This is a genomic window from Campylobacter concisus (assembly GCF_003049085.1).
Classification (GTDB): Bacteria; Campylobacterota; Campylobacteria; order Campylobacterales; family Campylobacteraceae; genus Campylobacter_A; species Campylobacter_A concisus_H.
Genome location: NZ_PIQX01000010.1, coordinates 1 through 47967 on the forward strand (window position 1 = coordinate 1; position 47967 = coordinate 47967).

Here is a 47967-nt window from a genome sequence, read left to right on the forward strand (position 1 = left end):
ATTGGCAATTATTGGGAGAGCTTAAATACTCTTAATCGTTGGGGCGGTAATTTCAAAAGCTTTATTGATGTTCCCCATTTTGAAAGAAATTGTTAAATTCTCTTGACTTCTATCTTAAAATCTAAGCTATAAATTTGATTGCTGGATCTGATTTATAGCTTAAATTTTTATATTTGTTAGCTAAATTTCAAGGCTTTTTATGGACTTCTTGCTCTTTTTCGCCACGCTTGCTCCTATCTCGCTAATGCCAGGCATCAACATGACCTATGCGATGAGTATCGGTATGAGCTTTGGTTATAAGCACTCGCTTATTATGATGACCGGACAGCTTCTTTCGCTTGCTTTCGTGGCATTTTGCTGTATGCTTGGCGCGGGCGCGGTACTTCATCATTTTGAGTACGCATTTAAGGCGCTAAACATCATTGCAGGGCTTTATATGCTCTATCTTGGCGCGATGCTTCTTTTTGGCAAGGGCGAGCTTAGCGTAACAAACGTCTCAAATTTACCAAGCAAAAAGCAGATGTTTATAAACGGCCTCATCGTTTGCGTCACAAATCCAAAGGCATGGATATTTTTCTCGGCTTTACTGCCTACATTTTTGGATAAAGACGATCCCTTTAGTCTAACTCGTATGTGCGCGATCGCGGCAACGCTCGTTTTCATCGAGTTTTGCTCGCTAAATATCTACGCACTCGGCGGAGCTATGCTAAAGAAATTTTTACAAACGCACCTAAGGCTACTTGAAATTTGCACCGCCATTATCGTCTGCACGATCGGAGTACTTTTACTTTTTAGATAAATTTAGCCTCTTTTTATATAGCTTGGCTAAAATTTGCCCGGTTTGCACTACATTTTTGGCAAAAGGAGAAAAAGATGAAAAAATTTCTATTTATACTTACAAATCAACCATACAACGGTACCGACAACGCTTACAACGCATTAAGGCTAGCTAAAACGCTAAAAGAAAAAGGCGAAGAGGTCAGAATTTTTCTAATGAACGACGCGGTCGATCTTGCGCGAAATAGCACCAAAAAGCCGGAAAACTACGACGTAGATCTAGTAGCGATGTTAAAAGAGCTTTACGCTAGCGGCGCTATGCTAAAGGTTTGCGGTAGCTGCCAAACGAGGTGCGGTTTGCATGCGGGAGAGCCTTATTTCGAGGCTGAGGTGAAAGGTAGCATGGATATCTTATCCGAGTGGGTTAGGCAGTGCGATCAAGCGATGACGTTTTAGAGTAGGCAAAAGAGAATTTATGAGCGTAACATTTAAGGTAAAAAATAAAAAGAAGCTTTTGGGCGGATATGAAAAGGCGCTAAGCGAGCGTGAAATTTCAGAGTTTATAGAGGGATTTTGCTTTTTTAATAGCCAAAACGACGAGCCGAGCGAGCTTTCGCTAAACGAAAACGTGATGATTGCTGGCGTATGGCAAAAGAGCGCTCGCGGCTTTGAACTAAGCTACGAAAACGGCAAATATATCGTTCGAGTCTGCACTCCAAGCGGCGTTGGCGACTGGCAGACGGCGATTTTGTTTCTTTCTAAAATTTCAGCCAAAACCGGCTCGAAAATAGAGTGCGACAACGAGGAAATTTACGATAGCGAGCAAATTTTAAAATTTGATTATGAAGCCGACATAATGTGGGGACTTGAAGCGTTAAAAGACGCAAAAGAGAAAAATCAAATGCTTTATATCTCTGGCCTGGAGCGCGACGTGGCGTTTGACGCGGTTATGATAGATGAAATTTTTGTAAGCGCTAGCCCTGAGGCTAAATTTGATGAGATGATGAGGCGGGTGCAGTATCTTGACGCTTATAGCGCAAGAGAGAATTTATACGAAGATAAAGACGGCAACGAAATTTTTGGCGCATATACGCTTAGCGAAAATTTACCGACTATCTTGCCTTACGCTCCCTCTCCGTCGTGGCAGGCGCAAGAAGTTCTAGGAGAGTGCAAGGTCTCTCGCTGGATACTTACGCTAGTAGTCGGCGTAGACGATAAGGACGCGCACGTGCTCGGCGAATGCGAATATGGCGCTTTTATGGTAAATCTGCCAAAAGAAAAATATCGCTTCATAGACGCTGCAAATATACTGGTTGAGCCGCTTAGCGAAGAAGAGATGAGAGAAATTTTTAAAAAGGCAAATGAAGCTTAAGTTAATAAACTGCCGAAATGAAAATTCGCCTCAGGCTTGCTTAAAAATTTAAGTCGGTTTCAAGCGCGGGTTTAAACTCGTAAAAGCTAGGATTTTACCGGTATTGTCGCTTTTGGGGCTAAATTATGCGAAATTTTAACCTAAACTAATCTAGGCTTTGCGTGATTTAAAAAAGGATAAAAATGAAAATTTTAAAAACTATTTTAGCGGCGGCATCGGCGGTTTGCTATCTAAACTCGGCCGTTTTACCGCAAAGCGACTGGAGCAAAAGAGAGCTAAAAGGCGAGGTCAAAAGTATGACGGCTACGGAGTATGAATACTCTATGGACGGCTTGGGCGCGCTAGAAAATACGCGCGTAAAGCGGACGGAGTTTAACGAAAACGGCTATATAGTGCAAGAAACCGAGCATATAAACGGCGCGCCAAACAGCTCGGTTTTGTTTGAGTACGGCAAAGACGGGCTAGTGCGCAAAAAATATCAAGATAGCGCCGTTTATCTCTACGAATACGAATTTGACGGCGAAAATTTAGTCGCGACGGCCAAAGAGCAGCATGTGGAGGATAAATTTTACCCACGCACGGAGAAAACCACTTACGGCAAGGACGGCAAAATGATCGCCCGGGCGGCGTATTCGGGCGGGACGCTAGTGACGGACGATAGCTACGTCTACGACGAAAAGGGCGTTTTAACGCGGATAGAAAATAATATGGAGCTGCGCCACGGCATAGAGATAAGCTTCGAACGCAAGCCAAACGGCGAATACGAAAAAATCACGCAAGCCCCAAACTCAAAATGGGTCTATTACTACGCCGCAAACGGCGACGAGATGGAGTATACGTCGGTAAATTACTTCGGCTCCGAGGCAAAAATCTGGCAAATATTGCAGTTTAAAGATATAACGAGGGACGAGCGAGGAAATTTGACGCGTAAAACCTCGGTCAAATTTAAGCCCGCGGACAAATACTACGAAAACGGCGACATAACGGAAATCGGCCTATATAAAAAGCTAGAAATTAGCTACGAATACTACTAAAGTGAATTTTTGAGCTAAGGCTATTTTTCCGAAAAAATTTCGCCGTTTATTATAGATTTAACCGTTAAAAACCCGACTATCAAAATCGAAGCGACTAGAGCCGTAAAAGCGCCGACGCCTAAAACTAAATAAAAATCGCTTTGCGTAATTTCGTAAGCTTTTAAAAACGCTATAGAGCTAGCGGCCGTCGGGAAGGTAAAAGCCCACCACGATAGGGCAAATTTGAGTTTAATAAATCTTTTATACGAAAAAAGTATAAGCGCCGCGAAAAATACGTTTATATTAAGTAGTATCGCCGCAAAAGCGTCGAATCGCTCGGTTAATTTTACGTATCCCAAAAACGCCATAGCCGGCGGCGCTAGCGTAATGACTAGCGTCGGGACGAATTTGTCGGCTAACTTATCGCAAAAAACTAACCTATAAAATATAACGGCGAATAAAATAATCCAGAAAAATAACCCCAAACTAAAATAATACCAGATCGCTTGAGATTTTTCGGCTATGATCGGGATTAGCAAGTTGCCCACTACGGGGATAAACCATGCCGGATTTAGCGTCGCGATATCGAATTTTTCGTCGATCCAAAAAGAAATTACGTAAAGCGTAAAAATCGTTTGCAAGCCTAAAGCCGCGTAAAAAAGCGAGTAGTATAGTCGCGGCGCGTCTTTGTAGGCTAGAGCTAAAAGAAAAAGCGAGATGATAAATCCGCCGAAAAAATTTATCCTTATAGGGTGCGAAAATTCGGCCTTTACTTCTTCTTTAAATTTTAAAAGCTTAAAGAGGTAAAACGCCGAAAGTAGGCAAAATACCGTGCAGTCTAGCGTTCTAAGCGCCGAGAATATCTCGCTCGGTAAATCAAATATTTCGCTTAGTTTCTTATAAGCCGCGCAAAGCCCTCCAAGCCCCATAGTACCGGCGAAAAGCATAATCGGCAGCGATTTTATTTTGCTTTGCGAGTCGTTTTTCTTAACATCGTGCATTGTTTTTCTTTTCGTATTAAATTTTTATGCAATATTACCTATAATAAGGTTAAATTTTTGTAACGAAGTCACGAAAGGGCAAAATGCTAAGCGAAGAGTTAAAAGAAATTTTGCGCGAGAGGTTTACGAATAATTTCGATCTAGCAAGCGAGGATCTAAATGCGATCTTTGCTAACGCGTATCTAAAAACCGTAAAAAAGGGCGATATATTTTACTCCGGAAACGATTGCTTCGGATTTATCCTTATACTAAAAGGCGTTTTAAGGGCGTTCGTATCGTCTAACGCAAAGGAAATAACGATATTTAGGCTAACTAAAGACGAGAGTTGCGTGCTGTGCGATACGTGTTCTATAAATTCGCTAGAAAATAAAGTAAGCGTCGAAATCGAGCAAGATAGCGAGATTATCGTTATTCCGGCGCGAATTTACAAACCTCTTAAAGAAAAATATCCGAGCGTTTTAAATTTTACTCTAAAAATCGTAGCCGATCGGTTTGCCAGAACGATAAACGTTATGGAACAGGCTTTGTTTTCGCCGCTTTCGGCGCGGATTATGAATTTTTTATCCCAAAGCATCGAAAATCTAAACGAAAATTTTATAAAAATAACGCACGAAGAGCTGGCGAATCATCTAGGAAGCGCTAGAGAAGCGGTATCTAGGGTACTTAAAGAGCTTGAGAGAAGCGGGCAAATAACGCAAAGCCGCGGCGAAATAAGGCTAGTTTCTTAAAATTCTCGTTTTAAGGTAACTTTGTTACGGAGAGAGCGGCCTTTTTTAGGTAGCATTTCATAAACTCGTTTAAAAGGAGAATTTATGAAAGGACTGCAAAGAAGAGACGCTTTAAAGCTAATGGGGGCCGCGGGACTAGCCGCGAGTATGAGCGGTTGCTCGGCAACGGGCGGCGAAAACGACGATATAAATTCTAAAATCGTCATAATGGGCGCGGGACTTAGCGGTATCGCGTTGGCGGCTAAACTTAGAAGAGATATGCCTAACGCCAAGGTAATTCTCGTGGATAAAGACGAGAAATTTTACTATCAGCCGGGCTTTACGCTAATCGCCGTCGGAATTTACGAAGCTAGCGACGTCGTTTACGAAAAAGCGGATTATATCCCGCAAGGAACCGAGTGGATACGCAAAAACGTATCGGAGATAAAGCCCGAAGCCAATCTACTCGTCTTAGACGACGGGAGCGAGCTGGGGTATGATTATCTAATCGTAGCAAGCGGCGTGGAATACGACTTTGAAGCCGTTAAGGGGCTGAGCTTAGAGGATATTAACGATACGAGCGGCAACATATCCTCCGTCTACACTCTACAAGGCGCCGTAAAGAGCAACGAGCTGATGAAAAAATTCTCTCAAAACGGCGGCGCGGCTGTATTTTGCGATCAAAAAACCCCGATGAAATGCAGCGGCGCTAATAAAAAAGTAACATGCATGAGCGAAGATAGGCTGAGGTTGGCCGGCAACCGCGATAAAGGCAGCGTTAATCTTTACGTCGGCGGCGGCAAGCTTTTCGGCGATCCGACTTATGCCGCGGCGATGACTCAAATAATGATAAAAAGAAAGATAAAATTTAATCTTCGCCACCAAATCGTAGCCGTCGATAAAAGCTCAAATACCGCTACTTTCGAGTTTTGGACGGCGTATAGACAAAACGGCGAAGATAAAATCGCGTCCGAGCTAATCGACGTAAAATACGACTGGCTTCACCTGCCGCCTAAGCAAAAAGGAAGCGAAATTTTAGCTCGCGCCGGCCTAACTAAAGAGGGCGACAAGCTAAATTTCCTAGCCGTCGATAAATACAGCCTGCAAAGTACAAAATTTAAAAATATATTCGGTATCGGCGATATTTGCGGATTTGCGTCCGGCAAAACGGGGGCTAGCGTTAGGAAAATGTATCCGATCTTAGCTAAAAATTTAGCCGATACGATAAAAGGACGAGAACCTAGCGAGAAATTTACCGGATATACGGCTTGCCCTTTTATCACCAAATACGGCAAGGCCATAATGGTAGAGTTCGACTGGGAGGGAACGGCTCCGACGTTAGAGTGCTTCGGCGCTACCAGAGAGAGCTACATGAGTTGGCTGGTTAAAATTTACGGATTTAAACCTATGGTTATGAACGGAATGCTAAAAGCTTTGGCTTAAAGGAGATAAAATGAGCGTTTTAGATAAAACTATACGTTTGATTATAGCGGCGATTTGGTTTTTTATTTTCGGATTTATTTGCGACTGCTGGTTGTGGACGGTCGGGCTAATTCCGCTTTTAACGGGATATTACGGCTACTGCCCGCTTTATAAAATTTTTAAGAAAAGGTAAAAATATGGTAAGCACCAAAAGTAGAATCATTAGAGTGGCATTAGGGCTAGTTTTTATGGCGGCAGTTTGGTATTTTTACGAGAGCTACTGGGCGTTAATCGGGTTAATCCCGATTATCGTCGGCGTTACGGGTTTTTGTCCTGCGTGTAAATTCTTAGGCAGGTGTTCTTTAAATTTAAAAAAATAAAAAAAAAAGGGGGGGGGGCGTTAAACGCCCTTTGCCTTGCCCTTTAGCCGTTTGGGCCGCAAATTTTATTCGCCGTTTGATGAATTATTTAGCTACTTTTGGCTAAAATCTCGAAAATTTAAAAAAGGCGAAACGATGAATAAAGTTTGGAAATTCGGCGACAATATCGATACCGATATAATTATCGCCGCCAGATACTTAAATACTTCCGACGAAAATATCTTAGCAAAACATATAATGGAGGACGCCGATCCTAATTTTAGCTCCAAGATAGATAAGGGCGATATTATCGTAGCGGGCGAAAATTTCGGCTGCGGTAGCTCTCGCGAGCACGCTCCTATCGCGCTTAAAGCTGCCGGTATAGGCGCGGTGATAGCTAAAAGCTATGCTAGAATTTTTTATAGAAATAGCTTTAATACGGGGCTTTTGATACTGGAAATCAAAGAAACGGACGAGATAAACGAGGGCAACGAACTAAAAATAGACGTAGATAACGGCGCGATCGTAAATTTAACCAGCGGCAAAGAGTATAAATTTAGCCCCATACCGCCGTTTATGCAAGAGCTTTTAAACGCCGGCGGACTTATAGAATACGCAAAAGTAAAGTTGGATTAAATAATGAGAGAATATAAAATTTGTGTTATAAAAGGCGATGGTATCGGTCCTGAGATCATAGATGAGGCGATAAAAATTTTAGATGTCGTTAGCGCTGAGTTTGGGATAAAATTTGAATACGACTACAAGCTTATGGGCGGTGCAGCTTATGATGTATTTGGCGTGCCTTTGCCAGATGAGACGCTTAACTCTGCTCTAAACTCTGATGCTGTGCTTTTTGGGGCGATCGGTGGCGAGAAGTGGGATAGTTTGCCAAGACATCTAAGGCCAGAGAGCGGGCTTTTAAAGATTAGAAAAGAGCTTGAAGCTTATGCAAATTTACGCCCAGCCATCGTTTTTGATGAGCTAGTGGATGCTAGCACACTAAAGCCAGAGGTTTTAAGAGGCGTTGATTTTGTCGTGGTTCGTGAGCTAACAGGCGGACTTTATTTTGGACAGCCTAGAGAAAAAGGTGAAGATAGAGCGTTTAACACGATGGTTTATTCTAAAATGGAGATTGAGCGCATCGCAAAGATCGCCTTTGAAACAGCAATGCTTCGCAAGAAAAAGATCTGTATGGTCGATAAGGCAAATGTGCTTGAGACAAGTCAGCTTTGGCGCGAGGTGACTAACGAGGTAGCAAAGGCCTATCCTGAAGTAGAGCTTAGCTTTATGTATGTGGATAACGCGGCAATGCAGCTAGTAAGAGCCCCAGCAAATTTTGACGTCATCCTTACTGAAAATTTATTTGGCGACATTTTAAGTGATGAGGCGAGTATGATTTGTGGCTCGATAGGACTTTTGCCAAGCGCTAGCATGGGTGGCAAAGTGGGAATTTATGAACCAATACACGGCTCAGCTCCAGATATCGCAGGGCAGGGCATAGCAAATCCAATCGCAACAATTTTAAGTGCAGCGATGATGCTAAGATACGCATTTAGTGAAAATGAAGCCGCAGATGCGATAGAAAATGCAGTGAAAGAGGCACTTGCAAAAGGCTATAGAACAAAAGATATCGCTGCTTTTAACGCAGTTGAAATTTGCTCAACTAGCGAGATAGGCGATGTTATCACAGGATTTATCAAAAAATGAAAAACACAATCACTGAAGCACTGATCTACGAAGCTCAGGGGCTAAAAGATGATGCACTTGAAATTTATAAAAATATCTTAAAGCAAGATCCGTCAAACAAAGATGCACTTAGCGCGATAAACCGCCTGAGCGGACTTCGCAAAGAGCGAGCGATAAAAAACGAGCAGATGAAAGAGTTTTTTATAGCGATGAAAAGTGATGAAGAGATAAATGAATTTAAAAGGTGGTTGATAAGATTATGAAGCTTGATGATATCGCTAGAATGGCAATCAGTGAGGTTAGCGCTGAGCTTGAAAAAATAGAAGCACTGCAAAATAAAAAGCAAGAAGAGCTTGAGAGAGAAAATTTAAAAAAAGAGCTTTTGGCCATAGAGAATAATGAAAATGCGCTAAATAATGAGCTAAAAGTTGAGACAAATTTACAAAATGAGCAAGCATTTGAGGTAAAAGAGGAGCCAGTAAGTCCAATAAAAAATAGAGAGGTGAGTGAAGAGAAAATTTTCTTAGCAAACCTTGCTGAACGCATAGAAGTGCTTTTTGAAGGGCTTAAACAAACTGGTGAGCAAGATCTCGCTTCAAGGCTTGAGCTAACGACAAAATTTTTAGAATTTACCCTTGCAAATATCGAAAATAGACTCCAAAATCTCTCAAAATAAGCCATTAGACGGCTCAAAAAATGAGATAAAAATCAAAAATGAAATTTATAAAAATAGCGAGCTAGACTTTTTTAGATCGCTATTTGCCCCATTTACTTCACGTGTTTATCTTGTGGGTGGCTGCGTGAGAGATGCGTTCTTGGGACGAGAAATTTACGATTATGACATAGAGGTTTATGATATCGAGCCTACTAAATTTAATGAGCTAATGGCTAGCATAGGCGCTAGCGGAGTTGGCAAAAGCTACTTTATCTACAAATACAAAAACTACGATATTGGGCTTCCAAGAAGCGAGAGCAAAACTGGAAATTCACACAAAGACTTTTCAGTAAGCTATATTAATGATCCCAAAATAGCGAGCCTTAGGCGAGATTTCACGATAAATGCCATGATGATGAATATCTTTAATGGAGAAATTTTAGACTTTTACGGCGGGAGGCAAGATTTAGCAAAAAAGACATTAAGGCACATTGATAGTGAAAAATTTAAAGAGGATCCACTAAGGGTGCTTAGAGGAGTGCAGTTTAGCGCGAGGCTTGATTTTATCATAGCTGATGAGACGCTAGCTCTTATGAAAAGCCTTAGTTTAGAGCATCTAAGTAGAGATAGGATAAATACTGAGCTTATTAAATTTTTTCGTGCAAAGTATCTAGAAAAGGGAGCTTACTATCTCTTTGAGCTTGGACTTTTTAAAGAAATTTTTGGTATGCAAATTTATAAAGATGATGGGTTTTTAAGCGATCTTAAGAGTGCTAGAGAATTTGTGGATGATGAGAGGCTATTTTTGTATCTACTTTTTGGAAAATTTGAGTCTAATGCAAAAGAAATTTTAGAGAAAATGCGTCTGCCAAAGAGCTACTTTTCTATCTTAAAGCAGCCTTATTTTAAGGACATGCCAAGCGATAAAGAGCTAATGCAAATAGCTTTAAATATGCCCATAAAATCATGGCTTGGAGCTTATAATAAAGAGCGGATAGAGCGTGCCAAGAAGCTTGGAATTTATGAGGCAAAATTTGACGCGAAAGTCGATGTGGCAGAAATTTTATCAGCTGGTTTTAAAAACGAAGAAATTGCAAAAGAGATAAAACGTAGGCAAGAGCTTGAAATTTCAAAATATCTAAGCGAGCGTAAGCCTAGAAAAGATTAGTCTTTAAAACTCTTAAAAGCCCATTTTGGCTAAAATAGGCTAGTTTATAACACTTTTAAGGCAAAGAAAGCTTATGTTTAACATAGTCTTAGTTCATCCTCAGATACCGCAAAATACTGGAGCTATCGGTAGAATGTGCGTTAATGCAAATTTAAAGCTGCATATCGTTAAGCCCACTGTGTTTGATCTGAGTGAAAAGGCTGTTAGACGAGCAGGGCTTGACTACTGGAAAATTTTAAATCCAAAAATTTGGGATAGTTTGGAAGAATTTTTAGAAGCAAACTTAAGCCACAAGGATAGATTTTTCTTCGCTACCACAAAGACAAATAGGCTTTACTACGAGGCTAGGTTTAAGCCAGGAGATTTTATATTTTTTGGTGGCGAGAGTACTGGGCTGCCAAGAGAATTTATGGATATAAATTTTAAAAACGCCATAACCATACCAATGGGAAAAGAGGGCAGGAGCTTAAATTTAGCTATGAGTGCTGGCATTATCGCTTATGAGGCGATCAGGCAAAATATCGCTGAATTTGACTTTAGGAGTGAGATTTGAGAGTAGTTTTTGCTTTGTTTTTTACCATTTTAGTGGCATTTGCGAGTGAAATTAGCATTGCAACTTATAATGTGCAAAATTTATTTGATTGCAAAGATGATGGTAGCGAGTATCTTGATTTTAAAGTAGGCGTATCAAAGTGGGACTGCGAGGCGGCTGATTCGAAACTACAAAGGACAAGACAAGTCATAAATGCACTAAATGCAGACATTATCGCACTTCAAGAGATCGAAAATGAACAAGTTTTAAAAGCTCTGGTAAGTGATAGCGAGTATAAATTTATAAGCTTTACAAAGGAGAAAAATTCGCCTGTTGGGCTCGGGCTTATTTCAAAGTTGCAGCCAAGTGGCAGTGAAATTTTTAAAGTTCCAAACGTAAAGACGAGAAATATTTTAAAGGTTGTTTTTGAGACGGAAGGTAAGAAATTTAGCATATTTGTAAATCACTTTCCAACTTATAGAAATGGTATAAATATGCAAAAAAAGGCTGAAAAAACGTTAAGAACAGCTCTAGGTAAAGAGAAAAATGCAATTATTTTGGGTGATTTTAACTCGCCCTTTGGACAAAAATCCATCCTAAATGACATCATTGTAACGAGAAATTTTTATGATCTTTATAAAGAGCTTGAGCCAAAAGATAGATATTCTCACGCAGTACATGGCAAAAAAAGAGCGATCGATCATGTTTTGCTTTCACCTAGCTTTATGGAAAATGGCGATCTAAGCTATGTTAGTGGCAGTTTTGAAGTCTTTAAACCAAGCTTTGCAGTCGATGAAAAAGGCTTTGCAAAGAGCGACTTTTACTCAGATCACTTTGCATTAAAGTTTAAAATTTCAACTGATCCAAGCCCAGTAAAAAAAGGCTTTGTGAGTAAAATTTTTAAAAAAGATGAGAATAAAGCCAATAAAAAAATAAGCGAACAAAGCTATAAGACGGCTGATGTGGATACGCTTTTTGATCATCCAGAAGCTGTGCCAGTCGTGATTGAAAAAGCGGTTGTTATCTTAAAAGATAAGCATGGCTTTATTATCTCGAAAAATCACCGCGGAATTTATGTCTATGATCCTAAAAATAGCGTTACTGTAGGCGAAGAGCTAGATGTTTTAGTAAGTCGAATGAAAATTTATAAAGATGCGCTTGAAGTTAGCTCTTATGAGATCATAAATGAGCATGGCATAAAAGATATTAGCGAAAATTTACTAGATGCATCGCAATTAAGCGAAGCTAGAAGTGGCGATGTCTTTGCTAAAATTTCGGGCAGGCTTGAGAGAGGTTACCTGCATACACCATATGGTAAGATCAGGGTTTATAGCAAGAAAAAGCTAAAAGATGGCGAGTATAGTTTTGAAAACGCGAGAGTTAAAATTTACAAGAGAGAAAACCAAATCGTTGTGGAGTAGAGAGTGCAAATTTTAGATATTTTTATGATTACGGCGTTTGTTTTATTTCTTATTTTTATGATAAGAGGCGTCATTTTGCAGTCGCAAGAGAAGGAGAGAGTAAGAAAGATGGTAAGAGAAAAAAGAGAAAATTTTAATAAAAAGAGTGAAATATGAAAGAGTTATTATTAGAAATTGGAGTTGAGGAGCTTCCAGCGATACCGTTTTTAAGGGAGCTGCCAAATATCAATGCTAAATGGCAGGCTGTACTTGAAAAATATAATCTTGTAAGTCCTTTTAAATTTTATTATACGCCGCGTCGTTTGGTCTTTTTCCATGAGAGATTTCCACAATCTCAGCCTGATAGCATAGCTAGCTTTATTGGTGCGCCAAAGCAAGTTGCGCTAAAAGACGGAGCTTTTACAAAGGCAGCACTTAGCTTTGCAAATAAATGCGGCATAGACGAGAGTGAGCTTAAATTTAAAGAGATAGACGGCAAAGAGGTGCTCTACTACGAAAAAGAGGTAAAAGGCGAGCCGGTTGCTAGGATAATGGGTGAGATGGTTGAAGAGTTTTTAAAGAGTCTTAACTTTGGCAAGTCTATGCGCTGGGGCAACGGCGAGTTTGAGTTTATTCGCCCGATAAGATCGTTTTTGTGTTTACTTGGCGATGAAGTCATAAAATTTAATAAATTTGGAGTAGAGAGCGGTGATTCAACCTATCCACATAGAAGCATTAGCTATGACAAGATAAAAATTTCAAACATAAAAGAGTATTTTGAAGATTCAAAGAAGCGTGGTATCGTGCTTGAGGCGGATGAGAGAGAAAAAATAATCCTTGATGAATTTGAAAAGATCAGCCAAAAAAGCGGACTAAAGATCGAGATCGATAAAGACTTGTTAGCTGAAGTTGTGGCGATCACCGAGTATCCAACAGCACTTCTTGGCTCGTTTGAAGAGGAATTTTTGGAGGTGCCAAGTGAGGTCATCATCACTTCAATGAAGGAAAATCAGCGCTACTTCCCAGTCTTTAAAGGTGGCAAACTGGCAAATGGCTTTGTGGTTGTTAGTAACGCCATCACCCAGGACTACTCACTCATCATCAAAGGCAACGAAAAGGTGCTAAGAGCAAGGCTAAGTGATGCGATGTTCTTTTGGCAAAGCGACCTAGCGCACGAATTTGGCCCAGAAAAACTAAAAAATATAACTTACCTAAAAGAGCTTGGAAGTATCTACGAAAAAGAGCTTAGAGAGCTACAAGTGGCTAAAAAACTAGCCAGCAACTACGATGGACTACTCAAAAAAGAAGCTGGCGAGTATTGGGCTAAGCTTGAGCGAGCTGTGATGTTAAGTAAGGCCGACCTTACAACACAGATGGTTTATGAGTTTACCGAGCTTCAAGGCATCATGGGCGCTTACTACGCAAAGGCTAAAAAAGAAGATGAAAACGTCGTTCTAGCCATAAAAGAGCAGTATTTGCCAGATGGCGAGGAGGCTGAGTGCCCAAGCAAGGTCTTTAGCTCGGTTGTGGCGCTTTCAAATAAGCTTGATACTTTAATGGGGCTCTTTAGCATCGGTAAAATTCCAAGTGGCACCAAAGACCCATACGCTCTAAGGCGTGCGGCAAATGGCGTGATAAAGATCGTTTTGGCGCATAATTTGAAATTTAACGTAAAAGAAATTTTAGAAGATATCGCAAAAGACTACAAGAAATTTGACGTTGAAGTGCTTATAAATTTCATCCTTGATAGGCTCTACACCTTCTTTGACGTAAACGCTTCTATCGTAAAAGCGTGCATAAAAAGTGGTGAAAAGGATATATTGGAGCTTACAAAGATGATCACTGCACTTGCTAAAATTTCAAGTGAGCCAAGTTTTAGGGAGAATTTCTCGACATTTAAGCGCCTTGCAAACATCATAAAAGATGATAAATTTAGCAAGGTCGATGAGAGCCTCTTTGAGATAGACGCTGAAAAAGCCCTAAATGACGCATTTAAAGCGGTTGATAAGAGCTTGGCATACGAGCCAAGGCTAAAAGCACTATTTGCTCTAAAACCACAGATCGATGAGTTCTTTGATAAAGTTATGATAAATGTTGAAGATGACAAGATAAGAAATAACCGCATTGCGATCATCGGTCAAATTTATAGCGAGATACTAAAAGTAGCTGATATAAAAGAGATCAGCTTTTAAATTTACGCCAGCTTCAGGCTTTTGCCTTGGCTGGCTTTAAATTTACTTCCTAAAGATATCAAATTCTGGTTCATAAACCTTAGTTTTTACCACAAAATATCCAAGAACTGAGCTAAATATAAAATCATGCGAAAGACTTTCATCTCTCCTAGTTTTTAGCCTTTTCAAAAGTTCGCTATCGCTTGAAAAGACTATGGCTGGGATGTGTTTTTGCTCATCTGGAGCGATGGAATAAGGCAGACCATGTAAATATATGCCATTTTCGCCTAGGCTCTCTCCGTGATCTGAGAAAAAGAACATGGTGACTTCAAATTTATCTTTTCTTGCTTCAAGGGCGTTTATCAGCTCACTTTGTAGATAGTCCTCATATAAAATGGTGTTGTCGTAGGTGTTTGCTATCTCTTCTGGCGTGCATTTATTTAGCTCCGCAGTATCGCACGTTGGGGTAAATTCTTTAAATTTGCTTGGGTAGCCTTTGTAGTAGATAGGGCCATGCGAGCCTTGCAGGTGTAGCACGATAAGGGTAGTGGAATTTGCATCTTCGATGACCTTTTTGGCCTCATCAAATATCACTTCGTCAAAGCCTTCTGCTCGATGATCTGAAGTATGGTTTTGATCGAGATTGTCGCAAACGCCCTTGCAACCGCCGCTATTGTTGCCAAAAAAGTATGTTTTTATGCCAAGTTTATTGATGATATCAACTAAATTTTCACGAGCTTTTGCTTCGCGGTTGCTAAAATTTTCTCGCTTTAAGTCTGAAAATAGGCAAGGCACACTAGTTTCTGTTGCGGTTCCACATGAGTAGAAATTCGTAAAACTTACCACATCTTTTTGTTTAGTAAATTTATTTGTATCGTTTTTAGCGTAGCCATTTAGTGAGTAGTTTCTGCTTCTTTGCGTCTCGCCAACTATCAAAACTAAAATTTTATTTTTATTATCAGCTAGTACCGCATCATCTGCTACATAGGTAAAAGGTAGTGGTTTTTGTGTGATCGATTTTACTAATTTTACAGCTGAATAGATGGGATAGTATGGGAGCAATGCGGTTCTTAAATTCGAGTGTTCTCTAAAAAATGGTATAAAAATTTTAGACGTTAATGAAAATATGATAGCTATCGCAACTATAGAAAATGAGATAATTTTTGCTCTTGATTTAAGCTCATTTTTGAAACTACCATAGTTAATCTTTACAAATGCTACATATACGCAAGGTAAGATGGTTGTAATAATTATCCAAAAAACTAAACCTGTGCTAAAGTAACTAAAGGCTTCTTTGGTATCGGTGTGTAGGACGTTTAATAACATATCTTTATCTATAATAACACCATATGCTTGCATAAAGTAAGCAGATATGCCACTTGCTAAAATCAAAATAATTGTAATTGGCTTTAGTAAAAAAGGTACAAATAAGATGCAAAAAATACTAGCGAAAACTAAGATAAAGACAATTGCAAATATAAGAAAAAAGAATATAGAAAAAGAAAGTTGATTATTTTGTAGAAAGCCTGAAAGAACGCCTTTGTATAAAAATATATAATTTATAAAAAATATGTAAGCAGTAAATAAAGTCAGAAACTTTAAAAAACTGATACTTTTAAATTTATTAATATTTAGCATCTTTTCAGCCTTTGTAAAAAGCCATAATAATAGGACTCAAATGTAAATGGCTAGAAATTTAAAATAAAAATAAGATTATTTTTTCTTGCCTTTGGAGTTTTTTGCTTCAGTTTTTTTGACTTTCGCATTCTCTTTTATGCTAAGTTTTTCTTTAACTTTTTGCATATCGTTAAAACCAATACCTTGGACTTTTTCAAGCTCATCGATGCTTTTAAATTTGTGGGCTTTTCTGTATTTTATGATGTTTAATGCTTGGCCTTTACTTAGCCCAAGCCCCATTAACTCATTTTTGCTGGCTGTATTTAGATTAGCGCCATATGCAATACTTGCAACTACCAAACAAAGTAAAATTTTAATCCACATCTTATCTTCCTAAAATAATAATCCATCGTTTTCTTGATCTTGAATGATGTCATTTGTTGGTGTATTTTGCGGCAACGGCGAGTCGTTTGTGTAGTACTCATCAGCGCCGTTATAGTATCCTTTATAGACGCCATCAGGCTGCTCAAATGCACGTCTTAGGGTAGGGTAGAGCTTAATGTAGCCCTCCATAAATTTCTTAAAGACAGGTGCAGCTGTCCTGCTACCACCCTCGACCTTTTTCATAGGGCTGTTATCGTCGTTTCCGTACCAGATGATGGCCTCGATATCAGGCGAATAGCCGCAAAACCAAGCATCGATGCTGTTGTTCGACGTGCCAGTTTTGCCAGCGATCTGGATGCCATTTACCTTTGCGTTGCGTCCGGTGCCGTTGTTTACGACGTTTTGAAGCAAGGTAGTCATCAAAAATGCCTGCTCAGGTTTTAGTACCTGCTTCTTTTGAGGCTCATAGTCCATCGACGCGCCAAAGCTATTTTCTATATGCTTAATGAGCGTAGGCTCAACCACTTCGCCATCGTTTGGAAACATCGAGTAAAATTTTGCAAAGTCAAGTGGCGAAATTCCAAAGCTACCAAGTGCGATTGATAAATTTTCAGGGATGTCGTTAAAGCCCATATCTGTAAGCTGTTTGCGAACCGAGCTAAGACCAAGATCGTTTAGTAAATTTATGGTTGCGAGGTTGCGAGACTGGGTTAAGGCTGATTTTATCGTGATGTAGCCTTGAAAGCCGCCGCTATAGTTCTTTGGCGTCCATTCTTTGCCATTGCCCATGTCAAACGTCCTAGCGATATCAGCTACTTGAGAGACGACAGAGTAACCGCTATCAAGGGCTATTTGATAGATAAATGGCTTAATGCTTGATCCTGGCTGGCGCTTGCTTTGAGTGGCACGGTTATAACTGCTTTTTGCGTAGTCAATACCGCCAATTAGTGCCAAAATTTGTCCGCTTTGTGGATGAGTGACGACGATAGCGCCATTTAGCATCTCTGGATTTGCCTTTTTATCTCTTTTTAAAATTTCATTGTAGCCATAGACAAGAGCGTCCTGAGCGATCTTTTGCACATTTAGATCGACTGTGCTTTGTATCTTGTAGCCGCCAGTTTTTATATCGTCAAATTTCTTTGAAGCCTCTTTTATGATCTCATCGACCACGTAAGGAGCTTTATTTCTTGTGAGTGTATCGTCAAAGACTGCTGGCTCTTCAAGCACGCCCTTTCGGTACTCGTCCTCGTTTATCCAGCCGATACTATACATCCTCTCAAGAACCCTGTTTGCGCGGCTAAGCGAGAGGTCTAGGTGCTTTGTAGGATCATAGGTGCTTGGCGCTTTTGGCATGCCAACTAGCATCGCTATCTCTTTTATGCTTAGCTCATTTAGCTCTTTTCTAAAGTAGCCCTCCGCAGCTGTTTTGATGCCGTAGTAGCCATGCCCAAAATATACGTGATTTAGGTATCTTTCGATGATATCTTCTTTGCTAAGCTCGCTTTCAAGCTTCATGGCAAGCACGATCTCTTTTATCTTTCTTGTAAATTTCTTCTCACGGCTTAGAGCCAAATTTTTAATAAGCTGTTGTGTTAGTGTTGAAGCTCCCTCGACCAGCTTTCTAGCTTTAATATCTTTTATGGCAGCTCTTGCCATAGCTTCTACGTTTATACCACCATGCTCAAAGTAGCTCGTATCCTCGATAGCTACGAGCGCTTCGATGACACGCGGCGGGATGTCGTTATATTTTACGTAAATTCTATTTTCTTCAAAGATATTTGCGATGAGTTCGTTGTTTCTATCAAAAATTTGCGTTGTAAGCTTTGGTTTGTAGTCGATGATAGCGTAAGCATCAAATCTAACTTGTGAATAAAAATATAAAAATGCTCCGCCAAGCGAAATGGCAACTATAAAGATAAATGCCAAGATATATTTCATAAAAATGCCTTTAATATTTTTAAATTTAGCCCCATGGCCGTGCTGGTTTCACCGTGTTGGGAGATGATATATTTTTTATTAAAATTTTCTATCGTCATGGCTCCAGCCTTGCCTTGCCACTCATTATTTTTTATGTATTCATTAAGGTCATGCTCGTCAAATTTTTTAAATTTATACGTAGTCCTACTTATGTTTATAAGCTCAAATTCGCCTAAAAATATCATCGCCGTATAGACGCTGCATTCGTTGCCGCTTTGCAAATTTAGCATAGCAATCGCTTCTTTTTCATCCTTTGCTTTACCTAAAATTTTATCTCCACACGCCACGCAGCTATCTACAAAGAGTAAATTTTTAAGACCCATGTTTTCTTTTAAAAATTGCTCTTTTTTGGCTTTTACGACACTTTGGACATAAATTTCAGGTTTTACGTTTTTTTCTACCTTGCTCTCGTCAAACTGGAAAGAAATTTGAGTGAAATTTATACCAGCATCTTTTAATAAATTTGCCCTTGTTGGCGAGCTTGAAGCGAGCGTTATCATAAAAATACCTTATAGCTTATACCAAGATAAATAGCTGCTAGCGAAGCTAATAAATTTAATGGTGTGAAGTAATAAATTATAACGATCAAACTCTCGTTTAGCTCGATCATTTCATGCGATCTTAGTGCTTTTAAGGCCTTTTTGTATCTATAAAATATATAGCTTAAATTTAATAACAAAAATAGTTCTATTGCACATTTTGTTGCTACCATCGCACTTGCCATAGGATTTGTCAAATTTGCATCATAAAATCCAAAAATTATAACCACACTTGTCGCTATCACGCAAAGGATTAGTATGAAAATCACAATGCCAAAGCGTCTTATAATGTGAAGTAAGATGTGATAGCGTTCCTTGTCTTCAAATTTATTTTTTATAAAGTAACTTCCAACAAGCACAAGACCGGCTTGTAGCCCCACAAAAAGAGCTACAAAGCATACATGCAAAAATAGTACTACTTGGTCAAATTTTATAAAAGCTATATCGTAATGACTCATTTTTCTAAGGCTTGCCTTGCGTACTCAAGTGAATCTTTTATCGCATCTTCTATCATTGATGCATCTTTGCCACCGGCTGTTGCAAAGTCATCTTTACCACCTCCATTGCCGCCTAGAATTTGTGCTGCAAATTTTACCCAAGCACCAGCTTTTAAAGGAGCATTTTTAACGCCAGCTGCAAGAGAAATTTTGCCACTCTCATCGGCTTGGATTAGCAAAATAGCAGCACTTTCATACTCATTTTTAAACTCATCTATCAAGGTTTTTATATCTCCACCATCTACGCTTGTAACGCAAAGTTTGGTTTTATTTATATCTAAATAGACTAGCTCATGAGAATTTTTAGCATTTTTTAGTTTGTCTTTTAAAACTCTTAATTCATTTTTTAGCTTTTTGACCGCATTTAGTGGCTCGGTACTTTTTAGCTCATCTTTTAGCTCGTCAAGCTCGGCTCTAAATGACTTTACTAAATTTAGCGCAGCTCTTGAGCAAACGGCCTCTACACGCCTAACGCCAGCACTTACGCCACTCTCTTTTGTGATGAAAAATGATCCTATCTCATCTATATTTTTTACGTGTGTGCCACCGCAAAGCTCTTTGCTGACATTACCAAAGCTAACGACTCTTACATTATTAGCGTATTTTTCATTAAATAGTGCGATAGCTCCACTATTTTTAGCATCTTCAAGTTTCATAAGTTCTGTTTTTGAGTTAGCACCATTTAGTATCCACTCATTTACTAAATTTTCAATCTTTGAAAGTTCTTCGCTACTTAGTGCTTTTGGATGAGAGAAGTCAAACCTTAACTTATCCGCTTCCACACTTGAGCCAGCTTGAGCGATATGCGTGCCAAGCACGTTTCTAAGGGCTGCATGAAGTAAGTGTGTGGCGCTGTGGTGACGTGCGATCTGGGCTCTATCACTGCCAACTTCAAGCTCTACTTCATCGCCAACTTTTAGCGCTGCATTAGTTTTTACTAAAGATAAATTTAGTCCATGAAATTTTTGCGTATCAAGCACATTTGCTTTGCCTACTATCTTACCGCTATCACCGCACTGGCCGCCACTTTGAGCGTAAAATGGAGTGACATCAAACATCACCCAGCCCTCTTTGCCAGCATCTAAGCTATCTACATTTTTAAATTCTTCATCAAGTAGGGCTAAAATTTTGCTTTTGCTCTTAAGCTCTTCATAGCCTATAAATTTATTCTCGCCAAATTTCTCAAGTAGCTCTTTAAAATCGCCCTTTGCACTCTTATCGCCACTGCCTTTCCAAGCAGCTTTTGCACGTGCCTTTTGCTCGCTCATAAGCTCATCAAACCTTGCCTCATCGACCTTTAAGCCTTTTTCTCTAAGCATATCAGCTGTTAGGTCAAGTGGGAAGCCAAATGTGTCATAAAGCTTAAACGCAGCCTCTCCGCTAAAAATTTCTTTTGTATTTTTAAGCTCGCTCTCAAATAGCTCCAAACCGCTAGCAATAGTCGCCAAAAATCTCTCTTCTTCAAGCTTTATCTGCTCTTTTACAGCCGCTTTTTTATCGTTTAGATAGGTGTAGTGTCCGCCCATAAGCTCGCAAACTTTATCAACAAGCTTATACATAAATGGCTCTTTTATGCCTAGCAAGTATCCATGACGGATCGCACGGCGTAAGATACGGCGAAGCACGTAGCCACGGCCTTCTTTGTCAAATGTAGTGCCCTGAGCTAGCAAAAATGTGACTGAACGGATGTGATCGCTTATGACGCGGTAGCTAGCGCCACTTTCATAGATGTATGGTTTGCCACAAAGCTTTGCTACTTCGCTAATTAGTGGCATAAAAAGTGTGCTGTCGTAGTTGCTAAATTTACCTTGCAAGATAGCAGTAACGCGCTCAAGTCCCATGCCAGTATCAATGCTTGGCTTTGGTAATGGGCTTAGTTTGCCATCGGCGCTTCTTTCATACTGCATGAAAACAAGATTCCAGATCTCCAAAAATCTATCGCCGTCGCCGCCCATGTAGTCCTCAGGCGTGTTAAAGTGCTCAGCACCTTGATCGTAAAAAATTTCACTGCAAGGGCCGCATGGTCCAGTATCGCCCATTTGCCAGAAGTTATCATGATCGCCAAAGCGGTAAATTCTCTCTTTTGCGATGTGAGTGCTCCAAATTTCAAACGCCTCATCGTCGCTTTCATGAACGGTTACATAAAGTTTGTCTTTTGGTAGTTTTAGTACTTCTGTTACAAATTCCCAAGCATAAGCGATCGCTTCTTTTTTGAAGTATTCGCCAAAACTAAAATTTCCTAGCATCTCAAAAAATGTGTGGTGGCGCGCTGTGTAGCCGACATTATCAAGGTCGTTATGCTTACCACCAGCTCTTATGCAGGTCTGACAGCTAGTGCGGATAGGTGGTGTTGGGCGTGGCACTTCGCCTGTGAAAATGCTCTTAAATGGCACCATGCCAGCGTTTGTGAAAAGTAGTGTTGCATCGTTTGGCACGAGTGGCGCTGAAGCTACGACTTCATGACCTTTTGATTTAAAAAAATCAAGATATGCCTTTCTTATATCTAAATTTTGCATTTTTATCCTCGTTAGTTTTAAATTTTGCTCGATTTTAGCTAAAAATCGTTTGTAAATTTATAAAAAAATACAAAATTAATTTTTGCTTAATATATTTTATAAATTTATTTGTTTAAAAGCGATTTGCAATTAAAATAGCCTAAAAATTTATAACTAAAAGGTCTTTAGTGAAACTCAAAATTGGCATTGTTGGATACAATCTGGTTGGCAAGCGGCACTATATGGAGCTGAGGCGTTCTGACAAATTTGAAGTTTGTGGAGTTTTTGATAAAGAAAATAGAGATGATGCTTGCAGAGCTCCGTTTTTTGATGAGTTTAAGAAATTTATAGAAGTAGCCCAGCCACAAGCTGTTGTACTTTGTTTGCCTCAACATGAGATCGTAGAGGCCTTTTGTCAGTGTGCAAAATATTGCCAAAATATCTTGATTTCAAGGCCAATATTTAAAAGTGTAAGCGAGCTAAAAGAGATAAAATATGCCTCAGTTGTAAATAAAGTAAGAGTTTGTACTGGTGTTGATGAACGTTTTAATCCAACTATTGTTTCGCTAAAAAAGGCGCTTTTAAAAGAAGAAGAAATTTATAGCATTTCAATTGCGCATTTTAAACCACTTTGTGAAGGAAATATTATAAACGAACTTTCGCTTTGCGATATAGACCTTGCGAAAAATTTAGTGGATAGTGAAATTTGCAGCTTTTTTTATACTCAGGCAAATAAAACCAATACTAAAATATGCGATAATGTTGGAATTAACATTAAAATGAAAAATCAAATTTTAGTAAATATTACCGATTCGTTTTGTGGTTCATTAGAACGTTTCAAAATAGAAGTAAATGCCAAAGAAGGTGTTTATTTTGGCGATCTTATCGATTACAAACTTCACAGGGTAAATGAAAATGGTCAGATGAATTTAAAAACCGATCCTTTAAACAATGAAATAAAAGCCCAATATGATGCCTTTTATGACCTTTGTCAAAGCGGCGAAAACATCGAACTTTCAAACATTGATGATGCGATAAAAATTAAGGAGTTGTTTTGATGAAAAAGGCACTTTTGCTTTTAAATATGGGTGGGGCAAATAGCCTTGCTGATGTAGAAATTTTTCTAAAAAATATGTTTAATGACCCTTATATTTTGGGTATAAAGAATAAATTTTTAAGAAAATTTGTAGCTTTTATGATCACAAAAGGTAGGCTAAAAACGGCTAAGCATAACTACGAACAAATAGGTGGCAAATCGCCTATTTGCGAGCTTACAGCTAAGCTTTGCGATAAAATTTCAAGCTTACAAAATGAGTTTGATGCAGTTGATTTTGCGATGAACTATACTTCACCATTTGTAAAAGATGTGCTTAAAAAATACGAAAATTTTGATGAGATAGTGCTTTTGCCACTTTATCCTCATCATTCACAAACTACGATAACTTCAAGTTTAGATGATTTTAAAAAAGCAAAAGATGAGCTAGAGATAAAGGCTAAAATTTTGCTTTGCGGGCCATTTTATGATGATGAAATTTATAATAAAATCATAATCTCGCACATAAATGAAGCCATAAATAATATAGATGTAAGCGATGTGGAGCTTATCTTTTCAGCTCATTCGTTGCCTCAAAAAATTATTGATAAAGGCGATGTCTACGAAAAACATATAAATGAGCATGTGCAAATTCTAAGCAAAATGATAAAAGATAGCGGATTAAACTTCAAAGAGATAAATTTAGCCTACCAATCGCGTCTTGGGCCTGTAAAATGGCTAGAGCCCTCACTAAATGAAATTTTGGCAAAGTGTAAGAGTAAAAAGGCTCTTATCTATCCACTCTCTTTTTGTATTGATAACTCTGAGACTATTTTTGAGCTAGTTATTGAGTATGCAAAGATCGCAAAAGAGCTAAATTTTAGCTTCTACAAGGTTGTTTGGTGCCCAAATTTTAGTGATGAGTTTGCTAGTTTTATCTTACAAAAAGCAAAAACAGCCAAAGAGATTAACTTTTAGGAATAAATCTTGCTTATGAAATATATCTCAATACAGTAAAAGGAGATATATGAAGGTACAAAATAACGACATAATCGATTATTTATTGCAATCAGGCTCAAGCAAAACTAAAGATAAAAAAAATAGTTTTGATGAAATTTTAAACCTTGCTATGGATAAAATCGCAAGCGATGCAAAAATTTCAGATAAGATTGAACAGTTTAAAAAAAGGCTTACTGAAATCGGTGCAGTTGGTTTTATAAGTGAGCTAAATTCTAACAAGATAGAAGAGAAAATAGCCCAAAAGAAAAAGGAGCTAACAGAACTTCTAGGCATAGATGATCCCGCAAAAACACAGGATCAAAAAAATGAGTTGCTTAAAATAATGGATAAAATTTTAAGTGATTATCGCAAAGAGCTAAATGTAGCACTTGCTAATCAAGCTCTGCTAGAGAAGCAAAAAAATCTTAATAGTAAGAATAGCAACTCGGTTAATCTAAGTTCTGTTTTAAATGAGCTAGGACTTGCTTAAAATTTATATAAAAGATATTTAAGCCTATATAACTTTGCCAAAAATCTATATTTTTACGGCAAAGTTATGCCAAATTTTATAGCAGCCCCGTATATTATTGCGCTAATTATTCCGGCAAAAAAGCCAGCTACCATATCATCGCCCATTACGCCAAGGCCACCTTTTACATTGCGATCGATCCTGCCTATTATAGAAGGCTTTTTGATATCAAGCACTCTAAAAATCACGAGTGAGAGAACTAGCTGTGAGATCGTCGCTCCGCTAATGGCGATAGCAAGCCAAACGCCAGCAACTTCGTCTATAACGATAAAACTTTCATCGTGAGAATTTACCTTTTTTTCAAAATCATCAATAACGCTAATGCTCACCAAAAATAACAAAATGCTAGCTAGTAAAAGTGTGGTAGATGAGAAAAAATATAATACAAAATAAGCTGCCACAGCTCCAGCTACCGAGCCCCAAGTGCCAGGTGCCTTTGGTAAAAGTCCAAATCCAAAAAATGTCAAAAATAGCTTTTGCATAAATTTCCTTAAGTGAGTGATGATGTCTGGTAGAGCTTCATGAGCTCCTCGTAAAAGTCGCGGTCAGTTTTGTTTTCAAGCAGTCCTGAATTTACAAAAAGGTCATCGCAAAGCTTTTGCACGTCTTTGAAGCGATTTGTAAAGAGTTTGCTTAAAACCAGTGCAGAAATTTCTGGCCTCACAAGAATAGCTGGAGGCATAATGCCGTTAAATAGCAGCTCTTTGATAACATCTGGGTGATATTTGATTTGATGGTGTTGTCCGTGTGGGCAACTTTTGGTACTAACTAGCGTCTTACATTTGTTGCAATAAACTAGCTCTGGCAGCACGATTACCTCTAAATTTAGGTCGTTTTTATAAATATCAAGAATCGTATGAGCTTCATTGTGATCAAAAAACATTCCAATTCCTGAGTGGTTTTGTCCAATGACTAGTTTATTTGCCCCAAATCTTGAAGCAGCGATACACTCAAGTGTTGGGTTTGCGTGTGAGCTAAAAAGAGTCGTATTTTTTAGAGCAAAGACAAAGACCTTTTTTGTCGGCAAATAATTTTGTATAAAATAATCTAGCACTTGCTTTCTAATCTCGTAATCAACGTGTTTTTCTTCGCGTGTTCGTATTAGAAAAATGATTACTAAATCAGCCTTATCAATAGTCATTCTAACAAGGCGCTCGTGAGCTCTATTAAATGGATCAGCCGTTAAAAAGACCGCCGTTATCTTTTTAGCGCTATCTTCTTTTATTAGATCATTTAGTGCATTTTTGCTTATTTGCATACTTTCATCATAAAGCTCAAATTCGCCACTAATGCCGTATTTGCCTAAATTTAGCTCTTTATCATTGCTGGCTTCATTTGCTAAAAATATATTTTTAGCCCTCATATTCTCGTCAAATTTAAAGACTTTAGCAACATTAATGTGTCCAACGATCTTACCATCAAGACTTAGATTTACCTTTTGTCCAGGAGCAAGCTTGCTAGTAATATTTTGATTTAGCTCACCAAATGGAGCAAATCCAAAAGAATACGGCATCGGCTCGCCATTAAAATAGCCTTTTTTGCTCACCTCTTTTATCTGTTCATCATCCATAAGCGAGTCGTAATCTGAGAGAATTTTATTTTTTATTAGCTCCAAAGCACCGAAAACTTCGGTATTGATTGAAATTTCACTATTTTTTCTTGCTGACGTCATATTTCTTTCTCTTTTCCCAAAGTGATTTTCTAGAAATTCCAAGCTTTTTGCTAAGTTCTGTATCAGGGAATTTATCTTGATAATTAACGATTATGTACTTTATGTATTCATCGATCGTAACGATCTCATCGATATTGAAATTTTTATCGCGTCCTGAAAGTTCAAGCTCGTCAAATGGTGCTTTTTGCGTAAAGTCGCTAGTTGAGATCGCGACCTTTTTCTTTTTGCAAATTTCTAAAATTTTCTCTTTTTCTTCTTGTTTTAGCTCCTCTAAATTTGTCATATAGATTAGCTCATCACCATTTTTAGCTAATGCCTTTTCAAGCTCAGAGAAACAGGCTTTGCCTAAAAATAAAAATGGTAATTTGCAAGCTTTTACGTAGCTAAATATAAATTTATCGCTATATCCGCTTTTGCTTGATTTTAAAAGCAATGGAAATTTTATTTTTTTTGCCTCAAAGCTAGAAATTTCGTACTCTTTTAAAGCATAATTTACGTAGCTTTCATAGTTTTTGATCTCGTTTTTGAAATTTCTAAATTCCTCAAAATGCTTTATCTTTCTAACTAGCTCTTCTATCATAAATGGCTTTTGGATGTAATCAACCGCACCTGCCTGAATCGGTTTTAGCACAGTGTCGCTATTAATATAAGCGATTAGTAAGATGATGATAGAGCTTTTAAATTTTTCGATAACAGGGTAAAAATCCTGCCCTGGAAGTGTGGTAGAAAGTAACACTACATCAAAATTTTCAAACTTCAATGCCTCTTTTACGCTTTTAGCGATCTCGCAGTCGTAGCCAAAATCAGCTAGTTTACTAGCCATCGAGCCAGCTAGGTAAATTTCATTTTCTACTATTAAAATTTTCATATTTGTGTCCAGTTATAAAATTTAAGGCTAGCACTTGCCATAACGGCGATCCCCTCGCATCTGCCGACAAAGCCAAGTCCTTCAGTAGTCGTCGCTTTTACATTTATGCGGCTTTGGCTTAAATTTAGAGCTTTTGCGATATTTGCCTCCATTTTTGACTTTAGTTTTGAAATTTTTGGTTTTTGTGCCATTACCGTGATATCAGCGTTTGTTAGCACAAAGCCCACACTTTGCACCCTTTTGTAGGCTTCTTGCAGCAAATAAATAGAGCTAATATCTTTAAATTTAGCGTCCGTATCGGGGAAAAGCTCACCTATATCGCCAAGCCCAGCAGCCCCCAAGATAGCGTCAGTTAGCGCATGAAGTGCCACGTCGCCGTCGCTGTGAGCCTTTAGTCCAAACTCATAGTCGATCTTCTCGCCACAAAGAATCAAAGGACGACCTTTTTCAAACTCATGCACATCAAAGCCGTTTCCCACAAAGACTTCATTTTCGGGCTCTTTTAAAGCAGAAATTTTGGCAAGATCCTCTTTGTAAGTGATCTTTCTTGCCATCTCATCACCTAAAATTTGCCAAACGCTTGCGCCAATGGCTCTCATAGCCGAGCTATCATCTGTGTAAATTTCACCGCTATTGAGAGCTTTTTTAAGAAGTGCTGTACGAGAGAGTTGTGGTGTTTGGATAAGCTTTACCTTATCTCTATCAACCACATTTTCGCCAAGATAAGCGGTGTCTGCGATCTTTAGCGCTGGAACTACACAATCAGCTTGACTCGCTGCTTCTATAATTTTGTGAAAAAGCTCGCTTGAGATACAAGGGCGAGCGATATCGCTAACTAAGACAAATTCGCTATTTACTAATTCAAGCGCGTTTTTTAGGCTATCTTGTCTAGTCTCACCACCATCAACAAATTTATAATTTGAAGCAAATTTTGACATATATTTGCACTCTTTGCTAACGACAATGATCTCTTTAAATGTGTAAAAGTTACTCAAATTTTTAGTAGCAAATAGCCAAAGTGGATCGCTTCCTATTCGAAGCCATTGCTTCTTTACTGGTAGCTCAAAACGGCTAGAATTTCCTGCTCCAAGCATTATAAGTGATATATCAAGCAAGATAACTCCTTTGAAAATTGTTACAGAATTATACATCTCAAAACTTCAAAATTTCTTTTTAAAAAGTAAATTTTTAAAAGCTTATTTAGTTAGTTTAAATCAAAAAAGGACTAAAATGAGGTTTTTAAAAATCAAAAAAGGCCTTATATGAGAGATAAGACGCAGATGTATTATGCTAGGCGCGGCGAGATAACGCAAGAGATGAGCTATGTGGCAAGGATCGAAGGGCTTAGTGAAAATTTAGTGATGGATGAGGTTGCAAAAGGTAGCATCATCATACCAGCAAATATAAATCATAAAAATTTAAAGCCAATGGGCATAGGGCGGAAGCTAAAGACAAAGGTCAATGCAAATATCGGCAATTCAAGCTTAAGCAGCGACATTTGCGCTGAGCTTAGAAAGCTTGAAATTTGCTTAGAATTTGGCGCTGATACGGTTATGGATCTAAGTACGGACGGCGATTTGGACGCTATTAGAAGTGCAATCATTGAGCATTCAAGCGTGCCAGTTGGCACAGTGCCTATGTATGAAATTTTAAAAGTGGCAAAAGAGGTTACCAATATCACAAATGAGCTCATTTTAGAGATACTTGAAAAACAAGCAAAGCAAGGAGTTAGTTACTTTACGATACACGCTGGCTTTTTGCGTGAGTTTTTGCCGCTTGTCAAAAAGCGAAAAATGGGCATAGTAAGCCGTGGTGGTAGTTTAAGTGCAAGCTATATGTCAAAGCTAAATAAGCAAAATCCATTTTATGAAATTTTTGATGAAATTTTAGAAATTTGCGCAAGATATAATGTCTCGCTCTCACTTGGTGATGGACTTCGCCCAGGATGTCTTTTTGATGCGACAGATGAGGCGCAGCTTAGCGAGCTAAAGGTGCTTGGAGAGCTAACGCTTCGTGCATGGGAAAAAGATGTGCAAGTGATGATTGAAGGTCCTGGCCATGTGCCATTAAATCAAATTGAGTATAATATGAAAATCGAACAAGAGCTCTGCCATGATGCCCCATTTTACGTGCTTGGGCCGCTTGTCTCAGACATAGGTGCAGGATACGATCATATCACCTCGGCGATCGGTGGCACAATGGCAGCATATCACGGTGCTAGCATGCTTTGCTACGTGACGCAAAAAGAGCACCTTGGCTTGCCAAACGAAAATGATGTAAGAGAGGGCATCGTAGCTCACAAGATAGCAGCTCATGCCGCAGACGTCGCGCTTGGCAAAGCTGGAGCTATCGAAAAAGATCATGCGATGAGTGATGCAAGATACGCATTTGATTGGAACAAGCAGTTTGAGCTTAGCTTTGATCCAAAAAAGGCTAGAGAGCTTCACGATGAGAGCTTGCCAGAAGACGCGTTTAAGAGCGCTCATTTTTGTTCGATGTGCGGACCAAAATTTTGTGCATATAAAATTTCAAAAGATCTAGAAAAAGGAGAAAAATGTTAAATAAAGAAGAGGTCTTAAATAGGCTAAAAGGTGTTATATATCCTGGTTTTGAAAAAGATATAGTTAGCTTTGGCTTTGTAAAAAATGTAGAAATCGGCGATAAAATTTTAATCGAAGTCGAGATAGTTAGCTCAAGCCCAGAAGTGGCAAACGAGCTAAAAACGGACATCAAACGTGTCATGGGCTCAAATGAATATGTGCTAAATTTAATCCAGCCAAAGATACCTGAGGAGAAAAGTAACACTCAAAGTGGCAAAAATATCGCGCCTCAAGTTAAAAATTTCGTGATGGTAAGCTCAGGAAAAGGTGGCGTTGGTAAATCAACCACGACTCTAAATTTAGCCATCTCAATGGCAAAACTAGGCAAAAAAGTGGGAATTTTAGACGCTGACATCTACGGACCAAACATCCCAAGGATGCTTGGCGAAGTAAATACCCAGCCACAAGTCGTTGGCAACAAGCTAAAGCCGATACTTAGCCATGGTGTCGAGATGATGAGTATGGGCGTTTTGATGGAGGAGGGCATGAGCCTTATCTGGCGTGGTTCAATGATAATGAAAGCGATCGAGCAGCTGCTAAAAGACGTGCTTTGGAGTGAGCTTGATGTCTTGTTTCTCGACATGCCTCCAGGAACGGGCGACGCGCAGCTAACTCTAGCTCAAAGCGTGCCAGTAACGGCAGGTGTCTGCGTCACAACGCCACAAGTGGTAGCGCTTGACGATAGTAAACGTGCGCTTGATATGTTTGAGAAGCTCCACATCCCAATCGCTGGAGTTATCGAAAATATGAGTGGTTTTATCTGCCCAGATAATGGCAAAGAGTATGACATCTTTGGCAAAGGTACGACTGAAGAGATAGCAAAAGCTTACAATACGCAAATTTTAGCTGAAATCCCTATCGAGCCAGCTGTTCGTGTGGGCGGTGATAATGGCAAGCCAGTTAGCTTTTACGAGCCAAACTCAGTCACTGCAAAACGTTACGAGAGTGCGGCTGCAAGACTTTGGGAAGTGATAGAGAATATAAATAGTGATGGCGGAGCTGATAACTCGGCGATCCAGCCCGTAAATGACGGCAAGAGTGCTTGCTCGAAGTAAAATTTACAAAAGATAAAATTTAGAGCAAATTTTAAAATTTGTTCGTTTAAAGTTGGCTACCAAAATTTAGCTTTGCTTGATGCTTGGCTTAAATTTTGGAGCCAAAATGCACTTCAAATCAAAAATTTATTAACAGGAGAAAAGATGAAAGCGATCGTAACCGTAGTCGGAAAAGATAGAGTTGGCATCGTTGCTGGCGTCTCAGCAAAGCTTAGCGAGCTAGGGCTAAACATAGATGATATCTCACAGACTATTTTAGATGAGTTTTTTACGATGATGGCGGTGGTTTCAAGTAATGAAAATAAGGATTTTACGGTCCTAAGAGAAGAGCTTAATAAACTTGGAGAGAGCCTAAAAGTAAAGATAAATATCCAAAGTTCTGCTATCTTTGATGCGATGCATACAATCTAAGGAAAAACAATGGACATCAAAAATGTAACCGAAACAATCTCGATGATCGAAGAGCAAAATTTTGACATCAGAACGATCACGATGGGCATTAGTTTGCTTGACTGTATCGATCCTGATATAAACAAGGCTTGCGACAAAATTTACGCAAAAATCACCACTAAAGCCAAAGACCTAGTCAAAGTGGGCAATGAAATTTCTGCTGAGCTAGGCATACCAATTGTCAATAAAAGAGTGAGCGTGACGCCTATCTCGATAATCGGCGCCGCAACGGACGCAAAAGACTACGTGATGATCGCAAAGACGCTTGATAGAGCGGCTATTGAGGTTGGTATTGATTTTATAGGTGGTTTTTCAGCTTTAGTTCAAAAGGGATATCAAAAGGGCGATGAAATTTTGATAAATTCTATCCCACAAGCACTTTCTCAGACTTCAAAAGTATGTGCAAGTGTCAATGTCGGCTCAACAAAAACTGGCATAAATATGAGCGCAGTGCGTGACATGGGACGTATCATAAAAGAGACGGCGGCAGCTTCGGAGATGGGTTGTGCTAAGCTTGTCGTCTTTGCAAACGCAGTCGAGGACAATCCTTTCATGGCTGGGGCATTTCATGGCGTGGGCGAGGCTGATGTGGTGATAAATGTTGGCGTTTCTGGTCCAGGCGTGGTAAAAAGGGCACTTGAAAAGGTGCGTGGCGAGAGCTTTGACGTGGTAGCTGAGACTGTGAAAAAGACGGCATTTAAGATCACGCGTATCGGCCAGCTAGTTGGCCAGATGGCGAGTGAGCGCCTTGGGGTTAAATTTGGTATCGTCGATCTCTCTCTTGCTCCGACGCCTGCTGTGGGCGACTCGGTAGCTCGTGTGCTTGAAGAGATGGGGCTTGAGGCTGTTGGTACACACGGAACGACTGCGGCACTTGCTCTCCTAAATGACGCAGTAAAAAAAGGTGGCGTCATGGCGTGCAATCAAGTTGGCGGCTTAAGCGGTGCGTTTATCCCAGTTTCTGAGGATGAGGGTATGATAGCGGCGGTGCGCGCGGGATCGCTAAATTTAGAAAAGCTTGAAGCGATGACCGCGATATGCTCGGTTGGTCTTGATATGATCGCCATACCTGCGGACACGCCAAGCGAGAGCATAGCTGCGATGATCGCTGATGAGGCGGCTATCGGCGTTATAAATCAAAAAACAACAGCGGTTCGTATCATACCATTAGGCCGTGAGGGCGATATGATCGAGTTTGGCGGTCTTTTAGGAAGAGCGCCTGTGATGAAGATAAACAAAGCCTCTAGTGCCGACTTCATCGCTCGTGGCGGACAAATTCCGGCTCCAATTCATAGTTTTAAAAACTAATCTTCGAAGTCCGCTTTAAATTTGCGGACTTTTTCTTAAATTTATCCTAATCTTTTCAACTGCTTTTAGTTAAAATAATAAAAATTTTAAGCCAAGGAGCTAAAATGAAAATTTTATCACTGCTTACGGCGCTACTTTTTGGAGCGGTATGTGGCTTTGCAAATGATGGCAAAGTAAGAAGTATCGACATCTACGTCACGCCATACTACTCAGCAAATGCTGGCAAGGTGGAGTACGTAAAGGTCTATGATAAGATAGATGAGCTTTTAAAAAGTGGCAAAGAAGAGGACTTTAAAAAGGCTGAAAAGATCGTGCAAGACGCCCCGCAAATGGTCTCTCCGACAACTCTTTTTGTCCTTTCAGCTCGCGCATACGATCTTGGACTTCGTGATGATGCGGTATTTTGGTTTTATGCGGCAAAAAATCGCGCGATCTTGCTAAGAGGCGTTATAGACATGGAGGGCGAGAAATTTACTGACGTGGTGGCCGCGATAGGGGCGTTTATGAAGCTTGTTGGCGACGTGGTCAATCCTTATGCATTTTGCGATATCAAAAAGCAACAAGAGATCGCTGATAAAGCGCTTGAATGGACTAAGAAAAATGCCTATGAAGCGATGTTCTCGCCAGAATTTAGCTCGCCTCACGAAGATAGAAAAGCAGCCCTTGCAAAAGGCATAGAAAAGCTAGAAACTCGCAATAAAAAAGAGAAAGATTACTTTTTAGACAAAGACAATCTTGCTAACTTTAAAGCTATGCGCAAGCAAAATGGCACTGATGAGAAATTTTGCTTCTAAATGGCGAGAAAAACTGAAAATTTGCTTGTAAATTTAGCTTTTGCTTTATACTAAAAGGGCAAATTTATAAGCCATCTCCATTTTAGATGATAAATTTTAGATCACTACAAATCTGCTTAAATTTCGCTCTTTTTCGTAAGAGTAGCAAAACCACAAAAATGAGAATAAAAAATGACTTTAAAATTTGGCGAACTTGAAAAAGTTGCAACAGATGATGGCTTTATCTGGTATGCCCAGACGTGGCTAAAAAGTAAAATTTTTGGACAGGTGCCGTTTTGCCTTGTTAGCACAGATGGGGCAGACGTGGATAATGAGACTACTTTGCTAGCACAGCGTATCGCCGGTGATATCGATTGGTACGTAAAAGAGGCGCTTGTCTTTTTAAAAGATGAGCTTAGGCGAGGGTGCCTTTTGAGCAAGGACGAGCTTAAATTACTTGACGTGCCAGTCTGCGATTTGCCTTTTAGCTCGCCTCAATGCACCTTTTATGCGCACGATAGGCAGTGGCTGATGAGATTTGCTGAGGGTGCGCTTGATATTTGCGAACCTTTTGGTGTTGGGGTGATTTTTGAAGGTGAAAAGCCACTTCGTTTAGAAAATTTAGAGCTTAGCCAGGAGTGCTAATCGCGGATAAATTTTTGCTTTTAAACGGTGAGATAAATTTGGTTGCTATTTTAGGTTTTTGTCCCAAAACAGCAAAAATTTACACTTATGCGTTGCAGCAGCAATAATCACTTGGATCTTTTTCTTTTGTGATCCTAGCTCTTAGGTCGTGACGGATGATCTCTATTGACCAGAACCATATCATGTGGCCGACAAATTCAGATACATGCTCGTACCAAGGGAGTGTCCAAAGTGGTGGAGTAAGTCCCAAAATAGGCAATGTGATCACGTGAACAGCGATATTTACGATAACACCAACTAGTAAGCCTTGCCATATTGTAATCTTTGGAAATTTTTCAGCCAAAACACAATAAGCAACCGCGAAAACGATCGAAAACAATATATGCGTCATCATTACGTAGTTAAACGCATGCCCTGCAAACTCGTAAATAGCGGCATTTGGATCGGCTACGCCCAAATAATCCCTTAAAAATACATAAGGCGGATTTAAGAAATTTCTAGAGCAATCGATTGCATCGGCTGCTCTAATGGCACTCTCTGGTCCGCAAGCAGCGTTAAACATATCCATCGGACTTCTTGGAGGAAGTGGGAATTCTGCTCCCCATTTGACAAAGGCTGAGACAACGCCAGCGACAAGGCCGATCAATGCAGCCAGAGCAAATCTAGGTTTTGTTACTAAATTTGACATTTAAACTCCTTCTTTAAATTTGCAAAATCTTATTGCAATTTACTTTATGATAAAATTAATCATTATTAAAAACATAAAAATATTTAAAATTTTAATGGACTTAAAATCATAAAATTTTTAGCCATTTTTGGCTAGACTAAGAAAAAATTTAAAGGAGAATAGATGTCTAAAGAGTTTAAAGATGCAAATGATTTTAAGGAATTTTTTGAAGAATTTAGAAAAAAAGATGGTTACAAAGATCCGCTTGCTTTTGGTATCGCTAGGATCGATCGCGGACAAAAAAATACAGATAAAATTTTGCAAGCGACTTTTGCTGTTGTAAATTACAAAGAGAGCTTTTTAAGCGCAGCCGCTTATATCTATGCCTTGCAAAAATGTGATGTTAAGGTTGATTTTAATGGCTCTGAATTTGTAGCTGATCTTACTCCAAAAGTGGTAAAAAAGGCTAGCAAGCTCTTTAGTGTCTTTGAAAAAGAGATAAGCTCTCATAAAAATGTACAAAATTTGCATGCCGTAAAAATGGCATTTGATGACGATCTTGAACTAAATGAGAATAAATTTAAGCTTGTATTTTTGTTTGATGATGCAAAACCACTTAGCGTGGAGGCCGTATATCTCAAGCTTTACTTGATCTCACTTGGCAAAGTCGCACCTAGGACGATCGTGCTTGATGGAGCTTTTGGTACGTTACCAAATGTTGCATGGACTAGCCAAAATACGCCAATTGAGCTTGAATGGCTAAGAGAAAATGAAATTTCTCTAAAGATGTTTGGCGAATATCCAGCGATCGTTAGCGTGGATAAATTCCCAAGATTTTTAAGCCACATCATCCCAGCTGATAACACGAGAATTTTAGACTCAGCCAAGGTTCGCATGGGTGCTGCCGTGTATCCTGGCACAGTCGTTATGCCTGGTGCTGCCTACATCAACTTTAACGCAGGTACAACTGGTGGCGTTATGGTTGAAGGCAGAGTCAGCAGCTCTGTCGTAGTTGGCGAGGGTAGCGACGTAGGCGGAGGGGCAAGCATACTTGGCGTGCTAAGTGGCACAAACGGCAACCCTGTAAGCATTGGCAAACACTGCTTGCTTGGCGCAAACTCAGTCACGGGTGTGCCTCTTGGTGATAACTGCATCGTGGATGCCGGCATAGCGGTGCTTGAAGGCACAAAGGTCTATATCTCTGCCAGTGAGCGTGAAAAGCTAGCCAAACTAAATCCAGAGTTTAAATTTAAAGCTGAAATTTACAAAGCGCTTGAGCTTGGTGGGCTAAATGGACTTCATTTTAGACAAAATAGCCAAACAGGCCAGATCACTGCAAGTGCGAGCAAAAGGGCGATCAAGCTAAATGAGGCACTTCATTAAAAGGAGCTAGCATGAAAGTTGGCATTTTGATGTTTGACAAGCTAAATCTACTAAGCTTTGCCAAAATTTATGATTTTTTACATAAATTTGAGGATTTTAATATCAAGACTTACGCACTAAAGCCTGAGATAATCGATGAATTTGGCGTCAGGCTTCATCCAGAAATTTATGCTGAGAGCCTTTATGGTGTGGATATTTTGGTAGTGCCAGATGGCGTTGGAGCACTTGGATTAAGATACGATGAGATATTTTTAAGCTGGGTTAAAAGCTCGGCGAGTGCGAAATTTAAGATAGGTTTTGACCTTGGCGTGCTTATCCTTGGTGGTGCTGGATTTTTAGAAGACAGAGAGGCTTGCATAAGGGGCGGATACAAAAATGCACTTAGTGACTACTGTGATGTTAATGATGCCAAGATGTGCGAAAGTAGGGGTGTCATAAGTGTTAGTGAATTCGATGATAGAATAAAAGAACAGCTGACAACGATACTAGGTAAAGATAAATTTTAATGGCTTTGACTCTTAAATTACGATAGAAATTTTATATTTTTAGTAAGCTTATAGCTTGTTTATAGCGCTATTTACCGCTTGTAGGTGTGCTACATTATCCACTCTGTGAAATCAAAATTTAAATTATTTCCAAGCTTTGTTATCTGCTCTAAAATTTCATAATAATTTTTTCTATTTGCTTAAATAATGCTAGAGATAGAAAATGGCTTAACACCATCTTCTCTTAAAAAGTAGTGCGCCAAAGCCCTTGTTATGCGTCCATTACCGTCATCATAAGGATGGATAAAAAACTAAAGATGTGCAATAAAACTTTTTAGATATGCGTTTTTAAGGCTTTTGTTGATAAAATTTTAAAAGTTCTCATCTCATCTTCTATACCTCTACTGGCAAGGCTTCATAGTGGATTTGCACATTTTCTGGGGAGCCTGAGACGACGCTCATCTCATCATCTCTAAACTTGGCTCGTTTTATCTTGTAAGTTTTGCTTTGGATACATTCAAACAAGGTATTGTGCTAGCCATGTAGCCGCTCGAGGTTCATATAGTCTTTGTTTAAATTTACTTCAAACATTAGCGAGACTAGATTAACACTGTGTCTAGTCGCATGAGTATCAGCTAGCCAGTCAAAATTTTCATCTAGCCTCTTTTTTATCTACGAGCGAATGCTTGATCTTTTAAGCCTTTCGCCCCCTATGAGAGATGAACTTATTATTTCATCTTCAAGTGCACTAATTTGCACCTTTAAAAGATCGTCTCTGCTGATATTGCTTGTTAGCTCTTTTAAATTTTTATGGTCTTGCTCTAGCTTATTTGTAAGGGTGTCTATTGCTCTTTTGTCGAAAGAAAAATTTGGGTAGTTGGGATGTTGTCGTATCTACAGGTTTTGTAATTTTTAATCAATGCACTGAACTTATTTATAGCAGTAAAATTTGGTATATGTATTGTTTTTGATTTGCTATTTGTAGAAGTCGTTTTTTTGTTAGAAAAGAGCCAGTTAAAGTTAAGGCTAGATAAGATTATCTACCTAGCCTATAGTCTCTTCTAGCATCCTTATAACCACGCCTATAACCACGATCAAAACCATCATCGTAGTCGTCATCGTTATAGTAGCCTCCGCGGTAACCACGCTGAAATCTATCATATCTTTCGTACTCATTTCGATAGTATGGGTGGTAGTTAGGCGGATATGGCGCATAGTTTGGATCAACAGGATAGTAGCCATTTGCACGGCAACTATCCTCGTCAAATTTTTCTATTCCGTTGCGAAATTTGTAGCTTTCTATTTTTTTGTCAAAGCTATCAATGCTTCTTATATCGCCATAAATTTTAGCCATTTCTCTTTGATTTATAAGACCACAAAGCCTAGCTTCAACTTTTTTTTCATAACTCATAGCAAACAAAAAAGTCAATGAACAAAATAAAATGGCTAAAAATTTCATGTTATTCTCCTACTTTTAAACTTCCGCCTTTGCCAAGACCGCCTTTTACATTTTGTGCTTTGTAGTCTTTTAGGGCGATAACTAATTGATTCATCGAATCAAGGAAAGCATTTACAAGTGTTTTTCCCTCAGGTGTTCTTGAATATACGCCAAGTCCAGCACCAAGAGAAGCGCCAGCACCGCCACCCATGCCAAAGAAGTCAGTGCTAGAAGCCGAGCCAATAGCTGCCGCTAATTGAACACCTGAACGATTTTCTATAAGAACCAATGTGGTTTGTGTCTCTTTTGTTGAAAAACCACCAGCTATAGCACCTGCTACACTACCAAAAAGTGCTTCAACAAGAGCACCTGCTCCGCCTGTATCTTCGTTGCTAAAGAAAATTTCAGGGCGAATAGTATAATCAGCTGCTACCATTTTACCTTTACCAAAGCCGGAACCACCACGTAGTTCGCCTGATCTATCAAGTGCACGCTCTTGCATCATATTATCCATCATAGCGCCACGTTCAACTATAACAAAACAACCAGTTTGTTGCGCAAGAAGACGCAAAACCGGAATAGTCGATGTGAGCTTGTAGTTGTGTGTTAAATATGAATACCAATCAGAATTTTGGTCTTCATAAAACGCAAGTGTTCCAAGAGTGCTACTACACTTTTCTATTTTTGTGTTAGCGTTTTTATTGTTGCTACCAGCAGCACTGCCAGTTACGCCATTGTTGTTGCCAGTTGCGCAACCGCTTAAAAGTAAAACTCCAAGGCCTACACTTAGTAAAGATGAACTTAACTTCATTTTTATCCTTAATATTTAAGTTGGTTTTTTAACATTATATATAAGCAAATATTATAAAAATATTAATATAAGATTTATGTTTAGTAGCATAATGCAAAACTACTTTTATAAAAATTTAAGCAGCCAGCAAGATGCCAGCCACATAAATTATTCGACAGTTACGCTTTTTGCAAGATTTCTTGGCATATCGACGTTGTTGCCAAGTCTAACAGAAATTTCAAGTGCAAGTAGCTGAAGCACAAGCATCATCTCAAAAAATTCGCTCATATAGTGATCTTGAACGCTTGTTTTTACGTAGTCATCGCTTAACTCAAACTCAAGTGGGCTTATCGCTAGGATATATGCATCTCTTGCGGCAAGCTCTTCGACATTGCTCTTTGTCTTCTCATAGAGTAAATTTTGAGGCATTAAAGCGATCGTAAATAACTTCTCATCTGCAAGTGCGATAGGGCCGTGTTTCATCTCACCTGATGGATAGCCCTCGGCGTGAAGATATGAAATTTCTTTAAGTTTTAAAGCACCTTCAAGCGCAAGCGGATAAAAGATGTCTCTACCGATGAAGAAGAAGCCATGACCGTGCAAATAGTGCTTGCTTAGGCGGTGAAGCTTTTCTTGAAGAGAGTTATTGATATTTAAAATTTGTGGAATGTGAAGAAGCGTTTTGATCTCGTGATCAAGCTCTTTTTTGCTGATAGAATTTTTAGCTGCCGCCATTTGAAGCACAAGCATCCAAAGCACGATGATCTGCGTTGCAAAGGCCTTTGTGCTTGCCACACCTTTTTCGATGCCAGCACGAGTTAGAAGTGTATTGTCAGCTAGCCTAACGATAGATGAGTTATCGACGTTGCAAATCGCAAGCGTTCTAAGCCCAGCCTCTTTTGCTATCCTAAGTGCCTCAAGAGTATCGGCTGTCTCGCCACTTTGTGAGATGACGATGAAGAGCGAGTTTTTGTTTAGATAAGGCTTTCTGTATCTAAATTCGCTTGCTACTTCGACCTTTGTTCTAACTTTAGCAAGCCTTTCAAAAAGATAGCTTGCAGTTAGTGCTGCATGGTAGCTCGTACCGCACGCACAAAGCACGATATCATCGATATTTTTTAGATATTCATCGTCTAAATTTTCAAGAGTGACTTTGTGGTTTTTAACCCTGCCCATGATGGTTTCAGATACGACCGCACCTTGCTCGTAAATTTCTTTCTCCATGAAAAATGTATATCCCTCTTTTTGGGCATAGCTCTTATCTTTTGGTAAAGCATTAAACGTTATGCTCGCCTTTTTGCCGTGTTTAAAAACGGCAATCTCGTCCAAGCTCACGTAGCCGTAATTATTGTCATCAAGATATGCCACCTCTGTTGCGTTACCGATAAGTGGGGCATCTGATGAGGCAAAATATAGCTCTTTTTCATTACTCTTACCTATCGCCATAGGGGCGGCATCTTTTGCGAAAAATATCTTATCAGGTGCAGTTTTTGTGATAAGTAGCGTCGCGTATGCACCTCTTAGCTTTGCAATAGTTGCCTCATAAGCTTTAAATGGGTCTTTTTTCTCTTTTAAAATTTCTTCAAAAAGGTGCACGATCACTTCGGTGTCGGTTTGGCTGACAAATTTCACGCCCTTTGCTTCAAGCTCATCTTTAAGCTCTTTGTAGTTTTCGATGATGCCGTTATGAACGACAAATGAGTGCTCGCCAAGGTGTGGGTGAGCATTGATCTCAGTTGGTTTGCCGTGAGTTGCCCAGCGTGTGTGACCTATCGCCACGCCAAAACCCTCTGATGTAAAGTCCTTTGTCTTTAGGGCTAAATTTTCAAGCTTGCCAACTGCCTTAAAAAAATCGATCTTGCCATCACTCATCACAGCCATGCCAGCGCTGTCATATCCTCGGTACTCAAGCTCTTTTAGACCGCTTAAAATAACCTCTTTTTTCTCTTTATCTCCGATGTATCCTACGATTCCACACATGTTTTACTCACTTATTAATAAATTTAATATCTCTTCGCCTTTACTCTCAAGTCGCTCGTTTTTCTCGATCAAGAAGAGATTTCTTGTTCTATTTTTGACCGTTTGGATTCTAGCACTCGTGACCTGAAAATGAAGCCTATCAAAAACACTCATCACATAAGCCATTAGCCCACGCTGATCTTTTGCGTTGATGCTAAGTTTGGCGTAATCTTTTGAGTGATTTAGCTCGAAGTTTATCTCATCTTTGTTAATGTTTGGTTTCAAAGGCTCTTTTAAAACCTCGCTATTTAAGGATTTTAGAGCTAAATTTTTAGTAGTTTCAAGCTCCTCTTTTTTAACATTTTGGTTAAAATCAAGCCTGATATAAAATTTCTTCTCAAATAGCTCAAAAATTTCCATGTATGCTAGGTCAAATTTAGCAAATTCATAGAGCAGAGCACTTAAATTTAGGCTCTTTTTTGTATAAATCTGAATGCTTAAATTTTTAGAGTTATTTATAAAAATTTCTGTCGCATCTAAGCTATCTGCAACCTTGCTTAAATTTATGATCTCACTCACACTATATTTTATAAAGACAAGATTTGATGTGATTTTAAAAATTTTCTCTTGCAGCTTTGATTCAAGTGCCAAAAACTCGCTATTTCGTTTTATAGACTGCTCTTTTTTTACGCGCCTTGTCGCTTCATCTAGTAAATTTTCATCGCTAAATGCACTAAGAGAAATTTCATAAAGTTCCCTTAAAAGCTTTGCTGTGTAGGCGTTATAGAGCCTCTCGTTTGTCGCATTTATCACGCAGTAGCTAAGGATGTAAAGCAGTTTTAAAACCTGCTTGTCGCCAAGCTTTGAGATAAAAGCAAATATAACGCGTTGGGAATAAATGTCTTCTCTGTTTGAGACATTGCTCATTAGCGTGTGGTATTTTATCAAGATGACGCCGATATTTACAGCTTTTTGACTTAAATTTAGCTTGTTTGCGTAGGCTCTAAAGATATTAGCGCCGATATTTGCGTGATCTTTGCCAAGCCCCTTGCCAACGTCGTGCATTAAAGTCACGATCTTTAGCATTGTTTTGCCCTCCAAGCAAAGCTCGGTATAGAGATTTTTTATGAATTTATCTTTTATATTTTCAAGAAATTTTACACTTAAAATGCTATGCTCATCGACCGTAAATTCGTGATAGCCGTCGTACTGAGCTAGCTGGCTGATGTGTTCCATTGGTTTTATTAAAATTTGTATCATTTGCGCATCAAGCAATGACTTTAAAATAGCGTAGGAATTTTTTCTTAAAAATATCTTCTTAAACTCGCTGATAGCGCGCTCTAAGCCACTTTTTGTGATAATGGCTCGCTTGATGTAAAAGATCGCACTTATGTCAAATTTATAATCCACATCTTTTAGCTCTAAAAGCTCGGTTATTAGATTTTCAATGAGAGCTGGCTTTTTATGAAGTGGCACGTAAATAACGCCATTTATTTCGTAAAAGCCATTTTTTAGCCTTGCAAATTTTCTCTGATCAAAATTTAGCTCACTTTTAAAAAATGGCCTGCAAAGAGAAGCGACGATAAACCTCGAATAAATAGCGACATTATTCATCGAGCTTAGCATTTTTTGGCTAATAACGCTTTCGTTATCTTGAAGCTTTTTGGACTTTGTTTGCATGAAATTTGTCGTGATCTCAACGCTTGAAGCGCTAAAAGTATCAGAATTTTGCGTCAAATTTAAGGTGGTTAGTAGGCTTAGTAAAAAGTCCACATTTAGGTTAAAGCTAGCGATCTCTTTTTCATTCATCACTTTTAGGGCTTGTGATCTAACTGAAATGTCGCTATCAAGGTAGTTTAGTATGCAGTTTAGGTGATAAATTTCATCTATCCCGCCAAAGCCACTTTTTAAATTTGGCTCTTGGGCTAAGTAGCTGATGCTAGAAAATGGCAAGAATGCCTTTAAATGGTAGTTTAAAAAGGCTTTTTTATCAAATTCTTTTAATTTTACGATCTCGCTTTTTACTAGGCGGTAGAGACTTTTTGAACCACAGATATATCGGACTTGCGATGTTTCGCTTTTAAATTTGAGATCATCTTTGTAATTTGTAAAAATTTCATCTATTTCAGCGCTTTTTATATAAAAATTTATTCCAGAGCTACTTAAAATTTCGCTAAATTCTTTTAAGAAATTCTTTATATTGTAACCTTTTAAATTTTTATAAACTAGTAAAATTTCAAGCTCACTATTTGCGCTAAGTAAGGTTTGGGCGTATTTTCCAGTAGCTAAAACACTAAAGGCAAAGCTGTCATTTTGTGGTACAAAATCATCAAAAAAATCTCGCATAGTTTCATTTAAATAAGATTTTATAAAATCATCGTATTCTTTGGCCAAGAAATTTGTGAAATTTCTACCCTGATTTTTTTGAAAATGTCTTGGTAAATTTGCCTTAAAATCAAGAAATTTCTCTTTGATTTTTAAATAATTATCGCTATTTTTGGTACTTTTATCGGCCAGCATTTAATGTTTCCATTGTTAAAAATATCTTGGCAAATGTTACATAATTTTTGCAAAAACAAAGCTTTATTTGCCTATAATGAAGCCTTAAGTTCAGCTTTAGGACGATATAAATAATGAATCTATTACAAAAACTAAAAAGTGGCGAGAGATTAAGCAAGCAAGAGGCTTTTTCGCTTTATGAGCTTGATCTTTTTACCTTGGCTAAATTTGCCGATAAAAAACGTAGAAAACTGCATGGCAACAAGGTTTTTTTTAATGTAAATCGCCACATAAACCCAACAAATATCTGTGCTGATATCTGTAAATTTTGCGCATTTTCGGCTCACAGAAAAAATCCAAATCCATACTTAATGAGCCACGAAGAAATTTTAAAGATCGTTGATGAGAGCGTGAGCCACGGCGTAAAGGAGATACACATCGTGTCAGCTCACAACGCACAAAGCGGCTGGCAGTGGTATTTAGAAATTTTTAAAAAGATAAAGGCAGCTCATCCAGAGCTTCACGTAAAGGCGATGACGGCAGCTGAGATCGACTTTTTATCAAGGCATTATGGCTTAAGCTACGATGAGGTGATAGAAAAGATGCTCGAATACGGCGTCGATAGCATGCCAGGCGGCGGGGCTGAAATTTTTGATGAAGAGGTCAGGGCTAAAATTTGCAAAGGCAAAGTAAGTAGCGAAAACTGGCTCAAAATCCATAAAATGTGGCACGATCACGGCAAGCAAAGCAATGCAACAATGCTTTTTGGCCACATAGAAAGCCGCGATAACAGGATCGATCACATGCTAAGGATTAGGGACTTGCAAGATGAAACTGGCGGATTTAACGCGTTTATCCCACTAGTTTATCAAAGAGAAAATAACTACTTAAAAGATGTGAAATTTCTAGGATCAGCTGAAATTTTAAAGACTCTGGCGATCTCACGTCTTGTGCTTGATAATGTCCCACATATCAAAGCTTACTGGGCTACTTCGACGCTAAATTTAGCGATGATAGCTCAGGAATTTGGTGCCGATGATCTTGATGGCACGATAGAAAAAGAGAGCATCCAAAGTGCAGCTGGCGCAAATAGCGCAAATGGCGTTACACTAAAGACATTTTGCGATCTCATAAAAACATCTGGTTTTACGCCAGTTGAGCGTGATAGCTTATATAACGAACTTAAAATTTACTAAAAGGAGCTTGGGGTGAAATTTTTTGACTTAGCACAAAACAAAACGAGTGTGAAGCAGGAATTTGGAGCGGGACTTACGACGTTTTTAGCGATGATGTATATCGTGCCGGTAAATGCGATCATTATGAGCAAAACTGGTATGCCTTATGAGGCACTAATCACTGCAACTGCGCTAATTACCATCTTTTCTACGATATTAAATGGTCTTTGGGCGAACACGCCAGTTGCGATGAGCGTTGGCATGGGGCTTAACGCTTATTTTACATTTGGTCTTTGCATCGGCATGAAGGTGCCTTGGCAAACGGCTCTTGGCGTTGTTTTCTTAAGTGGCGTGATATTTGTCGTCTTATCTTTTACAAATTTTAGGATGTGGATAATTAGATCCATCCCACTTGATCTAAGAAGGGCGATAAGCGCTGGCATAGGCACATTTATCAGCTTTGTGGCGTTTCAGCAAATGGGCTTTATCGTAAATAGCGACGCAGTTTTGGTTGGTATAGGAAATTTCAAAGATCCAAACGTACTTCTTGGCGTTTTGGGACTATTTTTAGTTATTTGCTTTTGGGCGTGGAAGATAAAGGGCGCGTTTATCCTAGCTGTGCTTGCTACTTCAGTGATAGCTTGGGTGCTTGGTATCGCTCCTCATCCAACAGAAATTTTCTCAACTCCGGCTTCTATCTCTCCGATATTTTTAGAGCTTGATATAAAAGGCGCGCTTAGTCTAGCCTTGCTGCCAGTTGTTATCACCTTTTTTGTGACTGATCTTTTTGACTCGATAGGCACACTAGCTGGTGTAGGCACGAGGGCTGGAATTTTTGATGAAAACAAAAAAGATGGCGTCGTAAAACTTGAAAAAACTCTTGAAGCTGACGCTATTGCTACGGCAGCTGGCTCACTTGTAGGCGTAAGTACGACCACATCGTTTGTAGAGAGTGCTAGCGGTGTAGAAGAGGGCGGTAGAACTGGTCTAACGGCTGTATTTTGCGGACTTTTATTTATACTTACACTCTTTATGTTGCCACTTTTTAAAGCGATCCCTGGCAATGCCATTTATCCGATCCTTGTAATGGTTGGCGTGCTTATGTTTGCTGAGCTTGCTAGTATAAATTTCAAAGATCCAGCCATTGCAGTTGCGACATTTTTTATAGTTGTGCTTATCCCGCTTACTTACTCGATCACAAACGGCCTTGCATTTGGCTTTATGTCATACGTAATAGTTAAGCTCATAAAGAGAGAATTTAGCGATATAAATTTAGGTGTAGTCGTGCTAGCGCTCATTAGTTTTATCGTATTTTTAGTGCATTGATAAGGATGAAAGATGATATTTTATAGCTACGATGAATTTGCTGTTGATACTAAAAAGATGGCAAAACAGATAAAAGATGAGTTTGACCCAGAGGTGATACTAGCTGTGGCAAGAGGCGGTTTAACGCTTGGCCACTCGCTAGCTGTTGCGCTTAATAATAGAAATTTATTCACCTTAAATTCTATTCATTATGAAGATACAAACAAACTTGATACGATTAATATCTTTAATGTGCCAGATCTTAGCAAATACACTAAAATTTTACTCGTAGATGACATCATCGATAGTGGAGAGAGCATGGTCGAGATAAAAAGAGAGCTACTCAAGTGTTATCCAAAATTAGATATAAAAATAGCGACCGTCTTTTATAAAGAGAAGGCTCTGCTTTTGCCAGAATTTAAGGTAAAAGAGGCTCACGATTGGATCGAGTTTTTTTGGGATATACATATTTAAGGAAAATTTTTGCTAGATAAATTTAGAGAATTTGTTGGACATCACGTCGCCTTTAGCGTATTTTTGATATGTTTGATTGATTGTATATTTTTACTTTATACGGCAAATTCTCTTAGTATAAGTTACAGTGAAGCTGAAATTTTTTTTAACAAACAAAATTTTCTTAGCCATGTTTTAAAATTAAGCGTTCAAATTTTTGGTCAAACAGATATTGCTCTAAGATCTGTGATGATCGCTTTTCATGTCATAAGCGTCGTTTTAATGTATAAGGTAAGCAAATTTTACATTAAATTGGAGTTTGACAGACTTATTGCGGTATTGCTTTTTATCTTACTTCCTGGCACGCTAGCTTCAGCTCTTATCGTCAATAATGCTGGGCTTTGCGTTATGCTGGCGCTCTTATGTATATACTTTTTTCATGTTAAAAATAAAATTTTATTCGTAACATTTTTTTGTCTTTCTTTTTTTATAGATGGCGATTTTTTGATATTTTACGCAGGATTTTTTATATTTGCACTTTACAAAAGAAAGCCGCCTCTTGCTTGGCTAAGTGCTATTTTGTTTTTACTCACGCTTTACTTTTTTGGTTTTGATACAAATGGTAGGCCAAGTGGGCACTTTATCGATACTTTTGGTATCTTTGCCGCTGTTTTCTCGCCATTTGTCTTTATATTTTTTGTCTATACGATTTATAGAATTTGGGTTAAGGAAAAGAAGGATCTCTTATGGTTTATTGTGATTTGCTCATTTTGCTTTTGCATGATAGTCTCAGTGCGCCAAAGGTTGGAACTTGAGCAGTTTTTGCCATTTTGCGTGATCGCAACGCCACTTATGGTAAGAGTATTTTTTAATTCGTATCGTGTAAGATTGCCAAAATTTAGAAAAGGCTATAAAATTTGCACGACCTTAGTGATGCTTTTTTTAGCCTTAAACTGGTCGATGATCGTATTTAATCAAATTTTCTATCTATTTTTAGACAACCCAACAAAACATTTTGTCTATAAATTTGATATTGTAAAAGAGCTTGCTGCTAAATTAAAAGAAGCGGAAATTAAGGATTTATACACTGATAATAAAAAGCTTGCTTTAAGACTTAAATTTTACGGTATAGATGTAAGAGATGAGTCTAAAAATTTATTAGTAAGCGCCGATCTAGATGAAAAATCAAAATTTTGCATAGAAAAAATGGGAAAAGTAATCGCAAATTTTGATGTAAGAGGTAAGTAGATGCATAAAAACAAGGGTTTTACTGTTATAGAGCTTATTTTTGTAATCATTGCCGTTGGCATACTTGCAGCAATGATCATACCAAGGCTAGAAATAAATGGAGCTAGAGAGGCAGCTACACAGATGCTAACGCATATAAGGTACGCCCAGCACCTTGCCATGCAAGATGATAAATTTGTACATTCAGAAAATGAAAAATTTTGGTTTAAAATGAGATGGGGGATAGCTATTAATGACACTAGTTTACAAGAGTGCTCTGTAGATGAGCCTGGGGTTAAATCTTGGAAATATAGTATTTTTTATGATAAAAGAGGTAGTGGTAATAAATTTAGTGGTAACTTAAATTCCAAAGAAGAGGTTGCCATCGATACACAAAAATCAAACAAATTCTTAAGTGCGGGCTGGAGAGGCATTCCTCAGTCCTATTGCAATAAAATTAATACAGATTTAAATATCGAAAAAAAATATGGTATAAAATCGGTTAAATTTGTTGGTAGTTGCGGAAAAGGCAAAACGCAAACCATTGATTTTGATGAATTAGGTAGGCCCATGAGAGTGGTGAGTGTTACTAACAATAAAGGAGCAAAAAGGCCTTATTCAAGACTATTGAAAGGTGATTGCAAGATAGTTTTAACAGATAAAAATAACAATGTAACCTCTATAAATATAGAAAAAAGAAGTGGATACGCATATATAAACTAAACCCTATAAACCTAATAATAAAAAATACACAATTTAAAATTTTTAAGCGCCTAACAATTTTTCTCAAATTCCCTAATTATTTCAACTATCTTTAAGTATTGCTCATATATAATTCCAGCTCACGAAACGAGAAACCACCTTTAACTTCATTGGTTAATA

General features: G+C 38.7%; 52 protein-coding genes. 33 read left to right on the forward strand and 19 right to left on the reverse strand.

Features of this window, described 5'->3' with window-relative positions; translation table 11 throughout:
• Positions 1-199 precede the first annotated feature (199 nt).
• The 4 genes from CVT13_RS09555 to CVT13_RS09570 all read left to right on the forward strand — a co-directional run bounded on the left by CVT13_RS09555 (position 200) and on the right by CVT13_RS09570 (position 3183).
• On the forward strand, positions 200-799 hold the full coding sequence (locus CVT13_RS09555; protein ID WP_107812403.1) for a LysE family translocator: 600 nt from the start codon (positions 200-202) through the stop codon (positions 797-799).
• A 74-nt stretch (positions 800-873) separates the two neighbouring features.
• On the forward strand, positions 874-1233 hold the full coding sequence (locus tag CVT13_RS09560) for a DsrE/DsrF/TusD sulfur relay family protein (protein WP_072594648.1): 360 nt from the start codon (positions 874-876) through the stop codon (positions 1231-1233).
• 19 nt (positions 1234-1252) lie between these two features.
• Positions 1253-2149, forward strand: coding sequence for a DUF4299 family protein (locus tag CVT13_RS09565; protein ID WP_107812404.1), 897 nt, complete (start codon positions 1253-1255; stop codon positions 2147-2149).
• 182 nt (positions 2150-2331) lie between these two features.
• Positions 2332-3183: a hypothetical protein gene (locus CVT13_RS09570; protein ID WP_107812405.1), complete on the forward strand. Its 852-nt coding sequence runs from the start codon at positions 2332-2334 to the stop codon at positions 3181-3183.
• Between the two features lie 20 nt (positions 3184-3203).
• Here CVT13_RS09570 and CVT13_RS09575 read toward each other — a convergent pair whose 3' ends face one another.
• Positions 3204-4163 carry an SLAC1 anion channel family protein gene (locus tag CVT13_RS09575; protein ID WP_107812406.1) on the reverse strand — a complete coding sequence of 320 codons (960 nt, stop codon included), beginning with the start codon at positions 4161-4163 and terminating at the stop codon, positions 3204-3206.
• 83 nt (positions 4164-4246) lie between these two features.
• Here CVT13_RS09575 and CVT13_RS09580 point away from each other — a divergent pair, with 83 nt between their 5' ends.
• The 13 genes from CVT13_RS09580 to glyS all read left to right on the forward strand — a co-directional run bounded on the left by CVT13_RS09580 (position 4247) and on the right by glyS (position 14284).
• The gene (locus CVT13_RS09580) at positions 4247-4891 is read left to right on the forward strand and encodes a Crp/Fnr family transcriptional regulator (protein WP_103582985.1); all 645 of its coding nucleotides are present in this window, start codon (positions 4247-4249) and stop codon (positions 4889-4891) included.
• A gap of 84 nt (positions 4892-4975) precedes the next feature.
• Positions 4976-6313 carry an NAD(P)/FAD-dependent oxidoreductase gene (locus CVT13_RS09585; RefSeq protein ID WP_107812407.1) on the forward strand — a complete coding sequence of 446 codons (1338 nt, stop codon included), beginning with the start codon at positions 4976-4978 and terminating at the stop codon, positions 6311-6313.
• Between the two features lie 10 nt (positions 6314-6323).
• A complete protein-coding gene (locus CVT13_RS09590; protein WP_021091464.1) occupies positions 6324-6485 on the forward strand; it encodes a DUF2892 domain-containing protein in 162 nt (53 codons plus the stop codon).
• Positions 6486-6489: 4 nt separating this feature from the next.
• Complete coding sequence (locus tag CVT13_RS09595; RefSeq protein ID WP_107812408.1) at positions 6490-6672, forward strand: DUF2892 domain-containing protein; 183 nt, start codon at positions 6490-6492, stop codon at positions 6670-6672.
• A 135-nt stretch (positions 6673-6807) separates the two neighbouring features.
• Positions 6808-7287, forward strand: a complete 480-nt coding sequence (locus tag CVT13_RS09600; protein WP_107812409.1) for a 3-isopropylmalate dehydratase small subunit — start codon at positions 6808-6810, stop codon at positions 7285-7287.
• Between the two features lie 3 nt (positions 7288-7290).
• Positions 7291-8358, forward strand: a complete 1068-nt coding sequence (leuB, locus tag CVT13_RS09605) for a 3-isopropylmalate dehydrogenase (protein ID WP_107812410.1) — start codon at positions 7291-7293, stop codon at positions 8356-8358.
• Positions 8355-8600, forward strand: a complete 246-nt coding sequence (locus CVT13_RS09610; protein ID WP_021091490.1) for a hypothetical protein — start codon at positions 8355-8357, stop codon at positions 8598-8600. Before leuB ends, CVT13_RS09610 begins: the two co-directional genes overlap by 4 nt.
• Positions 8597-9013 carry a CiaD-like domain-containing protein gene (locus CVT13_RS09615; RefSeq protein WP_107812411.1) on the forward strand — a complete coding sequence of 139 codons (417 nt, stop codon included), beginning with the start codon at positions 8597-8599 and terminating at the stop codon, positions 9011-9013. Before CVT13_RS09610 ends, CVT13_RS09615 begins: the two co-directional genes overlap by 4 nt.
• Positions 8973-10160 carry a CCA tRNA nucleotidyltransferase gene (locus CVT13_RS09620; protein ID WP_107812412.1) on the forward strand — a complete coding sequence of 396 codons (1188 nt, stop codon included), beginning with the start codon at positions 8973-8975 and terminating at the stop codon, positions 10158-10160. Before CVT13_RS09615 ends, CVT13_RS09620 begins: the two co-directional genes overlap by 41 nt.
• A gap of 73 nt (positions 10161-10233) precedes the next feature.
• Complete coding sequence (locus tag CVT13_RS09625; RefSeq protein WP_103577356.1) at positions 10234-10713, forward strand: tRNA (cytidine(34)-2'-O)-methyltransferase; 480 nt, start codon at positions 10234-10236, stop codon at positions 10711-10713.
• A complete protein-coding gene (locus CVT13_RS09630; RefSeq protein WP_107812413.1) occupies positions 10710-12113 on the forward strand; it encodes an endonuclease/exonuclease/phosphatase family protein in 1404 nt (467 codons plus the stop codon). Before CVT13_RS09625 ends, CVT13_RS09630 begins: the two co-directional genes overlap by 4 nt.
• Before the next feature lie 3 nt (positions 12114-12116).
• A complete protein-coding gene (locus CVT13_RS10230) occupies positions 12117-12269 on the forward strand; it encodes a hypothetical protein (protein ID WP_159071119.1) in 153 nt (50 codons plus the stop codon).
• Positions 12266-14284, forward strand: a complete 2019-nt coding sequence (gene glyS, locus CVT13_RS09635; RefSeq protein ID WP_107812414.1) for a glycine--tRNA ligase subunit beta — start codon at positions 12266-12268, stop codon at positions 14282-14284. Before CVT13_RS10230 ends, glyS begins: the two co-directional genes overlap by 4 nt.
• Before the next feature lie 42 nt (positions 14285-14326).
• On the opposite strand, the gene CVT13_RS09640 is transcribed toward glyS, so the two are convergent.
• From CVT13_RS09640 to alaS, 6 genes are all read right to left on the reverse strand, one after another.
• Complete coding sequence (locus tag CVT13_RS09640) at positions 14327-15901, reverse strand: phosphoethanolamine transferase (RefSeq protein ID WP_107812415.1); 1575 nt, start codon at positions 15899-15901, stop codon at positions 14327-14329.
• 75 nt (positions 15902-15976) lie between these two features.
• The gene (locus tag CVT13_RS09645) at positions 15977-16264 is read right to left on the reverse strand and encodes a ComEA family DNA-binding protein (RefSeq protein ID WP_107812416.1); all 288 of its coding nucleotides are present in this window, start codon (positions 16262-16264) and stop codon (positions 15977-15979) included.
• A 9-nt stretch (positions 16265-16273) separates the two neighbouring features.
• A complete protein-coding gene (locus CVT13_RS09650; RefSeq protein ID WP_107812417.1) occupies positions 16274-18202 on the reverse strand; it encodes a transglycosylase domain-containing protein in 1929 nt (642 codons plus the stop codon).
• Positions 18199-18741: a septum formation inhibitor Maf gene (gene maf / locus CVT13_RS09655; protein ID WP_107812418.1), complete on the reverse strand. Its 543-nt coding sequence runs from the start codon at positions 18739-18741 to the stop codon at positions 18199-18201. The genes CVT13_RS09650 and maf overlap by 4 nt, the downstream gene beginning before the upstream one ends.
• Positions 18738-19238 carry a 3-isopropylmalate dehydratase gene (locus CVT13_RS09660; RefSeq protein WP_107812419.1) on the reverse strand — a complete coding sequence of 167 codons (501 nt, stop codon included), beginning with the start codon at positions 19236-19238 and terminating at the stop codon, positions 18738-18740. Before CVT13_RS09660 ends, maf begins: the two co-directional genes overlap by 4 nt.
• A complete protein-coding gene (alaS, locus tag CVT13_RS09665; RefSeq protein ID WP_107812420.1) occupies positions 19235-21793 on the reverse strand; it encodes an alanine--tRNA ligase in 2559 nt (852 codons plus the stop codon). The genes CVT13_RS09660 and alaS overlap by 4 nt, the downstream gene beginning before the upstream one ends.
• Positions 21794-21960: 167 nt before the next feature.
• Between alaS and CVT13_RS09670 the strand changes: the two genes are divergently transcribed.
• From CVT13_RS09670 to CVT13_RS09680, 3 genes are read left to right on the forward strand one after another with little or no spacing between them, the layout of a single operon-like run.
• Complete coding sequence (locus CVT13_RS09670; RefSeq protein WP_107812421.1) at positions 21961-22830, forward strand: Gfo/Idh/MocA family protein; 870 nt, start codon at positions 21961-21963, stop codon at positions 22828-22830.
• Positions 22830-23783 carry a ferrochelatase gene (gene hemH / locus CVT13_RS09675; protein ID WP_107812422.1) on the forward strand — a complete coding sequence of 318 codons (954 nt, stop codon included), beginning with the start codon at positions 22830-22832 and terminating at the stop codon, positions 23781-23783. The genes CVT13_RS09670 and hemH overlap by 1 nt, the downstream gene beginning before the upstream one ends.
• A 49-nt stretch (positions 23784-23832) precedes the next feature.
• Complete coding sequence (locus CVT13_RS09680) at positions 23833-24294, forward strand: response regulator (RefSeq protein WP_107812423.1); 462 nt, start codon at positions 23833-23835, stop codon at positions 24292-24294.
• Positions 24295-24347: 53 nt separating this feature from the next.
• On the opposite strand, the gene CVT13_RS09685 is transcribed toward CVT13_RS09680, so the two are convergent.
• From CVT13_RS09685 to CVT13_RS09700, 4 genes are read right to left on the reverse strand one after another with little or no spacing between them, the layout of a single operon-like run.
• Positions 24348-24815 (reverse strand): phosphatidylglycerophosphatase A, encoded by a 468-nt coding sequence (locus tag CVT13_RS09685; RefSeq protein ID WP_107812424.1) that lies wholly within the window; start codon positions 24813-24815, stop codon positions 24348-24350.
• Between the two features lie 8 nt (positions 24816-24823).
• Positions 24824-26005, reverse strand: coding sequence for a sulfate adenylyltransferase (locus CVT13_RS09690; RefSeq protein WP_107812425.1), 1182 nt, complete (start codon positions 26003-26005; stop codon positions 24824-24826).
• On the reverse strand, positions 25983-26873 hold the full coding sequence (locus CVT13_RS09695) for a response regulator (protein WP_087577743.1): 891 nt from the start codon (positions 26871-26873) through the stop codon (positions 25983-25985). The genes CVT13_RS09690 and CVT13_RS09695 overlap by 23 nt, the downstream gene beginning before the upstream one ends.
• Positions 26870-27988 carry a bifunctional 2-C-methyl-D-erythritol 4-phosphate cytidylyltransferase/2-C-methyl-D-erythritol 2,4-cyclodiphosphate synthase gene (locus CVT13_RS09700; protein WP_107812426.1) on the reverse strand — a complete coding sequence of 373 codons (1119 nt, stop codon included), beginning with the start codon at positions 27986-27988 and terminating at the stop codon, positions 26870-26872. Before CVT13_RS09700 ends, CVT13_RS09695 begins: the two co-directional genes overlap by 4 nt.
• A 147-nt stretch (positions 27989-28135) precedes the next feature.
• Here CVT13_RS09700 and thiC point away from each other — a divergent pair, with 147 nt between their 5' ends.
• The 6 genes from thiC (at position 28136) to CVT13_RS09730 (ending at position 33704) form a co-directional block, all read left to right on the forward strand.
• Entirely contained in the window at positions 28136-29434 is a 1299-nt protein-coding gene (thiC, locus tag CVT13_RS09705) for a phosphomethylpyrimidine synthase ThiC (RefSeq protein WP_107812427.1), read from the forward strand.
• Positions 29428-30528, forward strand: coding sequence for an Mrp/NBP35 family ATP-binding protein (locus tag CVT13_RS09710; protein ID WP_107812428.1), 1101 nt, complete (start codon positions 29428-29430; stop codon positions 30526-30528). The genes thiC and CVT13_RS09710 overlap by 7 nt, the downstream gene beginning before the upstream one ends.
• Positions 30529-30672: 144 nt before the next feature.
• Complete coding sequence (locus tag CVT13_RS09715; RefSeq protein ID WP_087583839.1) at positions 30673-30939, forward strand: ACT domain-containing protein; 267 nt, start codon at positions 30673-30675, stop codon at positions 30937-30939.
• Between the two features lie 9 nt (positions 30940-30948).
• Entirely contained in the window at positions 30949-32286 is a 1338-nt protein-coding gene (locus tag CVT13_RS09720) for a PFL family protein (protein ID WP_087580664.1), read from the forward strand.
• Positions 32287-32390: 104 nt separating this feature from the next.
• Positions 32391-33080 (forward strand): cytochrome-c oxidase, encoded by a 690-nt coding sequence (locus CVT13_RS09725; protein WP_107812429.1) that lies wholly within the window; start codon positions 32391-32393, stop codon positions 33078-33080.
• 171 nt (positions 33081-33251) lie between these two features.
• Positions 33252-33704 carry a hypothetical protein gene (locus CVT13_RS09730; RefSeq protein WP_107812430.1) on the forward strand — a complete coding sequence of 151 codons (453 nt, stop codon included), beginning with the start codon at positions 33252-33254 and terminating at the stop codon, positions 33702-33704.
• Between the two features lie 85 nt (positions 33705-33789).
• Here the strand turns inward: CVT13_RS09730 and CVT13_RS09735 are convergent, their stop codons facing one another.
• Positions 33790-34392: a YagU family protein gene (locus CVT13_RS09735; RefSeq protein WP_103582961.1), complete on the reverse strand. Its 603-nt coding sequence runs from the start codon at positions 34390-34392 to the stop codon at positions 33790-33792.
• Between the two features lie 162 nt (positions 34393-34554).
• On the opposite strand from CVT13_RS09735, the gene CVT13_RS09740 reads away from it, so the two are divergent.
• Positions 34555-35754 (forward strand): 2,3,4,5-tetrahydropyridine-2,6-carboxylate N-succinyltransferase, encoded by a 1200-nt coding sequence (locus CVT13_RS09740; protein WP_107812431.1) that lies wholly within the window; start codon positions 34555-34557, stop codon positions 35752-35754.
• An 11-nt stretch (positions 35755-35765) separates the two neighbouring features.
• A complete protein-coding gene (locus CVT13_RS09745) occupies positions 35766-36260 on the forward strand; it encodes a hypothetical protein (RefSeq protein ID WP_107788960.1) in 495 nt (164 codons plus the stop codon).
• Between the two features lie 179 nt (positions 36261-36439).
• Here CVT13_RS09745 and CVT13_RS10705 read toward each other — a convergent pair whose 3' ends face one another.
• The 7 genes from CVT13_RS10705 to CVT13_RS09775 form a co-directional block, all read right to left on the reverse strand.
• Positions 36440-36544 carry a Fic family protein gene (locus tag CVT13_RS10705; protein WP_103559757.1) on the reverse strand — a complete coding sequence of 35 codons (105 nt, stop codon included), beginning with the start codon at positions 36542-36544 and terminating at the stop codon, positions 36440-36442.
• Between the two features lie 88 nt (positions 36545-36632).
• Entirely contained in the window at positions 36633-36764 is a 132-nt protein-coding gene (locus CVT13_RS10570) for a hypothetical protein (RefSeq protein WP_265094430.1), read from the reverse strand.
• 147 nt (positions 36765-36911) lie between these two features.
• Complete coding sequence (locus tag CVT13_RS10710) at positions 36912-37133, reverse strand: DUF4172 domain-containing protein (protein ID WP_107812432.1); 222 nt, start codon at positions 37131-37133, stop codon at positions 36912-36914.
• Between the two features lie 142 nt (positions 37134-37275).
• Positions 37276-37698, reverse strand: coding sequence for a gamma-glutamyl phosphate reductase (locus tag CVT13_RS09760; RefSeq protein WP_107812433.1), 423 nt, complete (start codon positions 37696-37698; stop codon positions 37276-37278).
• Position 37699: 1 nt separating this feature from the next.
• The gene (locus CVT13_RS09765) at positions 37700-38488 is read right to left on the reverse strand and encodes a peptidoglycan-binding protein (protein WP_107812434.1); all 789 of its coding nucleotides are present in this window, start codon (positions 38486-38488) and stop codon (positions 37700-37702) included.
• Between the two features lie 147 nt (positions 38489-38635).
• Entirely contained in the window at positions 38636-40447 is a 1812-nt protein-coding gene (glmS, locus tag CVT13_RS09770; protein ID WP_107812435.1) for a glutamine--fructose-6-phosphate transaminase (isomerizing), read from the reverse strand.
• A 3-nt stretch (positions 40448-40450) separates the two neighbouring features.
• On the reverse strand, positions 40451-42946 hold the full coding sequence (locus CVT13_RS09775) for an HD domain-containing protein (protein WP_107812436.1): 2496 nt from the start codon (positions 42944-42946) through the stop codon (positions 40451-40453).
• 110 nt (positions 42947-43056) lie between these two features.
• Here CVT13_RS09775 and mqnE point away from each other — a divergent pair, with 110 nt between their 5' ends.
• Genes mqnE through CVT13_RS09800 form a run of 5 tightly spaced genes read left to right on the forward strand, consistent with a single transcriptional unit; the run spans position 43057 to position 47808 of the window.
• Positions 43057-44121: an aminofutalosine synthase MqnE gene (gene mqnE / locus CVT13_RS09780; RefSeq protein ID WP_107812437.1), complete on the forward strand. Its 1065-nt coding sequence runs from the start codon at positions 43057-43059 to the stop codon at positions 44119-44121.
• A gap of 12 nt (positions 44122-44133) precedes the next feature.
• Positions 44134-45426, forward strand: coding sequence for an NCS2 family permease (locus CVT13_RS09785; RefSeq protein WP_072594681.1), 1293 nt, complete (start codon positions 44134-44136; stop codon positions 45424-45426).
• A gap of 12 nt (positions 45427-45438) precedes the next feature.
• Entirely contained in the window at positions 45439-45879 is a 441-nt protein-coding gene (locus CVT13_RS09790; RefSeq protein ID WP_107812438.1) for a phosphoribosyltransferase, read from the forward strand.
• 9 nt (positions 45880-45888) lie between these two features.
• Positions 45889-47106: a glycosyltransferase family 39 protein gene (locus tag CVT13_RS09795; RefSeq protein WP_107812439.1), complete on the forward strand. Its 1218-nt coding sequence runs from the start codon at positions 45889-45891 to the stop codon at positions 47104-47106.
• On the forward strand, positions 47107-47808 hold the full coding sequence (locus CVT13_RS09800; protein ID WP_107812440.1) for a Tfp pilus assembly protein FimT/FimU: 702 nt from the start codon (positions 47107-47109) through the stop codon (positions 47806-47808). It abuts the gene before it with no gap.
• The last annotated feature ends 159 nt before the right edge of the window (positions 47809-47967 follow it).

Coding starts and splice junctions, on each gene's coding strand:
- CVT13_RS09800 (WP_107812440.1), top strand. CDS start 47,107: ATGCATAAAAACAAGGGTTTTACTGTTATAGAGCTTATTTTTGTAATC.
- glyS (WP_107812414.1), top strand. CDS start 12,266: ATGAAAGAGTTATTATTAGAAATTGGAGTTGAGGAGCTTCCAGCGATA.
- CVT13_RS09695 (WP_087577743.1), bottom strand. CDS start 26,873: ATGAAAATTTTAATAGTAGAAAATGAAATTTACCTAGCTGGCTCGATG.
- CVT13_RS09690 (WP_107812425.1), bottom strand. CDS start 26,005: ATGACGTCAGCAAGAAAAAATAGTGAAATTTCAATCAATACCGAAGTT.
- CVT13_RS09735 (WP_103582961.1), bottom strand. CDS start 34,392: ATGTCAAATTTAGTAACAAAACCTAGATTTGCTCTGGCTGCATTGATC.
- alaS (WP_107812420.1), bottom strand. CDS start 21,793: ATGCAAAATTTAGATATAAGAAAGGCATATCTTGATTTTTTTAAATCA.
- CVT13_RS09745 (WP_107788960.1), top strand. CDS start 35,766: ATGAAAGTTGGCATTTTGATGTTTGACAAGCTAAATCTACTAAGCTTT.
- CVT13_RS09615 (WP_107812411.1), top strand. CDS start 8,597: ATGAAGCTTGATGATATCGCTAGAATGGCAATCAGTGAGGTTAGCGCT.
- CVT13_RS09585 (WP_107812407.1), top strand. CDS start 4,976: ATGAAAGGACTGCAAAGAAGAGACGCTTTAAAGCTAATGGGGGCCGCG.
- CVT13_RS09625 (WP_103577356.1), top strand. CDS start 10,234: ATGTTTAACATAGTCTTAGTTCATCCTCAGATACCGCAAAATACTGGA.
- CVT13_RS09645 (WP_107812416.1), bottom strand. CDS start 16,264: ATGTGGATTAAAATTTTACTTTGTTTGGTAGTTGCAAGTATTGCATAT.
- CVT13_RS09600 (WP_107812409.1), top strand. CDS start 6,808: ATGAATAAAGTTTGGAAATTCGGCGACAATATCGATACCGATATAATT.
- CVT13_RS09575 (WP_107812406.1), bottom strand. CDS start 4,163: ATGCACGATGTTAAGAAAAACGACTCGCAAAGCAAAATAAAATCGCTG.
- CVT13_RS09725 (WP_107812429.1), top strand. CDS start 32,391: ATGAAAATTTTATCACTGCTTACGGCGCTACTTTTTGGAGCGGTATGT.
- CVT13_RS09610 (WP_021091490.1), top strand. CDS start 8,355: ATGAAAAACACAATCACTGAAGCACTGATCTACGAAGCTCAGGGGCTA.
- CVT13_RS09680 (WP_107812423.1), top strand. CDS start 23,833: ATGAAGGTACAAAATAACGACATAATCGATTATTTATTGCAATCAGGC.
- CVT13_RS09715 (WP_087583839.1), top strand. CDS start 30,673: ATGAAAGCGATCGTAACCGTAGTCGGAAAAGATAGAGTTGGCATCGTT.
- CVT13_RS09790 (WP_107812438.1), top strand. CDS start 45,439: ATGATATTTTATAGCTACGATGAATTTGCTGTTGATACTAAAAAGATG.
- CVT13_RS09555 (WP_107812403.1), top strand. CDS start 200: ATGGACTTCTTGCTCTTTTTCGCCACGCTTGCTCCTATCTCGCTAATG.
- CVT13_RS09580 (WP_103582985.1), top strand. CDS start 4,247: ATGCTAAGCGAAGAGTTAAAAGAAATTTTGCGCGAGAGGTTTACGAAT.
- CVT13_RS09590 (WP_021091464.1), top strand. CDS start 6,324: ATGAGCGTTTTAGATAAAACTATACGTTTGATTATAGCGGCGATTTGG.
- CVT13_RS09720 (WP_087580664.1), top strand. CDS start 30,949: ATGGACATCAAAAATGTAACCGAAACAATCTCGATGATCGAAGAGCAA.
- CVT13_RS09560 (WP_072594648.1), top strand. CDS start 874: ATGAAAAAATTTCTATTTATACTTACAAATCAACCATACAACGGTACC.
- CVT13_RS09595 (WP_107812408.1), top strand. CDS start 6,490: ATGGTAAGCACCAAAAGTAGAATCATTAGAGTGGCATTAGGGCTAGTT.
- CVT13_RS09740 (WP_107812431.1), top strand. CDS start 34,555: ATGTCTAAAGAGTTTAAAGATGCAAATGATTTTAAGGAATTTTTTGAA.
- hemH (WP_107812422.1), top strand. CDS start 22,830: ATGAAAAAGGCACTTTTGCTTTTAAATATGGGTGGGGCAAATAGCCTT.
- glmS (WP_107812435.1), bottom strand. CDS start 40,447: ATGTGTGGAATCGTAGGATACATCGGAGATAAAGAGAAAAAAGAGGTT.
- CVT13_RS09650 (WP_107812417.1), bottom strand. CDS start 18,202: ATGAAATATATCTTGGCATTTATCTTTATAGTTGCCATTTCGCTTGGC.
- CVT13_RS09765 (WP_107812434.1), bottom strand. CDS start 38,488: ATGAAGTTAAGTTCATCTTTACTAAGTGTAGGCCTTGGAGTTTTACTT.
- CVT13_RS09685 (WP_107812424.1), bottom strand. CDS start 24,815: ATGCAAAAGCTATTTTTGACATTTTTTGGATTTGGACTTTTACCAAAG.
- leuB (WP_107812410.1), top strand. CDS start 7,291: ATGAGAGAATATAAAATTTGTGTTATAAAAGGCGATGGTATCGGTCCT.
- thiC (WP_107812427.1), top strand. CDS start 28,136: ATGAGAGATAAGACGCAGATGTATTATGCTAGGCGCGGCGAGATAACG.
- CVT13_RS09660 (WP_107812419.1), bottom strand. CDS start 19,238: ATGAGTCATTACGATATAGCTTTTATAAAATTTGACCAAGTAGTACTA.
- CVT13_RS09565 (WP_107812404.1), top strand. CDS start 1,253: ATGAGCGTAACATTTAAGGTAAAAAATAAAAAGAAGCTTTTGGGCGGA.
- CVT13_RS09710 (WP_107812428.1), top strand. CDS start 29,428: ATGTTAAATAAAGAAGAGGTCTTAAATAGGCTAAAAGGTGTTATATAT.
- CVT13_RS09730 (WP_107812430.1), top strand. CDS start 33,252: ATGACTTTAAAATTTGGCGAACTTGAAAAAGTTGCAACAGATGATGGC.
- CVT13_RS09760 (WP_107812433.1), bottom strand. CDS start 37,698: ATGAAATTTTTAGCCATTTTATTTTGTTCATTGACTTTTTTGTTTGCT.
- CVT13_RS09570 (WP_107812405.1), top strand. CDS start 2,332: ATGAAAATTTTAAAAACTATTTTAGCGGCGGCATCGGCGGTTTGCTAT.
- maf (WP_107812418.1), bottom strand. CDS start 18,741: ATGATAACGCTCGCTTCAAGCTCGCCAACAAGGGCAAATTTATTAAAA.
- CVT13_RS09640 (WP_107812415.1), bottom strand. CDS start 15,901: ATGCTAAATATTAATAAATTTAAAAGTATCAGTTTTTTAAAGTTTCTG.
- CVT13_RS09775 (WP_107812436.1), bottom strand. CDS start 42,946: ATGCTGGCCGATAAAAGTACCAAAAATAGCGATAATTATTTAAAAATC.